The sequence below is a fragment of the Micromonospora sp. DT43 genome (assembly GCF_049841645.1).
In the GTDB taxonomy this organism is placed as follows: domain Bacteria; phylum Actinomycetota; class Actinomycetes; order Mycobacteriales; family Micromonosporaceae; genus Micromonospora.
In genome coordinates this window covers 174989-232659 of the sequence record NZ_JBNCKR010000005.1, presented here as the reverse complement: position 1 = coordinate 232659, position 57671 = coordinate 174989, and the positions used below count along the sequence as shown (strand labels likewise).

General features: G+C 71.1%; 49 protein-coding genes (2 of these 49 running past the window's edge). 15 read left to right on the top strand and 34 right to left on the bottom strand.

Annotated elements, in window-relative coordinates:
* On the top strand, positions 1-1205 hold the 3' portion of the coding sequence (locus ACLQ26_RS15085) for a hypothetical protein (RefSeq protein ID WP_425744988.1). Its footprint begins 109 nt before the window's first position; 1205 of the gene's 1314 nt are visible here — the last part of the coding sequence; its start codon lies beyond the left edge, outside the window; its stop codon occupies positions 1203-1205.
* Positions 1206-1300: 95 nt separating this feature from the next.
* Here the strand turns inward: ACLQ26_RS15085 and ACLQ26_RS15080 are convergent, their stop codons facing one another.
* Positions 1301-2302 (bottom strand): CU044_5270 family protein, encoded by a 1002-nt coding sequence (locus tag ACLQ26_RS15080; protein WP_425744987.1) that lies wholly within the window; start codon positions 2300-2302, stop codon positions 1301-1303.
* Entirely contained in the window at positions 2302-2853 is a 552-nt protein-coding gene (locus ACLQ26_RS15075; RefSeq protein WP_425744986.1) for an RNA polymerase sigma factor, read from the bottom strand. Before ACLQ26_RS15075 ends, ACLQ26_RS15080 begins: the two co-directional genes overlap by 1 nt.
* Positions 2854-2958: 105 nt before the next feature.
* Between ACLQ26_RS15075 and ACLQ26_RS15070 the strand changes: the two genes are divergently transcribed.
* Both ACLQ26_RS15070 and ACLQ26_RS15065 read left to right on the top strand, forming a co-directional pair.
* Entirely contained in the window at positions 2959-3570 is a 612-nt protein-coding gene (locus tag ACLQ26_RS15070) for a DUF4240 domain-containing protein (protein ID WP_425744985.1), read from the top strand.
* A gap of 358 nt (positions 3571-3928) precedes the next feature.
* The gene (locus ACLQ26_RS15065; protein WP_425744984.1) at positions 3929-4732 is read left to right on the top strand and encodes an HAD family hydrolase; all 804 of its coding nucleotides are present in this window, start codon (positions 3929-3931) and stop codon (positions 4730-4732) included.
* Positions 4733-4903: 171 nt separating this feature from the next.
* Here ACLQ26_RS15065 and ACLQ26_RS15060 read toward each other — a convergent pair whose 3' ends face one another.
* A complete protein-coding gene (locus ACLQ26_RS15060; RefSeq protein ID WP_425744983.1) occupies positions 4904-5650 on the bottom strand; it encodes an oxidoreductase in 747 nt (248 codons plus the stop codon).
* A gap of 590 nt (positions 5651-6240) precedes the next feature.
* On the opposite strand from ACLQ26_RS15060, the gene acs reads away from it, so the two are divergent.
* The 5 genes from acs to ACLQ26_RS15035 all read left to right on the top strand — a co-directional run bounded on the left by acs (position 6241) and on the right by ACLQ26_RS15035 (position 15644).
* Positions 6241-8205, top strand: a complete 1965-nt coding sequence (gene acs / locus ACLQ26_RS15055) for an acetate--CoA ligase (protein ID WP_425744982.1) — start codon at positions 6241-6243, stop codon at positions 8203-8205.
* Between the two features lie 242 nt (positions 8206-8447).
* A complete protein-coding gene (locus ACLQ26_RS15050; RefSeq protein WP_425744981.1) occupies positions 8448-11240 on the top strand; it encodes an immune inhibitor A domain-containing protein in 2793 nt (930 codons plus the stop codon).
* Positions 11241-11571: 331 nt separating this feature from the next.
* Positions 11572-14031, top strand: coding sequence for an immune inhibitor A domain-containing protein (locus ACLQ26_RS15045; protein WP_425745184.1), 2460 nt, complete (start codon positions 11572-11574; stop codon positions 14029-14031).
* 107 nt (positions 14032-14138) lie between these two features.
* Positions 14139-14636, top strand: coding sequence for a hypothetical protein (locus tag ACLQ26_RS15040; RefSeq protein ID WP_425744980.1), 498 nt, complete (start codon positions 14139-14141; stop codon positions 14634-14636).
* Positions 14637-14711: 75 nt separating this feature from the next.
* Complete coding sequence (locus ACLQ26_RS15035; RefSeq protein ID WP_363687878.1) at positions 14712-15644, top strand: alpha/beta fold hydrolase; 933 nt, start codon at positions 14712-14714, stop codon at positions 15642-15644.
* A 4-nt stretch (positions 15645-15648) separates the two neighbouring features.
* Here ACLQ26_RS15035 and ACLQ26_RS15030 read toward each other — a convergent pair whose 3' ends face one another.
* Together ACLQ26_RS15030 and ACLQ26_RS15025 are read right to left on the bottom strand one after the other, a co-directional pair.
* Positions 15649-16014, bottom strand: coding sequence for a hypothetical protein (locus tag ACLQ26_RS15030; protein ID WP_425744979.1), 366 nt, complete (start codon positions 16012-16014; stop codon positions 15649-15651).
* On the bottom strand, positions 16011-19190 hold the full coding sequence (locus ACLQ26_RS15025) for an SseB family protein (RefSeq protein ID WP_425744978.1): 3180 nt from the start codon (positions 19188-19190) through the stop codon (positions 16011-16013). Before ACLQ26_RS15025 ends, ACLQ26_RS15030 begins: the two co-directional genes overlap by 4 nt.
* 152 nt (positions 19191-19342) lie before the next feature.
* Here ACLQ26_RS15025 and mycP point away from each other — a divergent pair, with 152 nt between their 5' ends.
* Positions 19343-20566 (top strand): type VII secretion-associated serine protease mycosin, encoded by a 1224-nt coding sequence (gene mycP, locus ACLQ26_RS15020; protein ID WP_425744977.1) that lies wholly within the window; start codon positions 19343-19345, stop codon positions 20564-20566.
* An 85-nt stretch (positions 20567-20651) separates the two neighbouring features.
* Here mycP and ACLQ26_RS15015 read toward each other — a convergent pair whose 3' ends face one another.
* Both ACLQ26_RS15015 and ACLQ26_RS15010 read right to left on the bottom strand, forming a co-directional pair.
* Positions 20652-20945 carry a WXG100 family type VII secretion target gene (locus ACLQ26_RS15015; protein WP_363687884.1) on the bottom strand — a complete coding sequence of 98 codons (294 nt, stop codon included), beginning with the start codon at positions 20943-20945 and terminating at the stop codon, positions 20652-20654.
* 20 nt (positions 20946-20965) lie between these two features.
* The gene (locus tag ACLQ26_RS15010) at positions 20966-21286 is read right to left on the bottom strand and encodes a WXG100 family type VII secretion target (protein ID WP_007454622.1); all 321 of its coding nucleotides are present in this window, start codon (positions 21284-21286) and stop codon (positions 20966-20968) included.
* 403 nt (positions 21287-21689) lie between these two features.
* Between ACLQ26_RS15010 and eccE the strand changes: the two genes are divergently transcribed.
* From eccE to rarD, 4 genes are all read left to right on the top strand, one after another.
* Positions 21690-23585 carry a type VII secretion protein EccE gene (gene eccE, locus ACLQ26_RS15005; protein WP_425745183.1) on the top strand — a complete coding sequence of 632 codons (1896 nt, stop codon included), beginning with the start codon at positions 21690-21692 and terminating at the stop codon, positions 23583-23585.
* A gap of 89 nt (positions 23586-23674) precedes the next feature.
* Positions 23675-24061: a phage holin family protein gene (locus ACLQ26_RS15000; RefSeq protein ID WP_425744976.1), complete on the top strand. Its 387-nt coding sequence runs from the start codon at positions 23675-23677 to the stop codon at positions 24059-24061.
* 126 nt (positions 24062-24187) lie between these two features.
* A complete protein-coding gene (locus tag ACLQ26_RS14995; RefSeq protein ID WP_425744975.1) occupies positions 24188-24685 on the top strand; it encodes a GNAT family N-acetyltransferase in 498 nt (165 codons plus the stop codon).
* Entirely contained in the window at positions 24682-25608 is a 927-nt protein-coding gene (gene rarD, locus ACLQ26_RS14990; RefSeq protein ID WP_425744974.1) for an EamA family transporter RarD, read from the top strand. The genes ACLQ26_RS14995 and rarD overlap by 4 nt, the downstream gene beginning before the upstream one ends.
* Before the next feature lie 8 nt (positions 25609-25616).
* Here rarD and ACLQ26_RS14985 read toward each other — a convergent pair whose 3' ends face one another.
* Positions 25617-26336, bottom strand: a complete 720-nt coding sequence (locus tag ACLQ26_RS14985; RefSeq protein ID WP_425744973.1) for an anti-sigma factor family protein — start codon at positions 26334-26336, stop codon at positions 25617-25619.
* Positions 26333-26848, bottom strand: a complete 516-nt coding sequence (locus tag ACLQ26_RS14980) for a sigma-70 family RNA polymerase sigma factor (protein ID WP_266249813.1) — start codon at positions 26846-26848, stop codon at positions 26333-26335. Before ACLQ26_RS14980 ends, ACLQ26_RS14985 begins: the two co-directional genes overlap by 4 nt.
* A gap of 227 nt (positions 26849-27075) precedes the next feature.
* Here ACLQ26_RS14980 and ACLQ26_RS14975 point away from each other — a divergent pair, with 227 nt between their 5' ends.
* The gene (locus ACLQ26_RS14975; RefSeq protein ID WP_425744972.1) at positions 27076-29202 is read left to right on the top strand and encodes a PhoX family protein; all 2127 of its coding nucleotides are present in this window, start codon (positions 27076-27078) and stop codon (positions 29200-29202) included.
* Positions 29203-29307: 105 nt separating this feature from the next.
* Here the strand turns inward: ACLQ26_RS14975 and ACLQ26_RS14970 are convergent, their stop codons facing one another.
* Positions 29308-30090, bottom strand: coding sequence for an IclR family transcriptional regulator (locus ACLQ26_RS14970; protein ID WP_425744971.1), 783 nt, complete (start codon positions 30088-30090; stop codon positions 29308-29310).
* A 154-nt stretch (positions 30091-30244) separates the two neighbouring features.
* On the opposite strand from ACLQ26_RS14970, the gene ACLQ26_RS14965 reads away from it, so the two are divergent.
* Positions 30245-31435: an MFS transporter gene (locus ACLQ26_RS14965; RefSeq protein ID WP_425744970.1), complete on the top strand. Its 1191-nt coding sequence runs from the start codon at positions 30245-30247 to the stop codon at positions 31433-31435.
* An 18-nt stretch (positions 31436-31453) separates the two neighbouring features.
* Here the strand turns inward: ACLQ26_RS14965 and ACLQ26_RS14960 are convergent, their stop codons facing one another.
* The 24 genes from ACLQ26_RS14960 to paaD all read right to left on the bottom strand — a co-directional run.
* The gene (locus ACLQ26_RS14960; protein WP_425744969.1) at positions 31454-32539 is read right to left on the bottom strand and encodes a polyprenyl synthetase family protein; all 1086 of its coding nucleotides are present in this window, start codon (positions 32537-32539) and stop codon (positions 31454-31456) included.
* Positions 32540-32629: 90 nt separating this feature from the next.
* Positions 32630-34183, bottom strand: a complete 1554-nt coding sequence (nuoN, locus tag ACLQ26_RS14955; RefSeq protein ID WP_425744968.1) for an NADH-quinone oxidoreductase subunit NuoN — start codon at positions 34181-34183, stop codon at positions 32630-32632.
* Entirely contained in the window at positions 34180-35715 is a 1536-nt protein-coding gene (locus ACLQ26_RS14950; protein ID WP_425744967.1) for an NADH-quinone oxidoreductase subunit M, read from the bottom strand. Before ACLQ26_RS14950 ends, nuoN begins: the two co-directional genes overlap by 4 nt.
* Before the next feature lie 64 nt (positions 35716-35779).
* On the bottom strand, positions 35780-37705 hold the full coding sequence (gene nuoL / locus ACLQ26_RS14945; RefSeq protein ID WP_425744966.1) for an NADH-quinone oxidoreductase subunit L: 1926 nt from the start codon (positions 37703-37705) through the stop codon (positions 35780-35782).
* An 11-nt stretch (positions 37706-37716) separates the two neighbouring features.
* Entirely contained in the window at positions 37717-38016 is a 300-nt protein-coding gene (gene nuoK, locus ACLQ26_RS14940) for an NADH-quinone oxidoreductase subunit NuoK (protein ID WP_007454601.1), read from the bottom strand.
* Positions 38017-38134: 118 nt separating this feature from the next.
* A complete protein-coding gene (locus ACLQ26_RS14935; protein ID WP_425744965.1) occupies positions 38135-38905 on the bottom strand; it encodes an NADH-quinone oxidoreductase subunit J in 771 nt (256 codons plus the stop codon).
* Complete coding sequence (gene nuoI / locus ACLQ26_RS14930; protein WP_007454597.1) at positions 38902-39543, bottom strand: NADH-quinone oxidoreductase subunit NuoI; 642 nt, start codon at positions 39541-39543, stop codon at positions 38902-38904. Before nuoI ends, ACLQ26_RS14935 begins: the two co-directional genes overlap by 4 nt.
* A gap of 1 nt (position 39544) precedes the next feature.
* Positions 39545-40897, bottom strand: coding sequence for an NADH-quinone oxidoreductase subunit NuoH (nuoH, locus tag ACLQ26_RS14925; protein ID WP_425744964.1), 1353 nt, complete (start codon positions 40895-40897; stop codon positions 39545-39547).
* On the bottom strand, positions 40894-43401 hold the full coding sequence (locus ACLQ26_RS14920) for an NADH-quinone oxidoreductase subunit G (RefSeq protein WP_425744963.1): 2508 nt from the start codon (positions 43399-43401) through the stop codon (positions 40894-40896). Before ACLQ26_RS14920 ends, nuoH begins: the two co-directional genes overlap by 4 nt.
* Positions 43401-44717, bottom strand: a complete 1317-nt coding sequence (gene nuoF / locus ACLQ26_RS14915; RefSeq protein ID WP_425744962.1) for an NADH-quinone oxidoreductase subunit NuoF — start codon at positions 44715-44717, stop codon at positions 43401-43403. Before nuoF ends, ACLQ26_RS14920 begins: the two co-directional genes overlap by 1 nt.
* A complete protein-coding gene (nuoE, locus tag ACLQ26_RS14910) occupies positions 44714-45880 on the bottom strand; it encodes an NADH-quinone oxidoreductase subunit NuoE (RefSeq protein WP_425744961.1) in 1167 nt (388 codons plus the stop codon). Before nuoE ends, nuoF begins: the two co-directional genes overlap by 4 nt.
* A gap of 52 nt (positions 45881-45932) precedes the next feature.
* The gene (locus ACLQ26_RS14905) at positions 45933-47258 is read right to left on the bottom strand and encodes an NADH-quinone oxidoreductase subunit D (protein WP_007454592.1); all 1326 of its coding nucleotides are present in this window, start codon (positions 47256-47258) and stop codon (positions 45933-45935) included.
* Positions 47259-47313: 55 nt separating this feature from the next.
* On the bottom strand, positions 47314-48042 hold the full coding sequence (locus ACLQ26_RS14900) for an NADH-quinone oxidoreductase subunit C (RefSeq protein ID WP_425744960.1): 729 nt from the start codon (positions 48040-48042) through the stop codon (positions 47314-47316).
* The gene (locus tag ACLQ26_RS14895) at positions 48039-48716 is read right to left on the bottom strand and encodes a NuoB/complex I 20 kDa subunit family protein (RefSeq protein ID WP_007454590.1); all 678 of its coding nucleotides are present in this window, start codon (positions 48714-48716) and stop codon (positions 48039-48041) included. The genes ACLQ26_RS14900 and ACLQ26_RS14895 overlap by 4 nt, the downstream gene beginning before the upstream one ends.
* Before the next feature lie 14 nt (positions 48717-48730).
* Positions 48731-49096: an NADH-quinone oxidoreductase subunit A gene (locus ACLQ26_RS14890; RefSeq protein ID WP_007454588.1), complete on the bottom strand. Its 366-nt coding sequence runs from the start codon at positions 49094-49096 to the stop codon at positions 48731-48733.
* Positions 49097-49230: 134 nt separating this feature from the next.
* Positions 49231-50508 carry a geranylgeranyl reductase family protein gene (locus ACLQ26_RS14885; protein WP_234584654.1) on the bottom strand — a complete coding sequence of 426 codons (1278 nt, stop codon included), beginning with the start codon at positions 50506-50508 and terminating at the stop codon, positions 49231-49233.
* 138 nt (positions 50509-50646) lie between these two features.
* Complete coding sequence (locus tag ACLQ26_RS14880) at positions 50647-50871, bottom strand: hypothetical protein (RefSeq protein WP_425744959.1); 225 nt, start codon at positions 50869-50871, stop codon at positions 50647-50649.
* A 59-nt stretch (positions 50872-50930) separates the two neighbouring features.
* The gene (locus ACLQ26_RS14875) at positions 50931-51641 is read right to left on the bottom strand and encodes a demethylmenaquinone methyltransferase (RefSeq protein WP_425744958.1); all 711 of its coding nucleotides are present in this window, start codon (positions 51639-51641) and stop codon (positions 50931-50933) included.
* A gap of 136 nt (positions 51642-51777) precedes the next feature.
* On the bottom strand, positions 51778-53034 hold the full coding sequence (locus ACLQ26_RS14870; RefSeq protein ID WP_425744957.1) for an LPXTG cell wall anchor domain-containing protein: 1257 nt from the start codon (positions 53032-53034) through the stop codon (positions 51778-51780).
* A gap of 206 nt (positions 53035-53240) precedes the next feature.
* Positions 53241-54437 (bottom strand): hypothetical protein, encoded by a 1197-nt coding sequence (locus ACLQ26_RS14865; RefSeq protein WP_425744956.1) that lies wholly within the window; start codon positions 54435-54437, stop codon positions 53241-53243.
* Between the two features lie 217 nt (positions 54438-54654).
* Positions 54655-55845 (bottom strand): cyclic dehypoxanthinyl futalosine synthase, encoded by a 1191-nt coding sequence (gene mqnC / locus ACLQ26_RS14860; RefSeq protein WP_425744955.1) that lies wholly within the window; start codon positions 55843-55845, stop codon positions 54655-54657.
* 179 nt (positions 55846-56024) lie between these two features.
* Entirely contained in the window at positions 56025-56303 is a 279-nt protein-coding gene (locus tag ACLQ26_RS14855) for a type II toxin-antitoxin system Phd/YefM family antitoxin (RefSeq protein ID WP_425744954.1), read from the bottom strand.
* A 59-nt stretch (positions 56304-56362) separates the two neighbouring features.
* On the bottom strand, positions 56363-57472 hold the full coding sequence (gene paaE, locus ACLQ26_RS14850; RefSeq protein ID WP_425744953.1) for a 1,2-phenylacetyl-CoA epoxidase subunit PaaE: 1110 nt from the start codon (positions 57470-57472) through the stop codon (positions 56363-56365).
* On the bottom strand, positions 57469-57671 hold the final stretch of the coding sequence (gene paaD, locus ACLQ26_RS14845) for a 1,2-phenylacetyl-CoA epoxidase subunit PaaD (protein ID WP_425744952.1). It continues 274 nt past the right edge of the window; only the last 203 of its 477 coding nucleotides appear in the window; its start codon lies beyond the right edge, outside the window — the gene reads right to left on this strand; its stop codon occupies positions 57469-57471. The genes paaE and paaD overlap by 4 nt, the downstream gene beginning before the upstream one ends.

The window sequence follows — 57671 nt, the reverse complement described above, 5'->3', positions numbered from 1 at the left end:
GCTTCCGGGTCACGCTTACGGCCGTCTGCGCGGCAATGGTGGTGGTCCCCCTGGGCGGTGTGCTCACGGTTCCGGTCGGACGCGACACCGCAGGGGTGGCCTCGCCGATGTTCGACGCACCCACAAAGGGTGACCTGGCTGGTGACGACGCGTACCTGCGTCAGGTCCGTACGGCCTGGCAACGGCAACTGGAACGCTCGGGCGAGACGCAGGTGCCGAGTGACCCACACGTCGTCTGGGCGGGACGAACGCCGGCCGGCCCAGCAGCCTACGTCGCCGCCGCCAGCACTACCGATCCGAACGAAGGCGCGGAGGGCGAGCGCATCGGATGGGTGGCATTCGTCGAGCCCACCGCCGACGGTCCACAGGTCAGGACGATCGAATCCCTCACCGACGACCCGCGGCAGCGTAATGCGCAGGCCGCGTTTCTCGGGGCGGAGCGCGACGTACTCCTCATCCTTGACACCGGACAGCCGATGGAGTTCTCCCCCGAACTGCGGTACACGTCGGATGGCAAGGTCAGCCGCACCTACCAGCCTGTGACATTCGAGGACGGCGCGGCGATCCTGCGAATACCCCCGCAGAGGACGAAAGTCACAGTCGCCCTCTCCGTCACGCCCCTGAGTGACGTGAACATGGTGCACATCCTCGGTGCCGCGGACGTCCTCTTCTCCGACGACGGCGCTCGCCGGGACGTACAGCGGATCAAGCGCACGCTGCCGGGTGCCGAACAGGTGTGGGGCGGCGACCCCAGTGATAACCGATACGACCAGTCCGGTTACGAGATCGACGCCGGGGCCGAAGCTCTCGCCGCATGGATCGACGTTGCCGGCTTTCACGCCCAGGGGGACGGCCCTGAGCTGTTCGTCTACGGGGCGACAGCCGACGGCCGACGGTTACTTGTGCGGACCATCCAGTACGACAGCGATCCCGCTCGCGTCATTGCGCTGCTCGCACGCGGTAATGCTCACCTACAAGCCGTGGCCAGCGCGTTTGTCGACGGGGAGGCGCCGTTGCCGATCCGGCTGCGCCTGCCGGACGACCAGGGCATCCTCGTTGCCGCCGAGGGCTCGGCGCTGAGTTATCGGAGCGGCGCCGGCCAGTGGCAGGACGCCGGCCGGAACGCGGCGCTGCTGCCGTCCACGGCCACCGAGGTACGGGTAACCGCCACCGGCGGCGCCGTCAGCACTGTGTTTCTCCAGTAGGACGGATGCCGGCGTCGAGCTCGGTCCGTCCGCGTCCGGTGTGATGAGGACACACATCGGGGCCGCTCCCGAGGGAGCGGCCCCGATGCCGGCGGTCAGCCGATCCGGTCGGTCCAGGCCGTGTCCAGGATCAGCTGGTACGCGCTGATCCGCACCGGCGTCAACGTCAACAACTCGTGGGCGAGCAGCTCACCCGTCTTCGGGCCGAAGATCAGCAGAGACTGCTGGTCGTGCTCGCGCTCGTCGACGGTGACCGCGACACCTGCCCGGCCGGCCCGGTCGATGACATGTCCCCGCCAGCGGAAACCGGGCACGTCGGCGAGGACCCGCAGGATCTCCGCTCGGGTCGCCCGCGGTACGGCGTACCTCGCGTAGAGCGTGCTGACCTCCTTGCTCGCCGCCCCCGCGCCGTACTCGACCTTCAGCCGTTCGCGCAGCTGCGACGGGTCGGCCGGCGGCGGCGTGAGCTGCATGGGGGGCAGCGGGATCGGGGCGGCGGTGTCGGCCACCTCGGGAGCCGCGAGCTTGCGCTGCCAGTAGTCGCGGGACTTCTGATCGGGGTACTGCGGTTCCAGCTGCGTGTTGCTCTGGCTGCCGGTCCCGTCGGCCGCCATCCAGACCTTCGACTCACCGGCGAATGCCACGTGGTAACGGTCGTCGGGGGAGCTCATCACCGGATCACCCCACACCTTCGTGTGGTGGTACATGTAGCGCCCGGTGCGGTGGTCGTACTCCGTATCTTTGATCTTGCTGGCGAGCGTGCGTAGCTGCGGGCCGGCCGCCGGTGGGTCGGCGTCGAACTGGTACGCGACAGGCACCAGCAGCGTCCCCACGGCACCACCGGGTCCGCCCGGATCGTCCGACGTTCGCTTGTCGAACGGTCGGAGGACGGCCACGGCACCGGCCGCGACCGCGACCGTCCCGGCCGTGAGGACCAGCCGGCGTGTCGGGTGTACGCGACGGTGTCCCGTCGCGGGGTCGGTTGCGCCGGCACGCTCGATCAGATCCCGCGCCGGAACCGGCGGCGGCGCGACGACGATGTTCCGGGCCGGGTCGGCGGGGCCGAGAAGGGTACGGGTGCGTTCCGCTCCGTCCATCACAGATCCTCTCGGGTAGCGGCCAGCATCGGGCGTGGGGAGCGGGTTGGCCGTTCCGCCATCGCTTCGGTAAGACGACGGCGGGCGCGATGCAGGCGCACCGCCGCGGTCGCACGGGTGCAGCCGACGACCTGGGCCGCCTCGGCCACCGTCAACTCCTCCCAACCGACGAGCCGCAGAATCTCCTGATCCAGGTCGTTGAGGGTGGCCAGCGCGGCCCGCACGTCGGCAACCCCCAACGTCCGGTCGGCGCCGGACGGGTCGGCCACCCGCGTCAGGTCGACGTGGGCGATCGGCAGGAGGTCCGGGGCGGCGCGTCGGGACCGCCACTGGTTGGCCAGCAGGCGACGAGCCACCCCGTACAGCCAGGGCAGGCTGCGGTCCGGCACCTCGCCGCGACGACGCCACGCGACGACGAAGACCTCCTGCGCGAGTTCCGCCGACGCGTCGGAGTCAGCTAATCGGCGCAGGCCGTACCTCACGATGTGCGCGTACTCGGCGGCGTAGAGGCTGGTGAACCAGCCCTCGTCGCGCTTCCCCGGTGGACCCACCCGAACCCCCATTGCCTCGGCGACTCTCACCCTGGCTTGTGTCACGGGAGGCCCGACGATTACCGCGCGCCCAACCTGTCACAGCCATCGGGGACACTCCCGGCCATGGACGTCGAGGAGTTCTGGAGTGTCGTGGAGCGGGCGCGAGCTGCGGCAGGCGTGGCGGCCGACCAGCCGCAACGCGACGGTCAGCCCAGTGCGGTCGCCGAGGCCCTGGTGGCGGAGCTGATGCGACTCCCGCTGTCACACATCGTGGCATTCGACCAGGTGCGCGACGAGGTGGTGGACCACGCCGACACCTGGGATGTCTGCGCGGCGTGCTGGATCATCGAGTACGGCTTTCTCTCCGACGACGGATTCTCCGATTTCCAGGCAGGGCTGGTCGGTCTCGGCAGAGTGGCGTTCGAGTCGGCCGCGCGTGACCCCGACTCGCTCGCCGACCATCCCGCGGTACGGCAGATCAGCGCAGCGGAAGGCCGCGACCTGTGGATCGGCGACGAAGCTCTCCAGTTCGCCGCACAGACGGCGTACGAGCGGCTGACGGGCGACGATGAGGCATTCTGGGACGCCGCCGAGTCGGCGCAGTCCGCGGCTGGGCCACAGCCCGGGCCGGAGCCTGCCGACGAGCGCTGGGACCTGACCGACGAGGGCGAGTGGAGCAGGCGGCTGCCCCGGCTCTTCGAGCTGTTCCGCGTCCGCCGACTGGCAGTGCAGTAGGAAGAGCGAGCCGCGCGGGAGCGCTCCCTGAGAAAGGGACGACCCCCGTCGGGGGGAGACGGGGGTCGTCGACGGTTCGGCTCCGGGGGGGTCGAGCCGAACCACTCAGCGGTCACGGGGGGTGCAACCGCCGAGGGTCTGTCTGTTTCGGGATGTGAAAGCGCGTCGTGCGAACAAGTCTGCCTGAGCCGGCCCGTCACGTCGAGTGTTGTTCACTCCACTCAGCGCGAAAATCTCCTCGCGGAGTGTGAGCGCGGTCACGCCGAGCGAAGTTGGAGGCACCCGTCCGCAGGTCCGAGGGGTGGCCTGGACCCCGGGCACCCGCCGACGATAGACCATCCGGCTAGACTTTCGCGCCGTGGGCCGAAGTGCCGCTTTCTTCGATCTGGACAAGACCGTCATCGCCAAGTCGAGCGCCCTGGCGTTCGGTCGGCCGTTCTACCGGGACGGGCTGATCACCCGGCGTGACGTGGTCAAGTCGGCGTACGCGCAGCTGATGTTCCGGCTGGGCGGCACCGACGAGCAGACCATGGCCCGAACACGGGACTACCTGGCCGCGCTCTGCAAGGGCTGGCAGGTGGAACAGGTCCGCCAGATCGTCGCGGAGACGCTCCACGAGCTGATCAACCCTTACGTGTACGCCGAGGCTGCCATCCTGATCGCGGAGCACCAGGCGGCCGGGCGGGACGTGGTGCTGGTCTCCGCGTCCGGCGAGGAGATGGTCCGGCCGATCGGCGAGCTGCTCGGGGTGACCGACGTGATCGCCACCCGGATGGCGGTGCGGGACGGCCGCTACAGCGGCGAGGTCGAGTTCTACGCGGCCGGTCCGAGCAAGGTCGAGGCGGTTGGCGAGTTGGCCGCCGTGCGCGGCTACGACCTGGCCGACTCGTACGCCTACTCCGACTCGTACAGCGATCGTCCCCTGCTGGAGTGCGTGGGTCACCCGAGCGTGGTCAACCCGGACCGGCAGCTGCGCAAGCTGGCCTCGGAGAACGCCTGGCCGGTGCTGGAGTTCCGGCATCCGATCCCGCTGGGTCGCCGGCTGCGGGAGCGGCCGGCCGTTCCGGTGGCCGCAGCGGCCCTGGGGGTCGGCGTGGGGGTGGCCATCGGCATCGCCTGGTACGGGCGGCACCGCCGCACCCGCGCCGCCGCCACCGCCTGACCTTCGCCGATCGTCGGCGGTCCACCCGGTCGCCAACGCCTGCGCTCACGCAGCGACCCGCGCTCACGCGGCAGGTCGCGCTCACGCGGCGGATCGAGCTCACCCGACGGGCCGCGCTCACGCAGCGGATCGAAGTCGCGCTCACGCGACGGGTCGTGCCGCGGTGACGGGTCAGGCGGCGGTGAGGATCTCGTCGCCGATCGCGGTGAGCTGGTCGGCGCCGACCTCGACGGCCGCCATGTAGTGCCGTAGCCAGGAGCGCAGCCCGTCCGGGGTGCCGGTGGCGAACGCGCCGGCCGAGCCCACGTACTCGGGCTCCCGTTCCCGGTGGCCGACGTCGACGCCGAGCAGGCCGCGCGGGTCGAGGCCGCTGGCGAGCAGCACCAGCCGGGCGGCGCCGCGCGCCACCACGCCGGACGGCCCGGCGAAGGGACGCAGGTTCAACAACTCTCCGTGTACGACAGCAGCGAGCACCAGCGGCGAGACCTTCGTGCCGCCGGCCACCAGACCGGCGAGCCCGTCGAGGCGGGCGGCGACCACCGGGTCGACCACCGGTCGGCCCAGCTCGGCCTCCGTCACGATGTCGCGGGCGGCGAGGACGTGCAGCCGGGCGAGCGCCTGCCGGGGGGCCTTCGGCCAGAGTTCGCTCAGGCCGGGTAGCGCCCCGGCGACCCGCAGCGCCCCCTGGAGCACCGGGTCGGTGACGGTGCCGGCCCGAACCTCCTCCCGCTCGTGGACGGCGCCTTCGAGCGCGGCGCTGGCCACCGCCGACCGGAGGCTGACCTCGGCCGCGACCTGGCCACCGTTGCGGCGCAGCGCGCGGTGCCCGAGCGCCTGGTCGAAGCGCTCACGGGCCCGGTCGACGGCGGCGGCGACGTCGGCGAGCGCGAGCAGCGGAGCGAGCGGGTCGGTGGTCACCCCGCCACGCTAGCGACCCGTCCCGGCCCAGCGGGCCGCACCCGCCCGCAACGCGACCCGGGCCACCCGGCACCGGCCCTGCGGCGGGCCGCACCCGCCCTAACGCGACTTGGGACACCCGGCACCGCCCCGGCCCGGCGGGCCGCACCCGCCCTGACGCGACCCGAGCCACCCGGCGCCGGCCCGCCCCTGCTCCTCGACCGCCGTGCGGCGGCCCTCCGCCTCGGCCCGCGACCCGCCCCTTCGACCCTCGGCCTGCTCTCTCGGCCCGCCGCCGGGCAAGGTCAACACGGGTTCAGCGCAATCGGGGTGTTCCACCGGCCTGAATACCGCCGTTTCCCTGAACCCGCGCCGCTCAAGGCCCGCCGCGCCGTTCCGTGCCCGCCGTGTCGATCAAGGCCCGCCGCTCCGTGCCCGCCGAGCCGCTCCGTGCCCGCCGAGCCGACGGCCCGGGCGGGCGGGTGGGCCGTCGGGCGCGTGGCGGGGGCCGCTCGGCGCGACGGGGTGGGCAGCGGTCGCCGGCCGGGGACCCCGCGACTACCCTCAGGCCCAGCGAGACGCAGGTCACCCCGAGGACGAGGAGTCACGGCATGAGCGAGGCATTGGCCAATCTGCTGAACGAGACGCGCCAGTTCCCTCCGCCGGCCGAACTCGCCGCGCACGCCAACGTCACCGTCGACGCGTACGCCGAGGCGCAGGCCGACCGGCTCGCCTTCTGGGCGAAGCAGGCCGACCGGCTGGCCTGGTCGAAGAAGTGGGACGAGGTGCTCGACTGGTCGAACCCGCCTTTCGCGAAGTGGTTCGTCGGCGGGCAGCTCAACGTGGCCTACAACTGTCTGGACCGGCACGTCGAGGCGGGTCGGGGCGACAAGGTGGCGATCCACTGGGAGGGCGAGCCGGGCGATACGCGCACCCTCACGTACGCCGACCTGCACGCGTTGACCTGCCGGGCGGCGAACGCGCTCACCGACCTGGGCGTCACGGCGGGCGACCGGGTGGCGATCTACCTGCCGATGATCCCGGAGGCGGCGGTCGCGATGCTGGCCTGCGCCCGGATCGGCGCGGCGCACAGCGTGGTCTTCGGCGGCTTCTCCGCGGACTCGTTGAGCAACCGGATCCAGGACGCCAGCGCCAAGGTGGTGATCACCGCGGACGGTGGTTACCGGCGGGGCAAGCCGTCGGCGTTGAAGCCGACAGTGGACGAGGCGGTGGCGAGCTCACCGTCGGTGGAGCACGTGCTTGTGGTCCGCCGCACCGGTGAGGACGTGGCGTGGTCGGAGAAGGACCACTGGTGGCACGAGACGGTGGAGACGGCGTCGGCCGAGCACACGGCGCAGCCGTTCGACGCCGAGCACCCACTGTTCATCCTCTACACCAGTGGCACCACGGCCCGGCCGAAGGGCATCCTGCACACGACAGGCGGTTACCTCACCCAGGCGTCGTACACGACGCACGCGGTGTTCGACCTGAAGCCGGAGACGGACGTCTACTGGTGCACCGCCGACATCGGCTGGGTGACCGGCCACTCGTACATCGTGTACGGCCCGCTCTCCAACGGCGCCACGCAGGTCATGTACGAGGGCACCCCGGACACCCCGCACAAGGGCCGCTTCTGGGAGATCGTCGACCGCTACGGCGTGACCATCCTCTACACCGCGCCCACCCTGATCCGGACGATGATGAAGTGGGGCGAGGACATCCCCGCCGGCTTCGACCTGTCGTCGCTGCGGCTGCTGGGCAGCGTCGGCGAGCCGATCAACCCCGAGGCGTGGATGTGGTACAGGCAGCACGTCGGCGGCGGCGAGCTGCCCATCGTGGACACCTGGTGGCAGACCGAGACGGGCGCCATCATGATCTCCCCGCTGCCGGGGGTGACGGCGACGAAGCCGGGTTCGGCGATGGCGCCGCTGCCGGGCATCGTCGCCGACGTGGTCGACGACCAGGGCCAGTCGGTGCCCAACGGCGGTGGCGGTTACCTGGTGCTGCGCGAGCCGTGGCCGTCGATGCTGCGCACCATCTGGGGTGACGACAACCGGTTCATCGAGACGTACTGGTCGCGGTTCGAGGGCATGTACTTCGCCGGTGACGGCGCGAAGAAGGACGACGACGGGCACATCTGGCTGCTGGGTCGGGTCGACGACGTGATGCTGGTGTCCGGGCACAACATCTCCACGACCGAGGTGGAGTCGGCGCTGGTGTCGCACCCGTCGGTGGCGGAGGCCGCGGTGGTGGGCGCGACCGACCCGACCACCGGCCAGGCGATCGTGGCGTTCGCCATCCCGCGGGGCAGCACCGACATCGCCGGCGAGGCGGGTGAGCAGCTCATCGCCGACCTGCGCAACCACGTGGCGAAGACGCTCGGCCCGATCGCCAAGCCGCGGCAGATCATGCTGGTGGCGGAGCTGCCGAAGACCCGCTCGGGCAAGATCATGCGTCGATTGCTGCGGGACGTGGCCGAGAACCGGTCGCTCGGCGACGTGACCACGCTGCAGGACTCGTCGGTGATGGACCTGATCTCCTCCGGGATGAGCGGCGCGAAGTCCGACGAGGACTGACGACAGGCGTACACAAGCGATGGGTGACGGTCCGTCCGGACCGTCACCCATCGTCATCTTTTGTGGAGGTACGCCCACACTCAGCGGCCGCCGCGAGTGGTTGGACGAATAACGCCTCCATCACGTTCCCGCCGTTCGGTGTGTTTCTCATTTAGTTTCACGAAGGTCGGCTGGCCTCGATGCGCCTCCGCGCGCCCCGAGTCGGCCGGCTTCCTCCGCCCATGCCCGAGAAACGGAGCGGCATGAACAGAAACTCCCATCCGGGGTCGCGTCGACGACTACTCGTCGCGCTGCCCGTCATCGCCCTCGCGGCCACCTCGCTGACCGTGAGTGGCAGTGCGTCGGCGCAGCCGTCCACCACCCCCCGGGCGGTGATCGGGGCCGACGAGTACTACATCAACTACGCCGAGCCCGAGGTGCAGACGGACACCACCGGCCGCGAGGTCAAGGGCAAGGGTGGCGTCTACGCCCCGGCTGTGGACGACGCGCGCGCGTTCGACCAGAAGCACGCGCGGGGCAACCCGGTCGCCGCCGAGCAGCTGGCCAAGATCGAGGCCAAGTCGATCAAGACCGGCAAGAACCCGCGGCAGATCAAGCAGGCGCCGACCACTCAGACGGCGAAGCTGCTGACGCTGCTTGTGGAGTTCAACGACCAGGCGAACGACGACTTCACGGGCGTGATGGTCCCGAAGACGGTGTTCGAGGACCGCACCTGCGTGCCGGGCACCGTGCAGAACGGCCCGAAGCACAACACGATCCCGAACCCGGCGACGCTGGGTTACGAGGACAACAACTCGATGTGGGTGCCGGACTTCTCTCCGCAGCACTACGACAAGATGCTGTACACCAAGAAGGGCATCACCGAGCGGGTTCGCAAGGACCTGAAGGGCCCGGACGGTAAGAAGGGCATCGACATCTCCGGGCGCACCATGCACAACATGTACCTGGAGATGTCCAAGAACGCGTACACGGTGGACGGGCAGGCCAGCCCGTGGATCAGCGTGCCGCACTCGGAGGGCTGGTACGCCGCCAACCGCTGCACCAAGGACGAGAACGGCAACTGGGTTCCCGGCCGTGAGCAGTCGATGAACGGTCACCCGGACAACCCGGCCGGCGCGGGCCGCCTGGCGACCGACGCGATCGACGCGCTCGCCGCCAAGGACCCGAGCTTCCCGTGGGCCGACTACGACAAGGAGGACCAGGCCGACCGCGACGGTGACGGCAACCTCTTCGAGCCGGACGGCGTGATCGACCACCTCGTGCTGGTGCACGCCGGCCAGGGCAAGTCGCGTGGCGGCGGCGACCAGGGCGTGTACGCCGTGTGGGCGCACTCCTCCACGGTCGCCGGTGGCTACAGCATCCCGGGCACCAACCTCAAGGTGTCGAACTACATCGTGCAGCCCGAGGACGCCGGCGTCGGCGTCTTCGCCCACGAGTTCGGTCACGACCTCGGTCTGCCGGACCTCTACGACACGTCCGGCAACGCCGACTCCGACATCGACTTCTGGGACCTGATGGCCTCGGGATCGCACTCGGGCGAGGTCTTCCAGGCGCTGCCGACGCACATGGGCATCTGGGACAAGTGGGTGCTCGGCTGGGCCGACCCGCTGACCATCCGCCCCGGCTCCAACCCGCGTGAGGTGAAGCTCGGGCAGACGTCGCGGACGCCCATCGACTCCGAGGACGGCATCAAGGTCGACCTGCCGGACAAGGTGACGGTCCTGGCCACGCCGCACAGCGGCACGAAGATGTGGCACAGCAACAACGACCAGGAGTGGGCCGACGTCAAGCTCAGCCGCTCGGTCGAGGTGCCCAACGCCGCGGACGCCAAGTTCTGGATGTGGAACAACTACATCATCGAGGAGGACTGGGACTACGGCTTCGTCGAGCTCTCGACGGACGGCGGGACGACCTGGACCGAGCAGAAGGTGTACGCCGAGGGCGGCGCCGTGGTCACCACGCCTGACGACTACCAGGACCCGAACGGCCGGATGAACGACTTCGGCGGCAAGAAGTACGGCCTGACCGGCAGCACCGACGGCTGGCGGCACGACTACGTCGACCTGTCGGCGTACGCGGGCAAGACGGTGCAGCTGCGGCTGCGTCAGGCCACCGACGAGGCGTTCGAGGAGCGCAACTGGTTCGCCGACGACTTCTCGGTCACCGGCGGCGGCGCGACCACGTGGAGTGACGACGTGGAGGGCGGCGCCAACGGCTGGACGGCCACCGGCGGCACCTTCGTCGACACCACCGGCGAGGGCTGGAAGGTCTCCAGCGGCACCGAGGTGCACGCGCAGTTCTACCTGGCCGAGTGGCGTAACTTCGACGGCTTCGACAACGGCCTGAAGTACGCGTACGACACCATCTACTCCCACGAGGCGTGGAAGGTCGACCGGCTGTCGTACAACGCTCCGGGCATGCTGGTCTGGTACCGGGACTCCGCGCTCGGCGACGTCAACCACGTCACCGCGCAGATGACCTCGCTGCCCAGCTACGGCGCGAAGGGCGGGCTCCTCATCGTGGACTCGCACTTCGACCCGCTCCGGCGCACCGGCACGGCCGCGGAGAAGGACCCGTCGGTGACGGACAACCTGCCCAGCCGTCCGCAGTCGTCGAACGCGGCCTTCACGCTCCAGAAGACGTACCCCTTCACGGAGTGCCTGGAGGCCGAGGGCGAGCCGTACAGCGCGTACTGCACGAAGTTCAAGGCGCAGGCGCCGGTGAAGTCCTTCACCGACGCCAAGGGCTGGTACCCGGGCATCGAGATGCGTGACGGTGCTCCGTACGCGCGGGACAACGACGCCTCCGTGGTGCTGCCGTCGCGGGGCAACGCCCCGTACACCACCCGGGTCACCCACCCGGATGGCAGCCCGGCGCCGGAGTTCTACGGCGTGACGCTTGGCGGTGGCGCGATCGTTCTCGGCACCGGCAACCCCGGCGACGCGGGCGTGAACTATGGCGTCTCGCTGACCATCAAGAAGGCCGCGCGGGACAACTCGTCCGCCACGATCTTCGTGACGCCGGCGAAGAAGTAACGCTTTACTGATCAGGAACTGACTGTGGGGCCGGTGGCGGGAACGCCACCGGCCCCACTGTCGTACAACCGATCTTCTTGATCGAAATATGTCGCTGTGGGAGTGACTGCGCCCCGACCGCGCCGGCTCGTGTGCTGATGAAGCGCAGGGGTGTGACGGTGGAAAGCATTCCCAACAAAATCTTGCAACAAATCGACGCGCACATCTTCCCACCCGTCCCAGCAGTGTCTATGTTCACCATTGGTCCCACTAGTGGGATCGATCTATCGCCGGCCTCACCCCCGTTGGGCCGGTTCCCTCACACCGGAGGTACCACGTGCGCAAAGTCGCAGTGGGTCTGATCGGGCTCTCACTGACGGCGACAGGGCTGGCGTTCGGACCGTCCGCCAGTGCCGCGCCGCAGCCGAAGTTGCCGACGGCCGCTCCGTCGGTCGCCGAGCCCGCCCTTGCGGACCACGACCTGCCGAACCCGCTGGAGGACAAGCGGCGATCGCTGCGCCAGGAGGGCCTCAGCAAGGTCCTGTCCGGCAAGTCCAAGGCACAGAAGATCAACGGCAGCACCGTCGTCAAGGTCGGCAAGACCCAGTCCGACGGGGCCAGCGCCCGCACCACCGGGGCGGGCACGGCCCAGACCGAGGACCAGTACGTCGAACTCTCCCGCGAGCGGACCGACAAGATCTTCGTGATCCTCGCCGAGTTCGGCAACGAGCGGCACCCGGACTACCCGGACAAGAACACCAGCCCCGACACCGCGGGGCCGACCAAGTTCGACGGGCCGCTGCACAACGCGATTCCGGCGCCCAACCGGGCGGTGGACAACTCCACCGTCTGGCAGCCGGACTTCAACGCCGACCACTACCGGCAGCTCTACTTCGGCACCAACCCCGGTGACGAGTCGCTGAAGCAGTACTACGAGGCCCAGTCCTCGGGTCGCTACAGCGTCCAGGGCGAGGTCACCGACTGGGTCAAGGTCAAGTACAACGAGGCCCGCTACGGCCGGTCCGACGACCCGATCGCGGACGACTCCCCGAACCCGGCCAACGACCCCGCGGTCTGCGACAGCAACGTCTGCGACAACACCTGGGCACTGGTCCGCGACGCCGCCAACCAGTGGGTCATCGACCAGAAGGCCGCCGGCCGCACCGACGCGCAGATCGCCGCCGACGTCAAGTCGATGGACGAGTACGACAGGTACGACTACGACGGCGACGGCAACTTCAACGAGTCGGACGGCTACATCGACCACTTCCAGATCGTCCACTCCGGCGGCGACCAGGCCGACGGTGACCCGATCCAGGGTGAGGACGCCATCTGGAGCCACCGCTGGTACGCGTACGCCTCGGACCAGGGCAACACCGGCCCGGACACCTTCCCGGGTGGTGGCACGGAGATCGGCAACACCGGCGTCTGGATCGGTGACTACACGATCCAGCCGGAGAACGGTGGCCGGAGCGTCTTCTACCACGAGTACGGCCACGACCTCGGTCTCCCGGACGACTACAACGTGGGCGCCAGCGGCGACAACAACAACGAGCACTGGACCCTGATGGCCCAGAGCCGGCTGGGTGCCAAGAACGACCCGGCCATCGGTGACCGCGGTGGCGACCTCGGCGCGTGGAACAAGCTCCAGCTCGGCTGGCTCGACCACGACACGATCGGGCCGAACGAGAAGCGCACCGTGAAGCTCGGCCCGCAGGAGTACAACTCGCCGGAGGCGCAGGCCGCGGTGGTCGACCTCCCGCCGCGTGAGTACACCTTCTCCAACGGCGCGCCGTTCGAGGGCAGCAAGCAGTTCTTCACGGGCAACGAGGACAACCTCAACAGCACGATGACCCGGACGCTGGACCTCACCGGCAAGTCGTCGGCCGCCCTGACCATGAAGGGCCGCTACAACATCGAGACCGGGTTCGACTACCTGTTCTTCGAGGCGTCGCTGGATGGCGGCAAGACGTGGGCGACCCTGCCCGGCACCGTCAACGGCAGGCCGCTGAAGGAGATCTCACCCGGGCGTTTCGCCCTGGACGGTTCCAGTGCCGGCAAGTGGGTCGACGTCAACATTCCGATGAACGTGGCGGCGGGCAAGGTCGTGCAGTTCCGGCTGCGCTACCAGACCGACGGCGGCCTGTCCCGGGGCGGCTTCTACGGTGACGCGATCACCGTGACCGCCGACGGTCAGACCGTGTTCACCGACGGCGGCGAGAACGGTGCCAACGGCTGGACCTTCGCCGGGAAGTTCGAGATCGCCTCGGCCACCTACACCCGCATGTTCGCCAACTACTACATCGCCGGCACCCGGTCGTACACCTCGTACGACAAGTACCTCAAGACCGGCCCGTACTACTTCGGCTACGCGAACACCCGCCCGGACTACGTGGACCACTACGCGTACCAGGAGGGTCTGCTGATCTCGTACTGGAACCTCCGGTTCGCCGACAACAACACCATGCCGTACGACCCGGAGCTCAACCCGGGTGGTCACCCTGGTGAGGGCCGGAACCTGTACATCGACGCGCACCCGCGGCCGCTCTACAACCTGACCGGTGCCCCCTGGCGGGCCCGCGTCCAGGTCTACGACGCGCCGTTCGGCCTCAAGAAGGCCGACTCGTTCACGCTGCACATCAACAGCCAGCCGAACTACATCCGCGGCCAGGCTGCGCAGCCCCTGTTCGACGACACCCAGCAGTACTGGTACCCGGAGCTGCCGAACCACGGCGTCAAGCTCCCGGCGACCGGCCGGAAGATCAAGGTTCTGTCGCAGGACGGCATCTACACAAACGTCCGCTTCTTCTGATCCTCGGATCACGCGACACCCGCACCACGGCGATGCCCGGGCAGGTCACCTGCCCGGGCATCGCCCGTTCCGGGAACCCCGACGCAGCCCAGCACGTCCGATCACCCGTGCACCCGCGAACCCGCACCACCCTGACCGGCGCCGGTCTGGCCGCCCTGCTGGCGCTCACCGGCTGCACCGGAACGCGGATCGAAGGAGACCCCGTGCCCACCGAGCAGACCCCGTCCGGCACACCCTCGATCGGCACACCGTCCTCGGCCGCGACGCCGAGCAGTCGCACCGATCCGACGGGGTCGTCCCCCTCCGACAGGCCGTCACGTAGCCAGATCCCACTGCCCACGCTGCGCCCGCCGACCGGGCCGCCACGCAACCCGACCGACGCGCGCAAGGCGATCGTGCTGGCCGGCCGGATCAGTCGGGGCGGTGACGGGCCCTGCTACGGCCTGGTCAGCGAAGAGGGCCGGCAGTACGCCCTGTACGGGCCGGGAATGGGCTCCTTCGCCGTCGGCACGACGGTCCGGTTGACCGTCGACACCGCCGTTCCTGACATCGACTGCGGGTCGGGCACTCCGGTCAGGATCGTCTCGATCAGGGCGGTCGGTTGACCGCAGCCCGAGACTCCCGCCCCAAGACGGGCCGGCGAAACGGCTGCTCGTCGGCGAGGTCCTAGGCTGTCTGCCATGACCGACCAGCGCGGCGGAGTCGTCGACGAGTCCTGCGTCCTCACCGAGGGGCCGTGGACGCACCGTTTCGTCGGCGCCAACGGCACCCGGTTCCACGTGGTCGAGGCCGGCACCGGGCCGATGGTGCTCTTCCTGCACGGCTTTCCCGAGCACTGGTGGGCCTGGCACCAGATGCTCCCGGCGGTCGCCGACGCCGGCTTCCGCGCGGTCGCCGTGGACCTGCGCGGTTACGGCGCCAGCGACAAACCACCCCGGGGGTACGACGGCTACACCCTCGCCGCCGACATCGCCGGCCTGATCCGGGCCCTCGGTGAACGGTCGGCGACGCTGGTCGGCAGCGGCGTCGGCGGCATGGTGGCCTGGACGGTCGCGTCGTTCCACCCCGCCCTCGTCCGCCGGCTGGTGGTGCTCGGAGCACCCCACCCGCTGCGCCTGCGCGCCGCCATCTTCGCCGACCCGCGCGGGCAGTTCGCCGCCTCCACCCCGGCGTTGAAGTTCCAGCTCCCCCGCTACGAGCACGTGCTCACGAGGGACGGCGGGGCGGCCGTCGGAGAGATCCTGCGTCGCTGGGCCGGGCCACGCTGGGCGGCCAGCCCGGGCTTCGAGGCGTACGCCGAGCGGTGCCGGGAGGCGATGCGCGTACCGCAGGCCGCCTTCTGCGCACTGGAGGGCTACCGCTGGGCCTTCCGCTCGGTGCTGCGGCTGCACGGCTACCGGTTCGTACGCCTCATGCAGAAGCCGCTGGTCACGCCGACTCTGCAACTGCACGGCGCACAGGACGTCGCCGCCCTACCCCGGACCGCCCTGGGTTCCGGCCGGTACGTCGTGGCGCCGTACGAGTGGCGCCTGCTCGACGGGGTGGGGCACTTCCCCCACCTCGAAGCACCCGAGCTGGTGCTCGGCGAGATCCTGCGCTGGGCCAAGTCCTGACCGATCAGACCCGCTGCTCCCGCAGGTCGGTGACCTCGGCGGCCGGCGCCCAGCCCTGGTAGACGCCGAAGTCGAAGACCTCCAGCCGCATCGCCTCGGCCACCGGCCAGCGCCCGCCCGTGTACTCCACGCGCAGCCAGTTGTCGTGTTTCCCGAGCACGATGAACGGCTGTCCCTGCCACGTGCAGGTGGTCCGCACGTACGCCAGGTCCTCGATCTCGCTCGCCGGCAGCACCCGCACGTACCGGCCGGGGCGGACCTCCTCGAAGCCCTCACCCGGCTCCGGCTGGTAGAGCCGGATGTCGTCGCCGTCCGGGCTCGCCTGGTACTCCCGACCCTGCCAACGCGCCACGTAGCCGTCGCGCATCATGCCTCCCCGACCCGTCGCCAGACCACCGCGTCGGTGTCGAGCACCGCGACCACCCGCTCGGTGCCGTCCCCGCCGATGCGCAGGAGTTGCGCGCCGTGCGGAAGGCGGGCGCTGTCCACCTTGAACTCCGCCACCACGTCACTGCTCTCGCCCGGGGCGAAGCCGTTGCCCCGAAACGGCGGGCGCTCGATGACCCAGCCCTCCATGGCCCGCATCGCCGGCTCGTTCTGGCCGCCGTACGGAATCCGGTAGAGGCTGGGACGGTGCGCCGGCCAGCGCAGCACGTAGATCTCCTCGGCGTCCCGCACGAACGGCGAACTCGGGTAGCTGAGACCCAGCGCGTCGTGCAGCTCGGCCGGCGTGGTCAGGTGTGCCAACTCGCCGGCCCGGTGCACGAAACCGGAGACCCGGTCGTACCCCCGCTCCAGGTAGTACGCGAGTTGACTTGGCGCTATCGCCTTCTGCATCACTGTCGGTCGGGCCGGATCGACCGCTGCCGGGGCGTACCGGGTGCGGGCCGCCGGTTCCGCCTCGACCGCCGGTTCCTGCGGGTCGACCTCCAGGTCGTCGCCGAGCCCCACCTCGGCGGCCCAGTTGGCCAACGCGACGATCTGGTCGCCGGGCAGCTTCGCGCCGACAGGCGTGCCCGGGTTGACGGCGAACGACCAGTCCTCGTCAGGCCACCGCCGGATCAGCTGGGCGAACTTCACCCGGACCGTGTCGATGTCACCCTCGACGTGGTCGGCGAGGCGCTCCGGCGACGTGTAGACCACCACGTACGTCTCGCCGTCGAGCTGCGCGGTCTGCCAGACGAAACCCGGGTCACCGGGACGGCTGCCGCGCACCGAGTCCGTCGCCGCCGGAAGCAGGACCCGGGCCAGCAGCAAAGTGGACAGGAACGTGTCGGTGCTGCCGGCACCGGCCGCGCCGAGCAGATCCTCCTCGACGGTGTTGGCCGGCTCGAACGGCACCGACGCGGGCTCGTCGACCATCGCCCGTTGGCCGTCCGCTGCCGCGGGTTCCCCGGTGGCGGCGTTGTCGGTGCGTGCCGCCTCCGGCGCATCGCCGACCGGGGAGCGGAGCGGCGTCCCACTGCCGTCCAGGCCGGCCGGGCCGCCGCTCAGGTCACCGCCGGCCAGGTCACCGCCGGCCAGGTCACCGCCGCCCAGGCCGGCGTCGTCCACCGGACTGCCGCCAGCCCGGTCATCGTCTCCCACGTCGGTGCCGGTGTCGGTGCCCAGTCGGTCGGCGCCACCGTGCGGGCCGCCCCCCGCCGGGCCGAACAGGCCCGTGCCGCCTTCCGCCGCATCGAGAAGGCCCGCGCCGCTGTCGGTCGCGTCGATCGGCCCCGCGTCGACGCCTGCCCCGGGCACGAACGAGCCGAACGTCGACGGGCCGGACGTCGACGGGCCGAACGCCGACGGGCCGGACGCCGACAGGCCGGAGGTAGACGGATCGAACGCCGACGGGCCGGGCGCGGACGAGCCGAACGCGGACGGGCCGGAGGTAGACGGGCCGGACGCCGACGAGCCGAACATCGGCGGGGCGGGCGCGGACGAGCCGGACGCCGACGAGCCGAACATCGGCGGGGCGGGCGCGGACGAGCCGGACGTAGGCGGATCGAACGTCGACGGGCCGAACGTCGACGGGCCGGGCACGGACGGGGCCGACGCTGGTGGGGCGGTGGTCGGGCCGGGTCGCCATGGCTCGTCGAACGCCGGGCCGACCTCGGTCGGGTCGACGAGATCCCGGGACTCGATGATGGTGCCCTCGATGACGATGGGCGTGAAGCCGCGCCGCGGGGCGGGTGGGCCGGAGACCGGCTCCGCGACCGACGGCGACAACTCCTCCACCGGCTCGAAGCGCTGCCGCTCACCGGGCCGGCCCCGCGGGATCGCCTGGGTCTCGTCCGCCGAAGAGACGGGAGCCCGCGTGCGGGTCGGCGACGGCTCCTCCCCGGCTGGGCCGGGCACCCGGAACGCATGGGTGGGTTCCTCGGCCAACGGGCTGGGCCGTCGCGGCGGCAGAGGTTGCGTGGCCTCGTGGTCGGTCGCCGGCGCTCGTACGACCCGGGACGCGCCCAGGTCGCCGGCCGAGGGCCGTAGCGGTCGGGTGGCGTCCGGTGCCGGCATCGGGAAGGCCTGTGTCGCGCTGTCACCACCCGGTGCGTCGGCGGGCCGGCGGCGCGGGAAGGGCTGACTGCCCCGCCCGAATCGGGACGGCGGCACTGCGCGGTCGCCCGGCCGACCGTCGCCGGAGACCGGGCCGGACGCCCGACCGGACGTCGGTTCGAAGAATGAACGTCGGCCACCCTGGCTGCTGCCGTCACCGGCGGCCGGCACGTCGCCGTCGCCCGCCGGGCGGCTCGTCGACGGCCGGCCGGCGTTGGGGTCGGGCTGGTCGGCCGGGGCGCGGTCGGTGGAGGCCAGCGGCACGTACCGGGATGCGCCGGTGCGGCCCGAGCCCGGAACGGCGCCGGGGCGAGCCGGTCGGGGCGGGGCGCTCGGCTGCCGCTGACCGGCGGCGGGCGGGTCCTCCGAGCCGGGCCGACGCGACAGATCACCCAGACCGGAGGGCCGGGTCGGGATGCCCGGGGCCGGGGGCACACCCACCGGCGGCACTGCGGTCCTCGGCGCGGGTCGTCCCGGCGGTGCCGGATCCGACACGGGTGGCGGGGGCGGCACGAACCCGGTGGTGGGTGGGGCGTCCCGGCCGGTCGTTCCTGCTCTCGACCGGGCCAGCGTCTCGGCCCGCTCCAGCCGGGCGCGGGCACCCATGGCGCGGCCCGGCAGCCGGACGTCACCGCGGGAGAGCTGGGAGACGAACCAGGCGGGCAGGTAGCCCTCGACGGGCAACCCGGGGTTGACCGCGAGCCACCACTCGTGATTGGGCCAGCCGAGAGCGAGGTCGGTGAACGGGACGCGTCGATTGGTGCCGGCGTGCTCACCGAGGCAGGCCCGCAGCGCCGCGGCGGAGGTGAAGGCCAGCACGTGAGTGCGGCCACCTGTGGTCCAGGTGCCCCAGCCGGCGGACGCCTGCCCGGACGGCGCCGGCGTGGAGACCGGCAACAGCAGATCGGTGCGGGACAGGAGCCGGAAGTAGAGCTCCTGGTCGTTGGCGCGCAGCGCGTCCCACATCGCCACCTCGGCCTCCGTGGCCGGCTCCCATTCGGTCACGGCCACCTCTCCTTCCGAGAACAGGCCACAGGTATCGCGTACAACCTACAAGGTGGTATCACGATCACAACGGCTGGCGGGCGGCGGTGCGCCGGGGCGGCGGCGAGGCGATAACATCCCGTTCCGACGCCGACACGATACGGAGGCTGTCGATGTCCCGATCGATCGCGCGCCCCGTCCTGGCAGGTCTGGCCGCCGCCCTGCTGACCGGCGCGACCGGTCCGGCCGTCGCCGCCAGCGCCGCGCTGCGGATGGCCCCGGTCTGCGCGACCCCACTGGCGCCCGTCCGGCCGGTCGAGGCCACACCCTGGCCCCAGCAGAGGTACGACCCCGCGCGGCTCGCGCCGCTGACCACCGGCGCCGGGGTGACGGTCGCGGTGGTCGACTCCGGAGTCGACCGGGCGCACCCCCAGCTGACCGGACGGGTGCTGGCCGGCGCGGACCTGCTCGACCCGGGTGGGGACGGCGGCCGGGACTGCGCCGGGCACGGCACGGGCGTGGCGAGCATCATCGCGGCGACGCCCCGGCCCGGTGTCGCCTTCCACGGCCTGGCTCCGGCCGCCCGGATCCTGCCGATACGGGTGAGTGAGCAGCAGGTGGTGCAGGGCCGGGAGTCGGGGCGCACGGTAAGCGCCGACGAGTTCGCCCGCGCCATCCGCTGGGCCGTCGACCACGACGCCGACGTGGTCAACTTCTCCGTCGTCCTGTACGCCGACGACCCGGAGGTCCGCTCGGCTGTGCGGTACGCCGTCGAGCGGGACGTGGTGCTGGTGGCCGCCGTGGGCAACCTGCACGACAGCGGCGACCCGATCCCGTTCCCGGCCGCGTACGACGGGGTGCTCGGGGTGGGCGCGATCGGGGTGGACGGGGTACGGGCGGCCTTCTCCCAGACCGGCTCGTACGTCGATCTGGTCGCCCCGGGCAGCGCGGTGCTTGTCGCCGCGCCCGCGCAGGGCCATCAGCAGGTCGAGGGCACCAGTTACGCGGTGCCGTTCGTGGCCGCCACCGCGGCGCTGCTGCGGGCGTACCGACCCGAGTTGACCGCCACCGAGGTGGCGGAGCGGATCGTCGCCACCGTGGATCCGGCGCCGGGGACGGGACACGGCGGCGGGTACGGCGCCGGCGTGTTGAACCCGTACCGAGCGGTCACCGAGACCGGGGGTGGCCTGCCTGCGGGTCCGCAGCCGGTCGCCGCACTCGTCGACGACGGGCCCGATCCGGCGCTGCTCGCCCGCCAGGCCCGCCGCGCGAGCGCCCGGGACCGTGCTCTGGTGGCCGGGGCGGTGATCGGCGTGACGGCGGTCGCCGTGGTGTTGCTCGCCCTCGTGCTGCCCCGCGGCGCCCGCCGGCGTTGGCGACCGGCCGAGCCGGCCTGACCCGACCCCGCTGCCTGAGCGCCCCTCGTCGGAGAGTGACCGGGGCGCCGACGCGGGCACCGTCAGCGCTCCCGGCCCACCGGCGTCACTGGAACAGCCCGGTGTTCTTCTTCTCCGTGTCCAGATAGTCGGCAGCGGAGTCGTCCACCGCCAGCTTGATCGCGCGCAGCATCGCCTGCAGGTCCTGCGAGGCGGACCGCCACCGCGCCTGGCGCTGCTCGTACGCCTGTCGGGCGTCACCCTCCCAGGCCGACACCAGCGGCGCGGCGTCGCGTTCGAGCTGGCCGAGCTGCGAGTCGAGCGTGTTCAGCGCCCGTTGAATGTCCACGCCGGCCTGTTGCAGCGCGGCGAAGTTGACGACCAGCACACCGTTGTCCATCGGAACTCCCTCCCGGCAGGTCAGAGCGGCAGCTGAATGCCGCCGCGGTTGGTGCCGGCCACCCGGCTGGCCGCCTCGTCATCGGAGACGTCGTACTGTCGGCCGGCGGTGCGGATGGCCCCTGCGGTCTCCCGCAGGGCTCGGTGCAACGCCGCCTGATCCTGTGACCACTGCCGCTTGACCTGCTCGAACGACCGCCCACCGGCGCCGCGCCAGGCCTGCTGCAACACCTCCAGCTCGGCCAGCAGGCCGGTGAGCATGGACTGCAACGACTGGTCCACCTGCTCGAACTTCGCGGCGGTATGCCGCATCACCGCCGCTTCTGCCTGGGTCTGGGACACCCGGACATCACCTCGTCTCCTCGGTTGTGCCTGGCCGGCGATGCGCCCACCGTGGGAGCGCACCGATCGCGTGGCCCGGTCGACGAGCAAGGGTGGACGCGGGTCAGCGATGAACTTCGTGGCTGACGGTAGCGGCCCGGTAGCCGTTCTGCTACCCCGCGCACCTCCCCTGTGGACAACCACGGGAGCCATCGGTCGCTTACGATGTGCGGCAGCCACGTCGCGGCGCGTGACGGGCAACCGGGGCGGTCGGCCGCCCGGCACGTCCCACACTGGTCGAGGAGGCGCGGTGTCGCCGATCACCACCGGAGGCCCGCAGCCGGCGAGCCGGCCCGGTTGGGGCCCGGCCCCGTCCGCGAGCGCCGCGACAGCCGGGCCGGGCATTCCCACCGTCGTCGGCGCGATCACGTCCGTCGACGCCGCGCCGGGTATCGACACCGAGGCAACCGCGACCGCAGCGCCCGGCGCCGCCCCGACCGCGCTCGGCCTCGCCGGGCCGGGGGCGGCTCGGGACGGCGTACCCGGTCGAGGGCCTCGCGACCGGTGGGCCGCTCTCGGTCGGCGCGGCGCGGGGTTGCGCGTGGGTCAACTGGTCACCGGGCAGGTAGCCGTCGCTGTCGTCCTCGCCGCGCTGGGCCGGGGCACTCCGGTCACCGTCGCGGCGCTGATGGTGGCGGCGCTTCTCGTGGCGGCCGCCGGGGTCCGGGTCCATGGCCGGTGGCTCTTCGAGTGGCTGGGCATCGCCGCCGGGCATGTGACCCGACGCCGGGCGCTGGGCGAGCAGACCGGCCCGACCGGGTTGCTCGACCTGGTCGCCCCGGGCACCGTGGTCCACTCTACGGAGCTGCCCGGCGGGCCGGCGGCGGTGCTTGAGGACACCGGCGGCATGGTGGTGCTGCTGGAGCTCGGCGACCCCGGCGACCTGCTCGGCGACGCGTCCCGGGCGATCCCCACCCCGTCCGCGCTGCTGCCGACGCCCGGACCGGACGTCCCGCCGCTGCGGATCCAACTACTCCTCAGCGGGACACCGGCACCCGTCCCGGCGGCGGGTGGCACGGTAGGAACGTCGTACCGGCAGCTCACCGACGGCCGACTCACCGGGCGCGAGCGGGCGGTGCTGGCGGTCCGGGTGCTGCGGGCGGACGGGTGGACGCCTGAGGCCCTGCGTCGGGCGCTCGCCGGCACGGTACGCCGGATCGTCCGCCGACTCGGGCCGCTTACCGCCCGGCCGCTCGGCGTACCGGCGGCACTGCGCGTGCTGGGCGAGCTGGCCCAGCACGACGGCCAGCCGGTGCGGGAGTCGTGGCCGCTGCTCCGCTCGGGCGCCCTGGTCCAGGCCACGTTCCGGCTCGCCCACCGGCCGCAGACCGGCGCCCCGGCCGCGCGGCGGCTGGTGCCCCGGCTGCTCGCGCTGCCGGCGACCGCGACGACGGTGTCGCTCTGCGCGGGGTCGCCGCCGGGCGGCGGCACCGGCGCGGCACCGACCGAGCTGGCCGTACGCCTGGCTGCCGCGTCGACAGCCGAGCTGACGGTGGCCGTCGACGCGCTCGGCAAACTGGTCGGTGGCGTGGGCGGGGAGCTGCGCAGACTCGACGGCGCGCACCTGACCGGGCTGGCGGGCACGCTGCCGCTGGCGCTCAGCACCGCCGGGGCGCAGCCGAGGGTGGCGCTTGACGACTGGGAACTGACCCTGGGCGAGGCGGGGATGATGGTCGGCACCAACCGGCACGGGGGCGCGGTGACCGTGCGGTTGTTCCGGCCAGAGAGCACGCGGGTGTTGCTGGTGGGCGGGGTACGCGTCGCGCAGTTGGTGGCGCTGCGCGCGATGGCCCTGGGTGCGCTCGTGGTGGTGCAGACGGCGCGACCGCGGGTGTGGGAGCCGTTCGTGCGAGGTGTGGGCGCGCCGGGTGGAACGATCCCGCTGCTCCCGCCGGGTCGACAGGTCTCCGGGTCGGTGGGCACCGCGCTCCAGCCGCTGCTGCTGGTGGTCGACGCCGGGCCGATGCCGGCCGAGACCGAGCCTGGTCCGCCATGGCGGGCCACCCTCGTGGTGCGCGACGAGCTGACCTCGGCCGATGTGGACGCGTTGAGCCGCGCCGACCTGGCGGTGCTGCAACCGTTGCACGCGGCCGAGGCCGTGCTGGCCGGCGCGGCGTTGGGGCTGGGCGGGTCGGCCGACTGGCTCACCCGGATCCGGGACGACATGGTGGCCGTGGTGAACCGCCGAGCCCTGCGGTGGGCGCTGCTCTCTCCCACTCCGATCGAGGCCCAGTTGATCGGCGTCCCGGCGCGCGGCTGAGCCGATGGGGCGTCGACCCGAGCCGCGTCGTCCCGGGATGGTCAACCGGTGGGTTACGCCGGTGAGTGGTCCGTGGCACGATCCCGGCCATGGGTTTTCTGAAAGGGTTGCTGATTCGGCTGGCCTCCACGGCGCTGGCCTTCTGGTTGGCCACACTGCTCATCCCGGGCATCGACCTGGAGTCGACCTCGGCCGTGCAGACGGTCACCACGCTGATCCTGGTGGCGGTGATCTTCGGCGTCGTCAACGCGGTGCTCCAACCGGTCATCAAGACCGTTGGCTGCGGCTTCTACCTGCTCACCCTGGGGCTCATCGCGCTTGTGGTGAACGGGCTGCTGTTCCTGCTCACCAGCTGGATCGCCGACCAGGCCGGGCTGCCGTTCTCGGTGGACGGTTTCTGGCCGGCCGCAGTGCTCGGCGCCCTGTTCGTGAGCATCGTGACCTGGATCCTCGGCGCCGTTCTCGACCGGGACTGACCCACTACCGACGATCGACCACGACCGACAGGCACCGCCCGGCCCCGGATGGGCCGGGCGGTCCGGTGACCAGACTTCGGGAATTGGCCGGCCGGCGAACCGGTCGGGTTGGCTAGCCTCGCGGACGTGTTCTCGCTGACTCGCGCCGACGGCCACCTGATCTGCACCGACCCCGCCCGGCTCGACCTGGACCGGATACACCACTGGCTGTCCACCGACGCGTACTGGGCGCTGGGGCGCGACCGGGAGACGGTCGTGCGGTCGTTCGCCGGGTCGCTTCCGTTCGGGGTCTACCGGCCCGGGGACGGCCGTCAGGTGGCGGTGGCCCGGGCGGTCACCGACGGCCTCACCTTCGCCTGGCTCTGCGACGTGTACGTCGACAGCGCCTCCCGGGGCCTCGGACTGGGCGGTTGGCTGGCCGGCACGGTCCGCGACCACCTGGCCGAGCTGGGCGTACGCCGGATCCTGCTGGCCACCAACGACGCGCACGAGGTGTACGCGCGGGTCGGCTTCACCCCGTTGGACGCTCCCCAGCGGTGGATGCAGCTCGACCGCCGGCCGCCCGTGACCCCGATCACCGGAAAGGAACAAGGCGGAGGTTCACCCCTTACGGTGGAGGCGTGACGCCACTCCGCCTGGGATACCTCTACGGCATCGGCGCGTACCTGCTCTGGGGTTTCTTTCCGCTCTACTTCAAGCTGCTGCGACCCACCGGCCCGCTGGAGATCCTGGCCCACCGGATCGTCTGGTCGGTGCTCTTCGTGGCCCTGCTGCTCGGCGCGCTGCGCAACGTCGGCTTCCTGCGGACGCTGCTGCGCCGACCCTGGACGGTGGCCGGGATCGTCGCCGCCGCCGCGCTGATCGCCGTCAACTGGGGCACCTACATCTACGGGGTCAGCTCCGACCGTGTCGTGGAGACGGCGCTCGGCTACTTCATCAACCCGCTCGTGGTGGTGCTGCTCGGGGTGACGGTGCTGCGGGAGCGGCTGCGCCCGGCGCAGTGGATCGCGCTGGGCGTCGGTGCGGCGGCCGTCGCGGTGCTCGCCGTCGACTACGGCCGGCTGCCCTGGCTGGCACTGACCCTGGCGTTCAGCTTCGCCGGCTACGGCCTGATCAAGAAGCGGCTCGGGCTGCCCGCCGCCGAGGGGCTCTTCGTCGAGTCGGCGGTGCTGGCACTGCCCGCGCTGGGCTATCTCGCCTGGCTGAGCCGACACGCCGAGTTGACCTTCGGGCATGTCTCGGCCGGGCACACCGCGCTGCTGGTGCTGGCCGGTGCGGCCACCGCCATCCCGCTGCTGCTGTTCGCCGGGGCCGCCAACCGGCTGCCCCTGACCGGCCTCGGCATGATCCAGTACCTGGCACCGGTCCTCCAGCTCGCCTGCGGCGTGCTGATCTTCCACGAGCCGATGCCGCCGGCCCGCCTCGCCGGTTTCGCACTGGTCTGGCTGGCCCTGATCGTCTTCACCGCCGACGCCGTCAACCAGTCCCGCCGCACCCGCGCCCACACCCGCGCCGCCGCCGGCGAGGTGCCCGTCCCCACCCCCTGACGGGAGGGCTACGGGACCGCGTACGTCAGCAGGGGCGTGCCGTCGGATCGTTGGAGTTCCACGCTTACCAGCTCGGCGTCGGTGAAGCGGGTGACGCCTGTGAAACTGAGGTCGTCGCCGGGGGCAGCCAGCCAGGAGCCGATCTGCTCGCTGCTGCCGTTCGGACCGTGCGCCACCAGCCGGAACGGGTACGCCTTGCCGTAGCTCGTCCGCGCGTCGTACCCGCAGTGCATGGTCACCTCGGTGCCCGACTTGCTGCCGGCCAGCCCGATCTCTGCGTGCACCGGCCCGGCGGTGGCCACCGGCCGCATGGCGACCATCGACACCTGCGGGCCGGGGCGGGTGCCCTGCGCCCCCGGGGGGACCGGCCCGGCGGCCGGTCGGGGCAGGATCACGGCCGTACCGACGCCCACCACCAGGGCGAGCGCGGCGGCGGCGAGCGTGGTCAGGGCGTACCGCCGACGGGTCGCGGCACGCTCGCGGCGCCGGCGGCCCCGGGCCTCCTCGATCAGCGCGGGCGCCCGGGGCGGGGACGGCGGCGGCAGGAACTGCTCCAGGCCCGCCGGGTCGAGGCGGCCGAGCAGTCCGGGGAGGACGGCGATCTCGGCGACCGCGTCCCGGCAGGACGCACAGCCGGCGAGGTGCCGCTCGTAGGCCGCCCGCTCGGCGGGGGCCAGGGCACCCAGCACGTACGCGCCGTCGTCGTGCGCGAACTCGCACCGCGTCATCCCGTCACCCCCATCTCGGCCAGGACCAACCGTAGTGAGCGCAGGGCATAGTGGGTGCGCGACTTCACGGTGCCCGGCGGCACGCCCAGCCTCGACGCCGCCTCGGCCACCGACCGCCCCTGGTAGAAGCACTCGACAAGCACCTCGCGGTGGGTGGGGCTGAGCCGGTTCAGCGCCTCGGCGACGGTCCACGCCTCCACCGCGCGCTCCGCCTCGTCGACCACCTCGGGCGGCTCGGGCAACTCGTCGGTGAAGACCTCACCGACCCGGGTGGACCGTCGCCGCCAGGCGTCGATGGCCAGGTTACGGGCGGTGGTGAACAGCCAGGCGCGTACGGAGCCGCGGCGCGGGTCGAGGGACTCGGGATGCCGCCAGGCCCGCAGCAGCGTCTCCTGCACCAGGTCCTCGGCCCGCTGCCGGTCGCCGTTGACCAGCCGCAGGGCGTGTGCGTACAGCGCCTCCGCGTGCTCGTCGTGCAGCGCCCGCAGCAGTTGGGCGTCATGGTCGCTGATGGCGGTCTCCTCACTTCCGGCGCGCGTCCGGCGGTGTGTCCGCTCGGGAATACGTGCGGTGACGCCGAACGGTTCAGCGCGAGGTCAGGCCGGTCGCGCGGCGGTCGGTGCCCGCGTAGGTGTTCACGCCTGGTTCACACTGCGGCCGACGAGCGCTCACCACGTCCTCCTAGCGTCCGGCTGGTACGCCGCCTGTCGTGCCACCGACCTTCCTGGAGGCCACTTCCATGAGCGACCGTCCCCGGCTGCTCCCCCTGCTGACCGGCAACCGCCATGGCACCCGTGACGCCATGACCTGTCTGTACCGCTGCGGCAACGCCTGTGACCACCCCGTCCCGAACACGTCCGACAACGCGTACTTCGGTGACGTGGTGAACGCGGAGGTCTCCCGGCGTGGCGTGGTCCGGGCCGGCGCGGTCGGCGCCCTGGTCCTCGGCTTCGGTGGCGCGGCCGCCGGCGCGCTGGCCGGCGCGACCCCCGCCCTGGCCGCCCCCACCACCCCGGACGTCCCCGAGGGCTTCGGCTTCGGCCGTCCGAGCACCGGTGTCGGCAGCGGCGCGCTGACCTTCAAGCCGATCCCGCCGAACAAGCTGGACACCCTGGTCGTGCCGAACGGCTATGACCACGCCGTGGTCATCAAGTGGGGCGACCCGGTGCTGCCGGGCGCTCCGGAGTTCGACCTGCACGGGCAGACCGCCGCCGCCCAGTCGAAGCAGTTCGGCTACAACAACGACTTCGTGGGCGTGCTGCCGCTGGACAAGCAGGGCAGGCGGGCGCTGCTCGTGGTCAACCACGAGTACACGAACGAGGACCTGATGTTCCCCGGCTTCCCCGGCCTGGACGGGCTCTCGGTGGAGCAGCTGCGCACGGCGATGGCCGCGCACGGCATGTCCGTGGTGGAGCTGGAGCGGGTCGCCGGCACCGGGCAGTGGAAGCCCGTCGACAATGGTCGCCGGCCGTACAACCGACGCGTCACCGCGCTCAGCACCAGGTTCGACCTGACCGGCCCGGCCGCCGGCTCGGCGTGGCTGAAGACCACCGCCGACCCGAAGGGCCGCACTGTCGTCGGCACGCTCAACAACTGCTCCGGTGGCGTGACCCCCTGGGGCACCGTGCTGTCCGGCGAGGAGAACTTCAACCAGTACTTCGTCGGCGCCGACGGCGCGCCGGCCGAGCTGAAGCCGAAGTTCGACCGCTACGGCATCACCACCACCGCTCGCTACCCCAGCGGCAGCCGCAAGTGGGAACGCGCCGACGAGCGCTTCGACCTGGCCAAGCACCCGAACGAGGCGCACCGCTTCGGCTGGGTCGTCGAGATCGACCCGTTCGACCCGGAGAGCCGCCCGCGCAAGCACACCGCGATGGGCCGGTTCAAGCACGAGGGCGCGAACGTGATCGTCGCCAGGGACGGGCACGTGGTCGCGTACATGGGCGACGACGAGCGGTTCGACTACCTCTACAAGTTCGTCTCCGACAAGAAGTTCCTGAAGGGCAACTCCTGGGCTGCCCGCAAGCACAACCTGACCCTGCTGGAGTCCGGCACGCTCTACGTCGCGAAGCTGGACCAGACCAGCGCGGGCGAGATCGACGGCACGGGCAAGCTCCCCGCCGACGGCGCGTTCAACGGCCGGGGTCGCTGGATCAAGCTGGTCAGCGGCAACCGTTCGTTCGTCGACGGCATGACCGCCGCGGACGTGCTCACCTTCACCCGGCTCGCCGGCGACAGGGTCGGCGCGACCAAGATGGACCGCCCCGAGGACGTCGAGCCGAGCCTGCTCACCGGCAAGGTGTACGTGGCGCTCACCAACAACACCGACCGCGGCAAGGCCGACAAGGCGCCTGCCGACGAGGCCAACCCGCGCAACGCCAACAAGCACGGGCAGATCCTGGAGCTGGTCGAGGACCGCAACGACAACACCGCGGAGACCTTCGCCTGGTCGCTGCCGATCGTCTGTGGCGACCCGACCGACCCGTCGACCTTCTTCTCCGGGTACGACAAGACGAAGGTCTCCCCGATCTCCTGCCCCGACAACGTCGCCTTCGACGCCACCGGCAACCTGTGGATCTCCACCGACGGCAACGCGCTGGGCAGCAACGACGGCCTCTTCGCGGTCGCCGTGGAGGGCCCGGAGCGGGGTCATCTCAAGCAGTTCCTGACCGTGCCCCTCGGCGCCGAGACCTGCGGCCCGTTCATCACCGGCGACAACCGCTCGGTCTTCGTGGCCGTCCAGCACCCGGGTGAGATCACCGGCGCGTCGGTGGAGAACCCGGCCTCGAACTGGCCGGACGGCGACTACGCCAAGCCCGGCGTGGTGGTCACCTGGCGCCTCGACGGCGGCCCGGTGGGCAGCTGACGGTGCCCTGGACGGGTAGCTGACGTTATCCCCGGCGGTCCGGCGCTGGACCGCCCCGAGAGGCCCTCTCCCAGCCCGGGAGAGGGCCTCTCGGCGTCGTATGGCTCAGTGGTCGCTGGCGATGCCGTCGGCGACCGTACGGGCGACGGTGAGCAGCTTGGCCCGGACGACCCGGGCCGAGGTCATCATCTCGCTCGCCGGCAACGCACAGGCCAGCACGACCCGACGTTCCATGTCCTTGTCCGGCGTGACGAGCACCGCCGCGCAGGCCACGCCCTGACGGAACTGGCCCATCTCCAGTTGCATCCCGCGCCGGTCGCCGGCTGCCAGGTCGGCCTCGAAGGCCTCGGTGGTGGTGAGCGTGGCGGTGGTGAACGGGCGCATACCGTACTCGCGCAGGTAGCGGAAACGCTGCTCGGTCGTGAGGGTGGCGAGCAGGGACTTGCCGAGGGCCGTCGCGTGCGCCCCCTCGTCGAAGCCGGGGACCAGGTCCTCCAGGTAGGGCGAGCGGTGCCCCTCGGCCACCGCCGTGATGGCGACCTGACCGCCGACGAAGCGGCCCAGGTAGTGGCTGTAACCCGTGTCCACCGCGGCCCGGCGCAACGTCTCACCGACCACCGGCGGGCCCCGGAACGCGGTCACCAACTCGCGATAGCGGTCGGCCACCTCCAGCCCCACGATGTACGTGCCGTCCTCCCGACGGATCACGTAGCCCTCGTACGCGAGCGTGCGAACCAGGTGGTAGGTGGTGGCCACGGTCAGCTCGCACCGGCGGGCGATCTGCTTGACGGTCAGGCCCTTCGGGGCGCGACCGACCGACTCGAGCACCCGCAGTGCTCGGGACACGCTGCGGATCAGGTCCGAAGGTTCTGCCAAGGGGTCGCGCACAACCACCTCCGCCGCCGGGGACTTACACCATATGAAAAACAGGCCGGGTGCGAAATGCCTGTTCGGGTCGAGGATGCCAGATCACCATCCACTCCTCGTAGGCCACTGGTCACCGGGAGTGGTCTGAGCCTGACTCGCGTAGGTTTGCCGGACGATGACCGACACCGCCCTCACCCCCACCGAAGGCCGCGCCCGGACCCGCCCGATCCGGGCCAGCGCCGGTGCCGTCGCCACCACCGTGGCCTGCGTACTGCCCGTGTTCCTGCTCGGCGGCCTCGCCGTGCAGATGGGGGCGGACCTCGGGTTCTCCCCGGCCGGGCTGGGCCTGGCCGTCTCCGTCTACTTCGGCGTGAGCGCGCTGGCCTCGGTGCCCTCCGGCCGGCTCGTCGAGCGGTACGGGCCGGCCGTGGTGGCCCGCAGCGGCATCGTGCTGGCCGCCGGGTCGATGCTCGCCGTGGCCGCGCTCGTCCGCTCGTACGGGATGCTGCTCGCTCTGCTGGCGCTCAGCGCCGCCGCGAACGCCCTCGGCCAACTGGCCAGCAACGCCGCACTGGCCCAGCACGTGCCACCCCACCGGCAGGGGCTGTCGTTCGGTGTCAAGCAGGCGGCCATTCCGGTCTCCACCCTGCTGGCCGGCGCGGCGGTGCCCACGATCGCGCTCACCGCCGGCTGGCGCTGGGCCTTCGTGGCCGCGGCCGTCGCGGCGCTGACGACGCTGCCGGCCGTACCCCGACAGGTGCCCGGCCGGGGCCGACGGGCCGACGCGACGCGCGCGGGCCGGGCCACGACGGCCCTGGTGGTGATCGGCGCGGCGGCGACGTTGGCGGCGAGCGCAGCCAACGCGCTGGGCACCTTCCTGGTGGACTCGGCCGCCGCCCGGGGGCTCTCGCCGGGCCTCGCCGGCCTCACCCTGACCCTGGGCAGCGCGGTCTGCGTGGTCGCCCGGGTGGGCGCCGGCGGGCTGGCCGACCGGAAGGCCAACGGTCACGTCGCGCTCATCGCCGCGATGCTTGTCGTCGGGGCGGCCGGGCTCGGTCTGCTCGCGGTGGCCGGCCCGGTGCCGCTGGTGGCGGGTGTGGTGCTCGGCTTCGGCCTGGGCTGGGCGTGGCCCGGCCTCATGAACTTCGCGGTGGTCCGGCTGCACCCGCGGGCCCCGGCCGCCGCCACCTCGATCACACAGACCGGGGTGTACGCGGGCGGCTGCCTCGGCCCCCTGAGCCTCGGCCCGCTGGCCGCCCACCAGGGCTACCCCACGATGTGGACCACAGCGGCGGTGGCGATGCTGCTGGCAGCAGCCCTGATGCTGGCCGGCAGCCGCCTACTGACCGCCAAGCCCCGCCCCTGACCCGCCCGACGGGGTGGGTCAGCTGGTGCGGTCGGCTATGTAGTCGCAGAGGGACTCCAGCGCCTGGCGGGGCGCGCTCGCCGGGAGCGGGGCCAGACGGGCGCGGGCGTCCTCGGCGTAGCTGCGCACGGTCTCCCGGGCGCGCTTGAGCGCCGGGCTCTCCCGCAGCAGCCCCAGGGCCTCGGCGTGCAGCGCGTCGTCGGTCAACGGGCCGGTCGCCAGGATCTCCCGGAGCCGCATCGACGAGGCGTCGGAGTCGTCTGCCGCACGGGCGTAGAGCACCGGCAGCGTCGGGACACCCTCGCGCAGGTCCGTGCCGGGCGTCTTGCCCGACTGCACCGACTCGGACGCAATGTCCAGCAGGTCGTCGGTGAGCTGGAACGCGACGCCTATCGTCTCGCCATAGCCGGCGAGGGCCTCGACCTGCTCGGCGGGGGCGCCCCCGAACATGCCGCCGAACCGGATCGACGTGGCGATAAGCGATCCGGTCTTCTCGGCGATCACGCTCAGGTAGTGCGCGACCGGGTCCTCCCCGGGGCGCGGGCCCACCGTCTCGGCGATCTGCCCGTGCACCAGGCGGGCGAAGGTACGCGCCTGCAACCGGACGGCCTCGGGGCCCAGGTCGGCCGCGATGTCCGCGGCGCGGGCGAAGAGGTAGTCACCGACCAGGATGGCGACCGAGTTGGTCCAGCGCGAGTTGGCGCTCGGAGCGCCCCGCCGCACGACTGCCTCGTCCATCACGTCGTCGTGGTAGAGGGTGGCCAGGTGGGTGAGCTCCATCACCACCGCTGCCGGGACCACCTGCGCGCCCGACGGATCGCCGAACTGGGCGCCGAGCGCCACCAGCAGCGGCCGGAACCGCTTTCCGCCGGCCTCCAGAAGGTGCCGGGCCGCCTCGCTGACGAACGGGTCGGCGCTTGCCACACTGTCGCGCAACTCGACCTCGACCGCGTCCAGCAGCCCCAGCACGGACGCCTCGACGCGGGGATCGGCAAGATGAAGGCCGAGCGCGCCGAACTGACTCGTGCTCGCCCGACCCCGGCGACCGCCGGAACCGGTGGCACCTGAACGCTCGCCAGCCGGAATCACCACACCATCAACCATGCCACACCCGTTCGACCTGCTCCGGTTCGGGGATACGCAGTGGGGGCCGGCACGCGATCACGCGCCGGCCCCCACTGTCCGAGGTACGTCTCACCGCACGAATTCTGCGGCTCCGGTAGCCAGGTCGAGCAGTGGACCGGGGACGACACCAAGCGCCAGGGTGGCCACCACGCCGATCATCAGCGCGGCGGAGGTGAGGCCGCCCGGCACGGTGACAGTCGGGGTGGACTCGCCCGGTTCGGACAGCCACATCATCACCACGACCCGCAGGTACGGGAACGCGAGCACCATGCTGGTCAGCACACCGGCGATCACCAGCCAGGCCTGGCCGCCGTCCAGCGCCGGCCCGAAGACCGCGAACTTGCTCATGAAGCCGCTGGTCAGCGGGATCCCGGCGAACGCCAGCAGGATGAACGTGAACAGCGCGGCGTAGAACGGCGAGCGCCGCCCCAGACCCGCCCAGCGGGACAGGTGGGTGGCCTCACCGTCGGCGTCACGCACCAGGGTCACCACCGCGAACGCGGCCAGCACCGAGAAGCCGTACGCGACCAGGTAGAACATCGTGCCGGCGAGCCCGTCCTTGCTCGGTGCCAGCACACCGACCAGCAGGTAGCCGGCGTTGGCGATCGAGGAGTACGCGAGCAGCCGCTTGATGTCCGTCTGGGTGACCGCGAGCACCGCGCCGACGAGCATGGTCAGCACCGCAACCGCACCGAGCACCGGCGTGAAGTCCCAGCCCCCGCCCTCGAACGCCACGTGGAAGACACGCAGCAGCGCGCCGAACGCGGCGACCTTGGTGCAGGCGGCCATGAAGCCGGTGACCGGGGTCGGCGCGCCCTGGTAGACGTCCGGCGTCCACACGTGGAACGGGGCCGCCGCGGCCTTGAAGAGCAGACCGATGGCGAGCAGCGCCATGCCGGCGAAGAGCAGCACCGGGCTGGCCGGCGAATCGGTCACCGCCGCGTTGACGGTGGCGAAGTCGACCCCTGCCGAGCGGCCGGGGACGCCCGCGGTGAAGCCGTAGATCAGGGCCACACCGAACAGGAAGAACGCCGAGGCGTACGCGCCGAGCAGGAAGTACTTCATCGCCGCCTCCTGGCTCAGCAGACGCCGGCGGCGGGCCAGCGCGCAGAGCAGGTAGAGCGGAAGGGAGAAGACCTCCAGCGCGATGAACATGGTCAGCAGGTCGTTCGCCGCCACGAAGATCAGCATGCCGCCGATCGCGAACGTGACGAGCGGGTACACCTCGGTGAGCCCGTTGCGCCCCTCCGCCTGCTTCCGGTCGTCGGCCGACTCGGCGGTCACCGCGGCCTGGGCGACGAACGCGCCGCCCCGCTCGACGGAGCGGTCACCGATCAGCAGCAGCGCCATCGCGGCCAGCACCAGGATGGCGCCCTGGAGGAAGAGCGTCGGCCCGTCCACCGCGATGGACTGGCCGGCCGTGATGAGCCGGTCGTCGGCGTTGAACACCACCATGGTCAGCGCGGCGAGGACGGCCAGCAGCGCCACCGTCAACTGCACCACGTGCCGCGACCGCCGGGGCACGAACGCCTCGACCAGCACACCGAGCAACGCGGTGCCCAGCATGATCATGATCGGGGCGAGTGCCGCGTAGTCGAGCGACGGCAATTTCAACTCGGTCACTTTGCCGCCTCCTGGACGGTGCCCACCGATGACGGGCCGGGGTCGGTCCTGCCGATGTCGTCCATGGTCGCCTGGACGGCCGGGTTGATCACGTCAGTGACCGGCTTGGGATAGAAGCCGAGCAGCACGATCAGCGCGACCAGCGGAGCGACCACTACCTTCTCGCGCAGGTTGAGGTCCCGGCGCATCCCGTCGACCTCGGTAAGCGTCGGATTGAGCGTGCCCTGCGTGGTGCGCTGCACCATCCACAGCACGTACGCCGCCGCCAGGATGATGCCGAGCGTGGCGATGACCGCCACCGGCTTGTTCACGGTGAACGTCCCGATCAGCACCAGGAACTCGGAGATGAACGGCGCGGTGCCGGGCAGCGCGAGCGAGGCGAGACCGGCGAAGAACAGCACACCGGCCAGCACCGGGACCAGCTTGCCGGCGCCGCCGAAGTCACTGATCAGCGACGAGCCACGCCGGGAGATCAGCATGCCGACCACCAGGAACAGCAGGCCGGTGGCCAGACCGTGGTTGAGCATGTAGAGCACCGCGCCCGTGCCGGCCTGCGTGGTGAACGCGAAGATGCCCACCCCGATGAACCCGAAGTGCGCGATCGACGTGTACGACACGAGCCGCTTGAGGTCGTTCTGGCCGACGGCCAGCAGCGCCGCGTAGATGATGCCGATCACGCCCAGCGCCAGCGCCCACGGCGCGAACCACTTCGACGCCTCGGGGAACAGCGGAAGGCAGTACCGCAGGATGCCGAACGTGCCGACCTTGTCGAGCACACCGACAAGCAGCGCGGCGGCGCCCGCCGGAGCGGCGCCACCGGCGTCCGGCAGCCAGGTGTGGAACGGGAAGAACGGTGCCTTGATGGCGAACGCGAGGAAGAAACCGAGGAACAGCCACCGCTCGGTGCCGGTGCTGATGTCGACCTGCGACAACGCCTGCCAGTCGAAGGTCTTCCCGCCGACCACCCAGAGACCGATCACCGCGGCCAGCATGAACAGACCGCCGACAAGCGAGTAGAGGAAGAACTTCACCGCCGCGTACTGCCGCTGGTGGCCGCCGTAGCTGCCGATCAGGAAGTACATCGGCACCAGCATGACCTCGAAGAACACGTAGAACAGGAAGACGTCGGCGGCGGCGAAGACGCCGATCATCGTGCTCTCGAGGATGAGCAGCAGCGCGAAGTAGACCGGGATGGACCGCTTCGACGACTCAGCGTCGTGCCAGGACGCCAGGATCACCAGCGGTACCAGCACCGCGATCAGCATGAGCATCACGAGCGCGATGCCGTCGGCGGCGAAGGTGAAGCTCACGCCCCAGTTCGGGATCCAGGAGTACGACTCGCGGAACTGGAACCGGTCACCGCCCGCGTTGAAGCTGACCCACATCACCACCGAGAGCACCAGCACCAGCAGCGACCAGGCGAACGCCACCTGCTTGGCCAGCTCCGGCCGGTGGCGCGGCAGGAAGGCCACCACCAGGGCGCCCACCAGCGGCGCCACCGTGAGCACCGAGAGGAACGGGAAGTTGGACATTATGCGGCCTTACCTCCGTCGTGGATGCGTGGTCCGCCGGCGGGGGCGGGCGTATTCAGGTCGATCACGCCAACCACCCCGCCTGCACCGCCAGGAACGCCGCCATCACCAGCAGCGCACCGGCCAGGATCGAGGTGGCGTACGAGCGGACGAAGCCGGTCTGCAGCCGCCGGAGCCGACCCGAACCGCCACCGACACCCGCGGCGAGCCCGTTGACCAGCCCGTCGATGCCCCGGTTGTCGAGGAAGACAAGCGCCCGGGTGAGGAAGATGCCCGGCTTCTCGAAGACCGCCTCGTTCACCGCGTCGGTGTAGAGGTTGCGCCGGGCGGCCGTGACCAGCACCCCGGCCGGCTGCGGCGCGGTGGCCGTACCGGTGCGGAACAGGAACCAGGCCAGCCCGGCGCCGAGCACCGTCACCACAAGCGAGAGCGCTGTGAGCACGGCGTGCGGGAGAACCGCCTCGTGCTCCGCGTGCTCGCCGCCCAGCCCCGCGGTCGCCGTCAGCCAGTCCGGAACGGACGTGGAGAGCAGGAAACCGGCGCCGACCGAGCCGACCGCCAGCAGGATCAGCGGGATGGTCATCAGGCGCGGCGACTCGTGCGGGTGCTCGATGTCCTCGGTCCACCGCTTCGGCCCGTGGAAGGTGAGCACGAACAGCCGGGTCATGTAGAACGCGGTAAGCCCCGCGCCGAGCAGCGCCGCCCCGCCGAAGAGCCAGGCGGTCCAGTCCTCCCGCTCGAAGGCGGCCACGATGATCGGCTCCTTGGAGAAGAAGCCGGAGAACGGGAACATGCCGATGATGGCCAGCCAGCCCATCATGAACGTCAGCCAGGTGACCTTCATGTACGTGGACAGCCCACCGAAGCGGCGGATGTCCACCTGGTCCTTCATCCCGTGCATGACCGAGCCGGCGCCCAGGAACATGTTGGCCTTGAAGAAGCCGTGCGCCAGCAGGTGCACGATGGCCAGCGCGTACGCGCCACCGCCCAGGCCGACGCCGAGGAACATGTAGCCGATCTGGCTCACCGTCGACCAGGCCAGCACCCGCTTGATGTCGTCCTTCGCCGCACCGATGACGCAGCCCATCAGCAGGGTGAGCGCGCCGACGCTGACCACCACGAGCTGGAGCGTCGAGTTCGCGGAGAAGATCGGGTTGGACCTGGCGATCAGGTAGACACCTGCGGTGACCATGGTGGCGGCGTGGATGAGCGCCGACACCGGGGTGGGACCCTCCATCGCGTCCGGCAGCCACGCCTGCAGCGGGAACTGGCCGGACTTGCCGGCCGCGCCGAGCAGCAGCAGCAGGCCGAGCACCAGCACGGTGGTGCTGGTCAGCGCGCCGACACCGTTGAACACCTCGTCGTACTGGGTGGTGCCCAGGGTCGCGAACATGATGAAGATGCCGATGGCGAGGCCGGTGTCGCCGACCCGGTTCATCAGGAACGCCTTCTTGCCGGCCGTCGCGGCGCTCGGCCGCCCGTACCAGAAGGAGATCAGCAGGTACGACGCCAGACCGACGCCCTCCCAGCCGAAGTACAGCATCACGTAGTTGTTGCCGAGCACCAGCAGCAGCATGGCCGCGACGAACAGGTTGAAGTACGCGAAGAACCGGCGGCGACCCCCGTCGTGCGCCATGTACTCCACGGCGTACAGGTGGATCAGGAATCCGACGCCGGTGATCAGGAGGACGAAGACCGCGGCCAGCGGGTCGAACAGCAGGCCGAAGTCGACCCGCAGGTCACCGACCGTGATGAAGTCCCAGAGGCTCAGCTCGACCGACTTGTTCTCCAGGCCGCGCAGCTGGAAGAAGGACGCCAGCCCGAGCACGAACGCGGCTCCGATGGCCGCGACGCCCAACCAGTGCCCCCAGCGGTCGGCCCGCCGGCCGAGCAGCAGCAGGATGGCCGCGCTGACCAGCGGGATCGCCACCAGCAGCCAGACGCTGCCAAGCAAGCCCGTGGCCTCTGCGTACTGCACAGTCTCTTCCACTCGCTTGCCCCTTAGTACTTGAGCAGGTTGGCGTCGTCGACACTCGCCGAGCGCCGGGTCCGGAAGATGGACATGATGATCGCGAGGCCGACGACGACCTCGGCCGCGGCCACCACCATCACGAAGAACGCCATGATCTGGCCGTTGAGGTCACCGTTGATCCGGCTGAAGGTGACGAGCGTCAGGTTGGCCGCGTTGAGCATCAACTCGACGCACATGAACAGCACGATCGCGTTGCGCCGGATGAGCACCCCGGACGCGCCGATGGTGAACAGCACCGCCGCCAGCACGAGGTAATGATTGGGCGTCATCGCTGAGCTCGCCTTTCGTTCGCGACTGCGGGGCTCCGCTTCGCTGCACTCCTCGCGCTCACCGGAGCTCGCCTTTCGTTCGCGACTGCGGGGCTCCGCTTCGCTGCACTCCTCGCGCTCACTGGTCCGTCCCCTTCAGCGTGGTCTCCTGCGCGGTCAGCTCGCGTACCGGCAGGATGTCCGGCGTGCTCCGCTCGGTGAGCCGGCCGTCCGGCAGCCGCGCCGGGGTGGCCACCGAGGAGGAGGTGGCGAAGACGCCGGGGCCGGGCTTGGGGCCGGGGTAGTTGCCCGGCGCGAAGCGTGCCTTCATTGTCGACACCTGGTCGACCTTGTCCTGCTTACGCCGCTCGACGTGGGCCAGCACCATCGCGCCGACCGCCGCGGTGATCAGCAGCGCCGAGGTCAGCTCGAACGCGAAGACGTACTTGGTGAACAGCAGCCGGGCGATGCCCTGCACGTTGCCCTCGGCGTTGGCCTGGTCCAGCCCGACAGCCGTGGTCTTGTCCATGGCGTTGTAGATGGCGCTGCCGACCAGGCCGGCGAAACCCAGCCCCAGCACGATCGCGGCGACGCGCTGACCGCGCAGCGTCTCGATCAACGAGTCCGAGGCATCCCGGCCGACAAGCATCAGCACGAACAGGAAGAGCATCATGATCGCGCCGGTGTAGACGATGATCTGCACCATGCCGATGAACGGCCCGGCCTGGAGGATGTAGAACACGCCCAGGCAGAGCATCGTGAGCACCAGCCAGAGCGCCGAGTGCACCGCGTTGCGGGCCGCCACCATCCCGATCGCGCCGATGAGCGCGAGCGGCGCGAGGATCCAGAAGGTGACCTCCTCGCCGCCGGACACCCCACCCGCCGCGGCCAGCACCGTAGACGTGGTCATGCTCCCTCTCCCTTGCCGGCCGCCGCGCGCTGGGCGGCCTGCTCGGCGCCCGGGAACGTCACGCCGGGGTGCTCCTCGACCTGGTAGCGGCCGGGGCCCATCGGGGACGTCTCGGCACCGGCGGAGGTGCCCGGGTTGTCCAGCGCGCCGACGTAGTAGTCCTTCTCGCTGTCGCCCAGCCGCATCGGGTGCGGCGGCTGCTCCATGCCCTCGAGCAGCGGGGCGAGCAGCTGCTCCTTCGTGAAGATCAGGTCCTGCCGGTTGTCCCGGGCCAGCTCGTACTCGTTGCTCATGGTGAGCGAACGGGTCGGGCAGGCCTCGATGCAGAGCCCACAGAAGATGCACCGCGCGTAGTTGATCTGGTAGGTGCTGGCGTACCGCTCACCGGGCGAGAAACGCTGCTCGTCGGTGTTGTCGCCGCCCTCGACGTAGATCGCGTCCGCCGGGCAGGCCCAGGCGCACAGCTCGCAGCCGATGCACTTCTCCAGGCCGTCCGGGTGCCGGTTGAGGATGTGCCGCCCGTGGTAGCGCGGCGCCGACACCGGCGGCTTGAACGGATAGTCGGTGGTGACGACCTTCCTGAACATGTGCGAGAAGGTGACACCGAATCCCTTGAACGTTCCGGTGATCGCGCCCACGTCACACCTCCCTGGAGTCCGAGCCGGCGACGATGTTGGCCGGCTCCCGCTCGGCGACCACGCGCGTGATACGCGGGCTCGGTGGTACCTGTAGATCCATCGGTGGCAGCGGGAAGCTCCCGTACGGCCGGCTGTCCACCTGCTCCTGCGTGGTCGCCTTCGGCTGCGGTCGACGGTTCGGCCAGAACAGGGTGGCGATCAGCAGCACGCCGGCCGGGATGCCGACAGCGATCAGCTTGCCCTGCGAGTCCCAGTCCTCGATGGACCGCAGGCCCGACAGGACCAGGATCCAGACCAGGTTGATCGGCAGCAGCACCTTCCAGCCGAAGCGCATGAACTGGTCGTAGCGCAGCCGGGGCAGCGTGCCGCGCAGCCACACGAAGACGAAGACCAGCGCGATCACCTTGCCGAAGAACCAGAGCATCGGCCACCAACCGGAGTTGGCGCCCTCCCAGAGCGTGATCGGCCACGGTGCCCGCCAGCCGCCGAGGAACAGCGTGGTGGTGACCGCGGACATGGTCACCATCGCGACGTACTCGCTGAGCATGAAGAGCGCGAACTTCAGCGAGCTGTATTCGGTCATGAAGCCGGCGACCAGCTCGGACTCGGCCTCGGGCAGGTCGAACGGCGCCCGGTTGGTCTCGCCGACGGTGGCGATGAAGAAGATGACGAAGCTGGGCAGCAGCAGGATCGCGTACCAGCCGGGGGCGGGCAGGTCGAAACCGCCGATGCTTAGCTGCGTCCCGTGGGCCTGCTTGGCGACGATCCCGCTGGTGCTCATCGTGCCGGCGGTCATGAAGACCGCCACGATGCTCAGGCCCATCGCGACCTCGTAGGAGATCATCTGGGCGCTGGAGCGCAGGCCGCCGAGGAGCGGGTACGTCGAGCCGGAGGCCCAGCCGCCCAGCACGATGCCGTAGACGCCCATCGAGGAGCAGGCCAGCAGCAGCAGCACGGCCACCGGCACGTCGGTGACCTGCAACGGCGTGTGGTGGCCGGCGATGCTCACCATCGGGCCGAACGGCACCACCGACAGCGCGGTCACCGCGCAGATCACCGAGATCGTCGGGGCGAAGAAGTAGACGACCTTGTCGGCCGCCTTCGGCAGGATGTCCTCCTTGAAGGCCATCTTCAGGCCGTCGGCGAGGGTCTGCAGCAGGCCGAACGGGCCGACCTGGTTGGGGCCGGGCCGCACCTGCATGTAACCCACCACGCGCCGCTCGAACCAGACGCCGAGCAGGGTGGCCAGCAGGCCGAAGGCGAACGCGAAGACGATCTTGCCGAGGACCAGCCACCACGGATCCCGACCGAAGTCGGCGAGCGTCGGATCCTGGGCCAGGAGTGACGGTGTCACTGGTTACCCCCAGTGTTGAGGAGCGGACCCGGGAGACCGGCCTCGTCCGCCGCGACCCGCCCGGCCGGGACGGCCACGCTCGGTGCGGGAACGGAGATCCGGACGACAGCGCCGGACGTCGCCCCGAGGCTGCGCCGCACTGTCGAACCGGGTGAGTTGGTCGGCAGCCAGACGACGCCGTCAGGCATCTCGGTCAGCTCCGCCGGCAGGGTCAGCGCCCCGCGGTCGGTACCCACCGTGACCGCGTCCCCGTCGGCCACACCCAGCGCCTCGGCGGTGCCCTTGCCCAGCCGGACGACAGCCGGACGGGCGGTGCCGGCGAGATGCTCGTCGCCGTCGGTCAGGGTGCCGAGGTCGATGAGCTGGTGCCAGGTCGCCAGCACTGCCTCACCGGCACGCGGGTGCGGCACCGCCCCCGGCGACACCGACGGAGCGGCCGGCCGGGACATCCGCGTGGTCGGCAGGGAGCCGAGCTCGCGACGCACACTCGGCACGTCGGCGGTGCCGAGCCGCACGTCGAGCAGCGCGGCCAGCGCGTCGAGCACCCGGCCGTCGGTCATCGCGGAGGTGGTCAGCACCGCCTCGAACGGACGCAGCCGGCCCTCCCAGTCCAGGAAGCTGCCGGCCTTCTCGACCACCGGGGCCACCGGCAGCACCACGTCGGCCCGCCGCGTCACCGCGCTGGCGCGCAGCTCCAGGCTGACCAGGAACGGCACCGCGTCCAGGGCGGTCTCGGCCAGCCGGGGGTCGGCCAGGTCGGCGGGGTCGACCCCGCCCACCACCAGTGCCCCGAGCTGCCCGTTGGCTGCCGCCGCCAGGATGCCGTCGGTGTCCCGACCGGCCTGGCTCGGGATCACCCCGGCCGGGATGTCCCACGCCTCGCCCAGCTCGGCCCGCGCGGCCGGCTCGGTGACCAGCCGGCCACCGGGGAGCAGGTTGGGCAGGCAGCCCGCCTCGACCGCGCCGCGGTCACCCGCGCGCCGCGGCACCCAGGCCAGCTTCGCGCCGGTACGCCGGGCCACGTCCGCCGCGGCGGAGAGCCCACCAGGAACACCTGCCAGCCGCTCACCGACGATGAGGATCGCGCCCGGGGCGCTGAGCGCCTCGGTGACCGTGGCGTGCTCGGCGAGCACGCTGGCCTCCTCGCCCGGCACGACCCGGGCCAGCTTGGCGCCGAGCTTCTCCAGGCCGCGGGTGGCGAACGGCGCCAGCGCGTACACCGTCAGGGTCTTCTTCAGGTACGCCTTGCGCAGCCGCAGGAAGAGGATCGGGCACTCCTCCTCCGGCTCCAGGCCGACGAGCACCACGGCCGGCGCGTTCTCCACGTCGGTGTAGGTGACGTCGGTGACGCCGGCGACCGAGCTGGCCAGGAAGTCGGCCTCCTCGCGGGAGACCGGCCGGGCGCGGAAGTCGATGTCGTTGGTGTTGAGCGCGACCCGGGCGAACTTCCCGTACGCGTAGGCGTCCTCGACGGTCAGCCGACCGCCGGTGAGCACCGCCGTGCCCTGGCCGCTCTCGCGGGCGGCGTGCAACCCCTCGGCGGCCCTGGTCAGCGCCTCACTCCAGGACGCCTCCCGCAGCTCACCGGTGCGCTCGTCACGGACCAGCGGGTTGGTCAGACGGTCGGCGGCCCGGCTGTACTGGAAGCCCCAGCGGCCCTTGTCGCAGTTCCACTCCTCGTTCACCGCCGGCTCGTCACCGGCGAGCCGGCGCTGCACCTTGCCGCGTCGCCAGTCGGTGCGCTGCCCGCAGCCGGCGGAGCAGTGCTCGCAGACGCTCGGGCTGGACACCAGGTCGAACGGGCGGGCCCGGAACCGGTACTGGGCGCCGGTGAGCGCCCCCACCGGGCAGATCTGCACGGTGTTGCCGGAGAAGTAGGAGTTGAACGGCACGTCGCCGGCGTCGCCCTCCTCGCCGTACGCGTCGTCCCGGTAGATGTTGATCTCCTCGGCGGACGACCGGCCCATCAGGTCGATGAACTTGTCGCCGGCGATCTCCTCGGAGAACCGGGTGCACCGCTGGCAGAGCACGCAGCGCTCGCGGTCCAGCAGCACCTGGCTGCTGATCGCCATCGGCTTCTCGTACTCCCGCTTGTGCTCGTGGAAGCGCGAGTCGGTGCGGCCGGTGGACATCGCCTGGTTCTGCAGGGGGCACTCGCCGCCCTTGTCACACATCGGGCAGTCCAGCGGGTGGTTGAGCAGCAGCAGCTCCATCACCCCCTCCTGCGCCTTCTGGGCGACCGGGGAGGTGAGCTGGGTGCGGACCACCATGCCGTCGGCGACGGTCTGGGTGCAGGAGGCGACCGGCTTGCGCTGTCCCTCCACCTCGACCAGGCACTGCCGGCACGCGCCGGCCGGGGCCAGCAGCGGGTGGTCGCAGAACCGGGGGATCTCGGTGCCCATCTGCTCGGCGACCCGGATCAGCAGCGCCCCCTTGGGGGCGGTGACCTCAACGCCGTCGATGGTGAGCGTGACGGTCTCGGTCTGCTTGGCTACGTCGGTCATCAGTGCGCCCCTACCAGGGTCTTCTCCGACAGCTTGGGTGCGGTACGTCCCTCGATGTAGTCGAGGTAGTCCTGCTTGAAGTACTTCAGCGACGAGGTCACCGAGCTGGTCGCGCCGTCACCGAGGCCGCAGAACGAACGGCCGAGGATGTTGTCGCAGGTGTCCAGAAGGGTGTCCAGGTCCTCGTGGGTGCCCTGGCCGGCGAGGATCCGCCGGTATACCCGGACCATCCAGTAGTTGCCCTCGCGGCACGGGGTGCACTTGCCGCACGACTCGTGGTGGTAGAACTCCAGCCACCGGTACGTCGCGTAGACCGGGCAGTCCTGGTCGGAGAAGATCTGGGTGGCCGTGGTGCCCAGGATCGAGCCGGCCCCCGCCACTCCCTCGAAGTCCAGCGGAACGTCCAGGTGCTCGGCGGCGAGCAGCGGCGTCGACGACCCGCCAGGTGTCCAGAACTTCAGGTTGTGGCCGGGCTGCATGCCCCCGGCCAGTTCCAGCAGGTCGCGCAGCGTGACGCCCATCGAGCACTCGTACTGGCCCGGGTTGTTGATCCGGCCGGACAGCGAGTAGATCATCGGCCCGGAGGACTTCTCGGTGCCCATGGTCTTCCACCAGTCGGCCCCACCGAGCACGATCGGCGGGACACTGGCGATGGTGCCGACGTTGTTGACCACCGTCGGGCTCGCGTACAGGCCGTGGGTGGCGGGGAACGGCGGGCGCAGCCGGGGCTGACCCCGGAACCCCTCGAGCGAGTCCAGCAGCGCCGTCTCCTCGCCGCAGATGTACGCCCCGGCGCCGGAGTGCACCACCAGCTCCAGGTCGTAGCCGCTGCGCAGGATGTTGCGGCCGAGGTAGCCCTTGTCGTACGCCTCCTGGACCGCGTTGCGCAGCCGACGCGCGGCGTGCACCGCCTCGCCCCGGATGTAGATGTAGGCGCGGGCGGCCCGGATGGCGTACGACGCGATGATCACACCCTCGACCAGCGCGTGCGGGTCGTGGGTCATCAGTGGCAGGTCCTTGCAGGTGCCCGGCTCGCCCTCGTCGGCGTTGACCACCAGGTAGTGCGGCTTGCCGTCGCCCTGCGGGATGAAGCCCCACTTGAGACCGGTGGGGAAGCCCGCGCCACCCCGGCCGCGCAGCCCGGAGTCCTTGATCAGCTGGATCAGGTCGTCCGGGTGGGCCTTGAGGGCCTTGCGCAGCGCGGCGTAGCCGTCCAACTGCTCGTAGGTGCCGATCCGCCAGGCGTCCGGTGACAGCCAGCGCTTGGTCAGCACCGGCGTCAGCTTGGCCAGCGTCTCCGGGCGGGGAGTGGTCACTTCTGGGCCCCCGTTTCGCTCGCGTCCGCCGGTCCGGCGCCGTCGGCGTCCGTGCCAGCCTTCGCTTCGGTGAGGTTGCGCTCCTGCGCCCCGGCCTCGTCGCCGGCGGGCTTGCCGTCGCCGGCCGGCTCGTTGGCCGCCACGCCGGCGGCCTCGGCCGACCGTGCGTCGCGCGGCTCGGGCGCCGTGCTGTCCGTCGGCACCTTCGTGCCGGGCGCGTCCGGCACTGCGGTCTGCGCGTCGGGCTGCCGGGTCTCGGCGGTACGCACCTGCGGCGACTTGTCGTCCGGGGCCTTCACGTCCGGTGCGGTGCTGCCACTCGCGGCGGCGGCGGGAGCCGGCTCGCCGGCACCGGCGTTGCCGGGCGTCGGGGCGGACGCCCCGTCACCACCCTTGACCGCGGCCGCGCTGGCCTCGGCGGGCGCCGGCTTCGCGGCTTCCGCCTTCGCCTTCGCCTCGGCGGCGGCCTTGTCGGCCTCGGCCTTGCTGCGGATCGGGGTGTTCGGGTCGAAGCCCGGCACCGAGACGTTGTGCTCCTGCGCCAGTCGCAGACCGCGCAGGGTCGGCTCGCCCGGCCCGCCGTCGGCGACCGCGCCGTCGCGCTCGTCGGCGAAACCGGCGAGCTGCACCGCCATCTCCTTGAGCGTGCAGAGCCGCGCGCCGCGCGTCGGCATCGGCCGGCCACCGGCGCGCAGCTCGTCGACCACGCCGACCGCCGTGGACGGGTCCACGCCGTCGAAGAAGTCGTAGTTGACCGTCATCACCGGGCCGTAGTCGCAGGCCGCCAGGCACTCGGCGTGCTCCAGCGTGATCGTGCCGTCAGCGGTCGTCTCGTCGTGCCCGACTCCCAGGTGCTCGACGAGGGTGTCGTAGACCTCCTGGCCGCCCAGCACGTTGCACATCGTGTTGGTGCAGACGCTTACCAGGAAGTCGCCCGTGGGCTTGCGCTTGTACATCGTGTAGAAGGTGGCCACCGCGCCGACCTGGGCCTTGTTCAGCCCGAGCACCTCGGCGCAGAACGTGACCCCGGCCGGGGAGACGTACCCCTCCTCCGCCTGGACCAGGTGCAGCAGCGGCAGCAGCGCCGAGCGGGACCGGTCCGCCGGGTACCGGGCGATGATCTCGCGCGCCCGCTCCCGCGTCTCGTCAGTGAAAGTCGTCATCAGCGTCGCCTTCCGTTCGCGACTGCGGGGCTCGCAAGCTCACTCCTCGCACTCACCGGTCACAACCACCCATCACGGGGTCCAGCGAGGCGCCGCCGGCGATCACGTCGGCGATCAGACCGCCCTCGGCCATCGCCGGGAGGGCCTGCAGGTTGACGAAGCTCGGCTCCCGGTAGTGCACCCGGTACGGCCGGGTGCCACCGTCGGAGACCGCGTGGACGCCCAGCTCGCCGCGGGGCGCCTCGATGGCGACGTACACCTGGCCGGGCGGAACCCGGAAGCCCTCGGTCACCAGCTTGAAGTGGTGGATCAGCGACTCCATCGACTGACCCATGATCTTCGCGACGTGCTCCAGCGAGTTGCCCATGCCGTCGACGCCGATGGCGAGCTGCGCGGGCCACGCGATCTTGCGGTCGGCGACCATCACCGGGCCCGGCCGCAGCCGGTCCAACGCCTGCTCGACAAGCTTCATCGACTCGCGGATCTCGGCGAGCCGCACCTGGTAGCGCCCCCACACGTCACCGTCGGGGTGGGTCGGCACGTCGAACTCGTACGTCTCGTAGCCGCAGTACGGCATGGTCTTGCGCAGGTCCCAGGCGAGCCCGGCCGAGCGCAGCACCGGTCCGGTGATGCCGAGCGCCACGCAGCCGGTCACGTCCAGCACTGCGACGTTCTTCGTCCGTTCGAGCCAGATGGGCTGACCGGAGAGGAGGTCCTCGTACTCCTTGAGCTTCTTCGGCATCATCTTCAGGAACTCGCGGATCTTGACGATCGCCTCGTCCGGCACGTCCTGCGCGACACCGCCCGGCCGGACGTACGCGTGGTTCATCCGCAGGCCGGTGATGGTCTCGAAGATGTCGAGGATGTACTCCCGCTCGCGGAAGCCGTACAGCATGATCGAGATCGCGCCCAGCTCCATGCCGGTGGTGGCCAGCCAGACCAGGTGCGACGAGATTCGGTTGAGCTCCATCATCAGCACGCGGATGGTGGTGGCCCGCTCGGTGACGTCGTCGGTGATGCCGAGCAGCTTCTCGACCGCGAGGGCGTACGCCGTCTCGTTGAAGATCGGAGCGAGGTAGTCCATCCGGGTCACGAACGTCGAACCCTGGACCCAGTTGCGGTACTCGAGGTTCTTCTCGATGCCTGTGTGCAGGTAGCCGACGACCGAGCGGGCCTCGCGGACCGTCTCGCCCTCCAGCTCCAGGATCAGGCGCAGCACCCCGTGCGTGGACGGGTGCTGCGGACCCATGTTGACCACGATCCGCTCGTCGTTGATCGGGTCGGTGCCCGAGACGACCGTGTCCCAGTCTCCACCGGTGACGGTGAAGACCCTGCCCTCGGTGGTCTCGCGTTCGGTCGCGTAGTTCGACGTGGTCACAGTGCTAGCCCTCCGTTCGCGACTGCGGGGCTCCGCTTCGCTGCACTCCTCGCGCTCACTGGTACGACCGCCGCTTGTCCGGCGGCGGGATCTCGGCGCCCTTGTACTCGACCGGCACGCCACCGAGCGGGTAGTCCTTGCGCTGCGGGTGGCCCTCCCAGTCGTCCGGCATGAGGATCCGGGTCAGGTTGGGGTGGCCGTCGAAGACGATGCCGAACATGTCGTACGCCTCCCGCTCCTGCCAGTCGGCCGTCGGGTAGACGGCGGTGACGCTCGGCAGGTGCGGCGACTCGACGGAGACCGCGGCCTCCAGCCGGATCCGACGCCTGTAGGTCATCGAGGTGAGCAGGTAGACCGCGTGCAGCCGGCGCTCGTCGGCGCCGAGGTAGTCCACTCCGGACACCGAGGAGCACAGCTCGAAACGCAGCGCCAGGTCGTCCCGGAGCACCTGGCAGACCTCGACGATCCGCTCCGGACGGACGTGCAGGGTCAGCTCACCCCGGTCCACGACCACCTTCTCGATCGCGTCGGCGAAGGCCGGGTACGCCTCCTCCAACGCGTCGCGGACCTCGTCGAAGTAGCCCCCGTACGGCCGGGAAGCCTCCTCGACGGGCTGGCGCGGGCGGACCAGGCCGCCGTAGCCGGACACGTCGCCGGTGCCCTGGTTGCCGAACATGCCGCGCCCGGCCGGGCTGGCCGGCGGCTGCTCGGCCGGAGCGCCGCTGGTGGCGCCGGCCGGCACCACCGGCAGCGGTACGCCAGCGTCGTTGGGCTTGTCGCTCATTTGGGGCCTGCCTGCGGGTGGAGGTGGTTCTGGGCGTTCATCCAGTTCTCGATCCGCAACTGCTCCTCGCGCCCCTCGCGGACCGCCTGGGTCCACTCGGCACGCCGGGCCTTGTCGTTGCGGTACGAGGACGGCATGGAGCCGTACGGCACGACCGGAACGTCGCCGCGCTCCTGGCGGGCCGCCAGCATCTTGCGACCGTTCGGGCCCAGGGGCTCATACATGATCTTCTCGCGGAGCTTGAGGATCGCGTCGATGAGCATCTCCGGCCGGGGCGGGCAGCCGGGCAGGTACATGTCGACAGGTACGACGTGGTCGACGCCCTGCACGATCGCGTAGTTGTTGAACATGCCGCCGCTGCTGGCGCAGACGCCCATGGAGAGCACCCAGCGGGGCTCGGCCATCTGGTCGTAGATCTGGCGCAGCACCGGTGCCATCTTCTGACTCACCCGGCCGGCCACGATCATCAGGTCGGCCTGCCGGGGCGACGCCCGGAAGACCTCCATGCCCCAGCGGCCCATGTCGTAGTGCGGACCACCGGCGGCCATCATCTCGATGGCGCAGCAGGCCAGGCCGAAGGTGGCGCCCCACACGGACGACTTCCGGGACCAGTTGACCAGCTTCTCCACCGAGGTGAGCAGGACGCCGGCGGGAAGCTTCTCCTCGATGCCCATCTGACGTTCCTTCCTCAGTCCCAGTCCAGGCCGCCGCGCCGCCACACATAGGCGTACGCGACGAAGACCGCGACGATGAACAGGACCATCTCCACGAAGCCGAAGATCGGCAGAGCGTCGAACGAGACCGCCCAGGGGTAGAGGAAGATGATCTCGATGTCGAAGACGATGAAGAGCATCGCCGTCAGGTAGAACTTGATCGGGAACCGCCCGCCGCCGACCGGCTGGGGGCTGGGCTCGATGCCGCACTCGTAAGCCTCGAGTTTGGCCTTGTTGTAGCGACGTGGACCGGCGAAGCGGGCGGCGCCGACAGAGAACAGCGAGAACGCCGCGGCGAGGGCGAACAGCCCGATGATCGGTGCGTAAGGCGAGAGCGACATCGTTTTCTCCTGCTCGTCCTTCCCTGCCCTCGGTGCTTGACGAAAATCACACTATTCACGTCCCTCGCGGTGGCTGCCGGCGGGGGTCGATCTTTGTCGGCGTCGGGGCTGTGACCAGCACCGATGCCGTCGCTCTAAACGGCTGGCGCAGCTTTCGTCATCGCGTTGATGACCCGGTCCATCGCGTCCCCGCCTCGGGGGTCGGTCAGATTGGCCAGCAACTTGAGGACGAAGCGCATCAGCGTCGGGTGGGGCATGCCGTGCTTGGTGGCGATCCGCATGATCTCCGGACGGCCGATCAGCTTCACGAAGATGCCGCCCAGCCGGTAGTAGCCACCGAGCCGGGCCTTCAGCTCGTTCGGGTACGCCATCAGCGCGCGTTCCCGCTCCGGCCCGGCCGGACGTGCGAGGGCCTGGACCGCGACCTCCGCGGCCAGTTCGCCGGACTCCATGGCGTACGCGATGCCCTCGCCGTTGAAGGGGTTGACCATCCCGCCGGAGTCGCCGACGAGCAGAACACCGCGCGTGTAGTGCGGCACGCGGTTGAAGCCCATCGGCAGCGCGGCGCCGAGGATGGGGCCGTCGGCGTTGGCCTCGTCGGTCATGCCCCAGTCGGCGGGCGTGTTGGCCAGCCAGTCGGTGAGCAGCCGGCGGTAGTTGGTCTTGCCGAACGCGGACGACGAGTTGAGCACGCCGAGGCCGACGTTCACCCGCCCGTCACCGAGCCCGAAGATCCAGCCGTACCCGGGCAGCAGGTTGTCGCCGCTGTCCTTGCTGCGCAGCTCCAGCCACGACTCGAGGTAGTCGTCGTCGTGCTTGACCGGCGAGTGGTAGTAGCGGCGGACGGCCACGCCGATCGGCCGGTCCTCCCGCTTGGCCAGCCCGAGCGCGAGCGGGAACCGACCGGAGACCCCGTCGGCCGCCACGACCAGCGGGGCGTGGAAGGTGGCGGGCTCCTTGCCGGGCCCCACCTCCGCCTCGACACCTGTGACCCGGCCGTCGCCGTCGAGCACCGGGCCCAGCACGTTGACGTTGGTCCGCAGTTTGGCGCCGGCCGCGACCGCCCGCTGGGCGAGCAGGTCGTCGAAGTCCAGTCGGGTGCGGACCAGGCCGTAGTTGGGGAAGCTGGCCAGCTCGGGCCAGTCCAGTTCCAGGCGTACGCCGCCGCCGATCACCCGCAGGCCCTTGTTGTGCAGCCAACCGGCCTCGGGCGAGGTGTCCACGCCCATCCGGATGAGCTGGCGCACCGCGCGCGGGGTCAGCCCGTCGCCGCAGACCTTCTCCCGGGGGAACTCGGTCTTCTCCAACACCAGCACCCGTACGCCGTGCCGGGCCAGGTGGTACGCAGTCGCCGACCCACCGGGACCGGCGCCAACGACGATGACGTCGGCGTCATGCTCCACCGCGGTCATTCGCGCCTCCTCCCGCACGCTCGTGAAATGCTTCACAAGCCAGACGGGACGAGTGTATGACCGGCGTCATACCTGCGCAGGGTCAGGGGTACCTAATTCGCCGATGTGACAGCCGGCGACCGTCCACAGCAGCGGGTGTCAGGCCGATCGGGAGGCGTCCAGCCCGGCGTCGACCCGGATCGACTCCGGCAGGTGCTCCCGCAGCGCGCCGCCGGCCGCCCGGTCCAGCGCGGCCAGCACCTCGGCGACCACCTGCCGGACGTCCGTCGGGTCGGCGCCGGCCAACGCGCGAAGCTGCGCGATGAGTTCGGCCGCGTCGTCGTCGGTGGCGGCCACCGGGTCCGCCGGCTCTGCTCCGGTCATGCGGACGAGCGTACGGGGCAAAGTGGACTTAAGCCGTAAATTCCCCGAAACGCGCCGTGCTACTGGCGGATCCCCCGGTGCAGCGCCACCACGCCGCCGGTCAGGTTGCGCCACGCCACCCTGCCCCAGCCGGCCGCGGCGACCCGCCCGGCCAGGGCGGCCTGGTCCGGCCAGGCGCGGACCGACTCGGCCAGATAGACGTACGCCTCGGGGTTGCTGGACACCGCGCGGGCGACCACCGGCAGCGACCGCATCAGGTACGACAGGTACACCGTCCGGAAGGCCGGGTTGACAGGGGTGCTGAACTCGCACACCACCAGCCGGCCACCCGGTCGGGTGACCCGGGCCAGTTCGCGCAGGGCCGCGTCGGTGTCGTTGACGTTGCGCAGCGCGAAGGAGATGGTCACGGCGTCGAAGCTCGCGTCGGCGAACGGCAGTCGCAGCGCGTCCCCGGCCAGCAGCGGCACCTCGGGACGGGCCCGCTTGCCGGCGTACAGCATGCCCAGCGACAGATCGGCGCCCACCGCGTACGCCCCGGACTGGGCCAGCTCGCGCGTCGAGACGCCGGTGCCCGCCCCCACGTCCAGCACCCGCTCACCGGGCCGCAGCCCGAGCGCCGCCCGGGTGGCCCGGCGCCAGGAGCGGTCCTGCCCCAGGGAGATCACCGTGTTGGTCAGGTCGTAACGCTCCGCCACGCCGTCGAACATCGCGGCGACCTCGTGCGGCTGCTTGTCCAGGCTGGCGCGCTGGCCCTGCGGGTTACGGCTCACCCGCCCCACTCTGCCAGCCACGCTCAAGCCCCCGGCCGCTGGGTCCGCTCGGCACGCGAAAGGGCGAGGTGGTCGCCCACCCCGCCCTTCGCGTCGCGCCGGTGTCAGGCCGTGCCCGGGTCAGATCGTGCCTGTGTCAGTCGGTCGAGGTCTCGTCGCCGGGGGCGACCAGGACGACCTTGCGGCGGCGGGAGAGCACCAGCAGGGCCCCGCCCGCGAGCAGGATCAGGCCGCCGATACCACCGATCAGACCGACCTGCACACCTGTCACCGGCAGTCCACCGCCGCCGGAGCCACCGCCGCCGGCAGTCGGCGACGTGGTCGCGGTCGGCGTCGTCGTGCCGCCGGGCGTCGGAGTCGCGGTCGGGGTCGCGGTCGGGGTGGGCGTGGCGGTCGGGGTCGGCTGCGCGCTCAGGTCGGCGAAGACGTCGAACTGCGCGGTGTTGTCCACCTCGTCGGTCTCAGTGAACGCCCGGCGCTGCGCGCTGGAGGCCACCCGCGGCTGCTCGTCGGGGGTGCCCTCGGCCGCCTCCAGGCCAGCGGCCCAGAGGAAGCCGGGCCGGAGCACCGGCTCGGTGACGTCCGCGCCGACCTTCACCCGCACGTCGGCGGTGTAGAACTGCCCCGGCTTCAGCACCACGCCGGTGTCCTCGCAGTACGCGTTCGCGAAGCCACCCAGCGGCTGCTCGACGCAGCCCTCCGGCAGCTCGGCGAAGGTGACGCCCGCCGGCAGGGTGATCCCGTACGCCACGCCTGTCGCCTTGCGGCTGCCGTCGTTGAAGACCGCCCAGTCGAGTGGCGCGGTCTCGCCGAGCTTCACCGGCTTGAGGCCGGACTCGCCTGCCTCGTCGCCGTCCACCGTCACGTCGGCGTAGACGTCCTGCACCCACGTGGTCAGGTCGTAACCGGGCTTGGCGACGGTGATGTCGTGCCGCACCGTGTTGTCCAGCGGGTTGGGGTCGGCGGTGGCCGAGCTGACGCTGACCACAAGCGTGCCGGCGTCACCGCGATCGCCGGTCGAGAAGATCGGGATGCCGAAGTCCTCGGTGGTGCCGGCCGCGAGATCGCCCAGCAGACAGGTGAAGGTCGTGCCGGTGAGGTCGCAGTTGAGCGGGACGAGCACGCCGACCTTGCGGTTCTTCAGGCCCTTCGTCTCGACGGTGACCCGGACGTCCTTGGCGGCGACCGTACTGCGGGTGTTGTCGACCTGGAACTTGAACGGCTTCGCCTTGGCGGCCTTGACGCCCTGGGCCAGCTCGTAGCTGAGGGGCACCAGGGCCAGGTCGGCCGTGTCGGCGGCCTGCGCCGGAGCGGCAACGGTGGCCAGGCCACCGGCCGCGAGCAGTGCCACGACGCCGACACGAGCCAGCGTCGAGCGGTGGAACGCTGTCATCAGTCCCCCGGGGGTAGGGAAGGAGAGAAGAATGGTTGTGGGACCGGCCGGACGTTATCGGAGGTCGATCTTTCATGCCAGCGCGGCGGACGGTTTTCAACCGTCCGGACTGGACCCGGCACACGGAACGGGCGGAATGGTCGCCCATCCCGCCCGTACCGCCGTGCGTTATATGAACGGCCCGCCTGGGCCGATGGAGGACTTTCTCAGGCGGTCGGCCGCTCGTCGGCCGGCGCCACCAGGACCACCCGACGCCGCCGGGCGACCAGGAACATCACACCACCCGCGAGCAGCACGGCCACGCCGACTCCACCGATGAGACCCGCCTTGGCGCCCGTCACCGGGAGGCCGCCGTCGCCACCGCCGGTGCCACCGCCGGCGCCGCCCTTGGCGGCCACGACCACCGCGTACGCGTCGGTGTTGTCGGTGTCGTCGATGTCGCGCACCGCCGTGGCCTGCGCGGTCGTGGCGGCCTTGAGGAACGACGGGAGAGCCGACTTCCGGGCGGCGAGGTTGGCCTTGGTCGCCGGCAGTTGGCCGATCGCGGCGACGGTGCCGTTGCCCCCCTGGAGAGCGACCGGCGCCTTGACGTTCGCGGCGACCTTGACCGGGAAGACGCCCACGAGAACCTCCTGCGGCCGCAGCTGGATCAGAGGTGCGGGGCAGTTCGCGATCCGACGGTCCTGCGAGTACGTGCACTCCCGCAGGTCCTCGGTGAAGGTAACGCCGTTCGGCAGGGTGAGGCCGAGCTTGACGCCGTCGGCGATCAGGTCGCCCTGGTTGATGATCTCGACGAGCACCTCGGTCTCGGTGCCGGGCGTGAGCAGCGGGGGCTGCCCCGACGGCGAGACCTGGAACTTGACGTCTGGCACGACGATGCCCATGTCGACGCCGCTCTCGTCGCTCAGCACGAGGTCGGCGGACGCCGCGTTGTTTGCCGGCGTGGTGTCGTCCTCGGATTCGAGCGCGAACGTGAGCGGAGCCGTGTACGGCAGCTCAGCGCCCTGCTCGGCCTTGAACATGATGATCGGGATCTCGATGGTCTCACCGGGAGCGGGGACCTCGTCGTCCTGGATGCCGCAGGTGATGTTCACCGGACGCTCGGCGCCGTCGATGGTGCACGGCCCGCCGGGCAGCGGCACCACCTCGACGCGGTCGAAGTCGACCTTCGAGACGTCGAGCTTGATCAGGAAGTTGCTCGGGGTGCCGGGCCCATTGTTCTTGATCTTGGCAAACGCCACCTTGGCGTCGGCACCCGCCGCGACTTTGGTGCCTGCCAACGCGACCGACAGGTCGGTGGGGGTGCCGGCGGCCTGCGCCGGGCCCCCAAAAGCGGTGAGAGCGCAGGACGCGAGGAGCGCCGCCGCGCCGAGCCGCGCCAGCGGCCGGTTACGGTAGATCATGAAGGGTCCGCCCGTGAGTGAAGGATAGGTTCGGGCGGGGACGTTAGCGGGCGTCGATCAACCCCGCAGCCCCGAACCCGGCGGATCCGGGCGCGACGGCGCGAGCGAATCGAGAATTGTCCAAATTGATGGCGGCTGTGGCCCCCGATCGGCGGCAGCCGTCGGGGCAACGTTCACCCAATCGATACCTGTGGACCTGGCCCGATCACCCGAACGGTCAACGGGCGTCGACCAGCGGCAGCGACTTCCCGGCGCCGCCGCCCGGCAGCGCGATCGAGGAGAAGTGCGAGACCACGCGCTCGTCGGTCGGGTCGTCGGCAGGCGTGTGGTGCACCGCGAGCCGGTTGTAGAGGGTGTCCCGCTGGGCCGGGATCCGGTCGGCGGAGCGAATCATGCCGATCAGCTCGTGCAGGTTGGAGCGGTGCCGGGCGCCGGCCGAGGAGATGACGTTCTCCTCCAACATGATCGAGCCGAGGTCGTCCACGCCCATGTGCAGCGACAACTGCCCGACGTCCTTGCCGGTGGTCAGCCAGGACGCCTGCAGGTGCGGCACGGTCTCGAAGAAGAGCCGGGCCACCGCGACCAGGCGCAGGTACTCAAGCGTGGTCGCCTGGGTACGGCCCTTGAGGTGGTTGTTCTCCGGCTGGTACGTCCACGGGATGAACGACCGGAACCCACGGGTGCGGTCCTGCACGTCGCGGATCATTCGCAGGTGCTCGATCCGCTCGGCGTGCGTCTCACCGGTGCCCATCATCATTGTCGCGGTCGACTCGATGCCCTGCCGGTGGGCCAGCTCCATGACCTCAAGCCAGCGCTCCCCCGACTCCTTGAGCGGGGCGATGGCCTTGCGCGGGCGCTCGGGCAGCATCTCCGCGCCCGCGCCGGCGATCGAGTCCAGGCCGGCGGCCTTGATCCGGGCGATGGCCTCGTCCAGGCTCACGCCGGAGACCTTGGCCATGTGCAGGATCTCGCTCGGCCCGATCGAGTGGATGACCAGCTGCGGGTACGCCTGCTTGACCGAGGAGAACAGCTCCTCGTAGTACTCGACGCCGTAGTCCGGGTGGTGCCCGCCCTGGAGCATCACCTGGGTCGCGCCCAGCTCGACCGCCTCGCCGCACCGGCGCAGGATCTCCTCGGTCGGGTGGGTCCATCCCTCGGCGTGCTTCGGCGCCCGGTAGAACGCGCAGAACTTGCACGCCGTCACGCAGACGTTCGTGTAGTTGATGTTGCGATCGATCAGGTAGGTGACGATGTTGTCCGGGTAGCGCCGCCGGCGTACCGCGTCCGCCGCCTCGCCCAGCGCGTGGAAGGGCGCCTCGGTGTAGAGCAGCAGCGCCTCCTCGGGCGTGATCCGCCCGCCGTCCGCACCACGCTGCAGGATGTCGTCGATCTCCCGGCTCACCGTCACGTCCCCGAGCCTACGTCGCCCGCTCAGCGGCCGGCACGCCCCTCCATCTCCGGTGACGAATGCCCCACTCCCCGGCGGCGACGAGTGACATGCCGGATCGCTCATTCAGCCAAGCGATCAGTTCCTCGGTCGCCGCTTCCGGCGGAGCAGCTCGATGATGGCGGCCGAGTCGAGGTAGATCACCAGCGCTCGTCCTCGCGCGCAGCGGCGAGCGCGGCGGCAACGTCGACGTCAGGGTCACCGAGGACCGGAGGCAGGGGTATCGGTCCGCCGCCCGTCGGCGCCGTCGCCCGCCCCTCCGCGACAAGCCTGGACAACAGAGCCCCACCGGCGACGATCGGAACCAGCCGGGCGATCGGCTCGCCGCGGTCCGTCACCTCGACCGTCTCCCCGGCACGCACCCGGGCCAGCACCCTGCTGGTGTGCTGGTTCAGCTCTCGAACAGCGACCTGTTCCACGCGACAAACGTAGTACGACGTGTTCTACACATCACGCCTCGTAGTCGGGTTCGGCGTCCTCAGGCGTCGTAGTCGACGGTGAGCTTGTCGGTCGTCGGGCTGGACTGGCAGGTCAGCACATAGCCCGCCGCCACCTCGTCGGGCTCCAGGGCGTAGTTGCGGGCCATCGTGACGGCACCGTCGACGACCTTCGCCTTGCACGTCGAGCAGACACCGCCCTTGCAGGCGTACGGCAGCTCGCCCCGGACCTTCAACGCGGCGTCCAGCACCCGCTCCTCGCGGCCCATCGTGAAGCTCGACGACCGGCCGTCCAGCATGATGGTGACGTCCGTCCCGGTGCCCTGCTGGTCGGCGGGGCGGGCCACCGGCTCCGGCGGCCCGTCGACGTGGAACAGCTCGGTGTGCACCGCCGACTCCGGCAGCCCACGCGCGGTCAACACGTCGCGGGCGTCGACCACCATGCCGTACGGGCCGCAGAGGAACCACTCCTCGACGACATCGCCCGGCACGATGGTGCCCAGCAGTCGCTCCAGCCGTTCGGCGTCGATCCGGCCGGAGAGCAGCGGCGACTCACCCTGCTCCCGGGACAGCACGTGCACCAGGTGCAGCCGCGTGGGGTAGCGGTCCTTCAGGTCGGCCAACTCCTCGGCGAACATGACGCGGTTGGCCGTGCGGTTGCCGTACACCAGGGTGAAGGTGCTGGCCGGCTCGACGGCCAGGGCGGTCCCGACGAGCGCGAGCACCGGGGTGATTCCGGAGCCGGCGACGACCGCGCCGTAGTGCCGGACCCGGTCCGCCGCGAACGCCGTGGTGAAGGTGCCCAACGGCGTCATCACCTCGACGGTGTCGCCGCGGCGCAGCGCGCCGCAGGCGAACGCCGAGAACGCGCCGCCGGGGATCTCCCGCACCCCGATCCGCAGCCGGCCGCGCCGGGCCAGGTCGTCCGGTGTGGAACAGATGGAGTACGACCGGCGTACGTCGTCGCCGTCGTCGGTCACCCGCCGGACGGTGAGGTGCTGACCGGCGCGGAACGCGAACGCGTCGCGCAACTCCTCCGGTACGGCGAAGGTGACCGCTACCGAGTCGTCGGTGAGCCTGTCGACGTCGGCGACCGGCAGCGGGTGGAAGGCCGGCCGGCGGCGGACCGGCCGGGAGATGGTGACAGTCACAGCGCCTTCAGGTGGTCGAAGGGTTCGGAGCAGGAACGGCAGCGCCACAGCGCCTTGCACGCGGTCGAGCCGAACCGGCTGACCTGTTCGGTGTCCGGCGAGCCGCAGAGCGGGCAGCGGACCGCGAGGGTCAACGCCACCACGCCCGGGGCGGGCGCCGGGGCCGGCGGGGCGATCCCGGCGGCGGCCAACTTGGCCC

What these genes read in the sequence shown, in the direction of transcription:
- acs (WP_425744982.1), top strand. Translation starts at nt 6,241, where the DNA reads ATGAGCGAGGCATTGGCCAATCTGCTGAACGAGACGCGCCAGTTCCCT.
- ACLQ26_RS14890 (WP_007454588.1), bottom strand. Translation starts at nt 49,096, where the DNA reads ATGTCGCTCTCGCCTTACGCACCGATCATCGGGCTGTTCGCCCTCGCC.
- nuoK (WP_007454601.1), bottom strand. Translation starts at nt 38,016, where the DNA reads ATGACGCCCAATCATTACCTCGTGCTGGCGGCGGTGCTGTTCACCATC.
- ACLQ26_RS14960 (WP_425744969.1), bottom strand. Translation starts at nt 32,539, where the DNA reads ATGGTTGATGGTGTGGTGATTCCGGCTGGCGAGCGTTCAGGTGCCACC.
- ACLQ26_RS15030 (WP_425744979.1), bottom strand. Translation starts at nt 16,014, where the DNA reads ATGATGCGCGACGGCTACGTGGCGCGTTGGCAGGGTCGGGAGTACCAG.
- ACLQ26_RS14880 (WP_425744959.1), bottom strand. Translation starts at nt 50,871, where the DNA reads ATGACCGGAGCAGAGCCGGCGGACCCGGTGGCCGCCACCGACGACGAC.
- ACLQ26_RS14870 (WP_425744957.1), bottom strand. Translation starts at nt 53,034, where the DNA reads ATGACAGCGTTCCACCGCTCGACGCTGGCTCGTGTCGGCGTCGTGGCA.
- ACLQ26_RS15070 (WP_425744985.1), top strand. Translation starts at nt 2,959, where the DNA reads ATGGACGTCGAGGAGTTCTGGAGTGTCGTGGAGCGGGCGCGAGCTGCG.
- ACLQ26_RS14965 (WP_425744970.1), top strand. Translation starts at nt 30,245, where the DNA reads ATGACCGACACCGCCCTCACCCCCACCGAAGGCCGCGCCCGGACCCGC.
- mycP (WP_425744977.1), top strand. Translation starts at nt 19,343, where the DNA reads ATGTCCCGATCGATCGCGCGCCCCGTCCTGGCAGGTCTGGCCGCCGCC.
- ACLQ26_RS15000 (WP_425744976.1), top strand. Translation starts at nt 23,675, where the DNA reads ATGGGTTTTCTGAAAGGGTTGCTGATTCGGCTGGCCTCCACGGCGCTG.
- ACLQ26_RS15035 (WP_363687878.1), top strand. Translation starts at nt 14,712, where the DNA reads ATGACCGACCAGCGCGGCGGAGTCGTCGACGAGTCCTGCGTCCTCACC.
- ACLQ26_RS15050 (WP_425744981.1), top strand. Translation starts at nt 8,448, where the DNA reads ATGAACAGAAACTCCCATCCGGGGTCGCGTCGACGACTACTCGTCGCG.
- ACLQ26_RS14885 (WP_234584654.1), bottom strand. Translation starts at nt 50,508, where the DNA reads ATGACCGCGGTGGAGCATGACGCCGACGTCATCGTCGTTGGCGCCGGT.
- nuoE (WP_425744961.1), bottom strand. Translation starts at nt 45,880, where the DNA reads ATGACGACTTTCACTGACGAGACGCGGGAGCGGGCGCGCGAGATCATC.
- ACLQ26_RS14895 (WP_007454590.1), bottom strand. Translation starts at nt 48,716, where the DNA reads ATGGGCATCGAGGAGAAGCTTCCCGCCGGCGTCCTGCTCACCTCGGTG.
- ACLQ26_RS14975 (WP_425744972.1), top strand. Translation starts at nt 27,076, where the DNA reads ATGAGCGACCGTCCCCGGCTGCTCCCCCTGCTGACCGGCAACCGCCAT.
- ACLQ26_RS14950 (WP_425744967.1), bottom strand. Translation starts at nt 35,715, where the DNA reads ATGTCCAACTTCCCGTTCCTCTCGGTGCTCACGGTGGCGCCGCTGGTG.
- ACLQ26_RS14865 (WP_425744956.1), bottom strand. Translation starts at nt 54,437, where the DNA reads ATGATCTACCGTAACCGGCCGCTGGCGCGGCTCGGCGCGGCGGCGCTC.
- ACLQ26_RS15015 (WP_363687884.1), bottom strand. Translation starts at nt 20,945, where the DNA reads ATGGACAACGGTGTGCTGGTCGTCAACTTCGCCGCGCTGCAACAGGCC.
- ACLQ26_RS15080 (WP_425744987.1), bottom strand. Translation starts at nt 2,302, where the DNA reads ATGGACGGAGCGGAACGCACCCGTACCCTTCTCGGCCCCGCCGACCCG.
- ACLQ26_RS14920 (WP_425744963.1), bottom strand. Translation starts at nt 43,401, where the DNA reads ATGACCGACGTAGCCAAGCAGACCGAGACCGTCACGCTCACCATCGAC.
- ACLQ26_RS14985 (WP_425744973.1), bottom strand. Translation starts at nt 26,336, where the DNA reads ATGACGCGGTGCGAGTTCGCGCACGACGACGGCGCGTACGTGCTGGGT.
- ACLQ26_RS14935 (WP_425744965.1), bottom strand. Translation starts at nt 38,905, where the DNA reads ATGACCACGTCTACGGTGCTGGCCGCGGCGGGTGGGGTGTCCGGCGGC.
- ACLQ26_RS14900 (WP_425744960.1), bottom strand. Translation starts at nt 48,042, where the DNA reads ATGAGCGACAAGCCCAACGACGCTGGCGTACCGCTGCCGGTGGTGCCG.